General features: G+C 32.0%; 61 protein-coding genes, 1 tRNA gene and 2 pseudogenes (2 of these 64 only partly in view). 42 read left to right on the plus strand and 22 right to left on the minus strand.

Annotated elements, in window-relative coordinates:
* Positions 1-159, minus strand: the 5' portion of a protein-coding gene (locus RB619_RS12155) for a putative phage abortive infection protein (protein WP_308097783.1). Its footprint begins 969 nt before the window's first position; 159 of the gene's 1,128 nt are visible here — the first part of the coding sequence; its start codon is at positions 157-159; the stop codon falls past the left edge of the window.
* Positions 160-169: 10 nt separating this feature from the next.
* A complete protein-coding gene (locus tag RB619_RS12160; RefSeq protein ID WP_308097785.1) occupies positions 170-3,466 on the minus strand; it encodes a DEAD/DEAH box helicase family protein in 3,297 nt (1,098 codons plus the stop codon).
* A gap of 467 nt (positions 3,467-3,933) precedes the next feature.
* Here RB619_RS12160 and RB619_RS12165 point away from each other — a divergent pair, with 467 nt between their 5' ends.
* Positions 3,934-4,338 carry a hypothetical protein gene (locus tag RB619_RS12165; protein WP_308097786.1) on the plus strand — a complete coding sequence of 135 codons (405 nt, stop codon included), beginning with the start codon at positions 3,934-3,936 and terminating at the stop codon, positions 4,336-4,338.
* A 75-nt stretch (positions 4,339-4,413) separates the two neighbouring features.
* Positions 4,414-4,848 (plus strand): JAB domain-containing protein, encoded by a 435-nt coding sequence (locus RB619_RS12170; protein WP_308097788.1) that lies wholly within the window; start codon positions 4,414-4,416, stop codon positions 4,846-4,848.
* Between the two features lie 129 nt (positions 4,849-4,977).
* On the opposite strand, the gene RB619_RS12175 is transcribed toward RB619_RS12170, so the two are convergent.
* A complete protein-coding gene (locus RB619_RS12175) occupies positions 4,978-5,199 on the minus strand; it encodes a helix-turn-helix transcriptional regulator (protein WP_308097790.1) in 222 nt (73 codons plus the stop codon).
* Positions 5,200-5,292: 93 nt separating this feature from the next.
* Between RB619_RS12175 and RB619_RS12180 the strand changes: the two genes are divergently transcribed.
* From RB619_RS12180 to RB619_RS12240, 13 genes and pseudogenes are all read left to right on the plus strand, one after another.
* Complete coding sequence (locus RB619_RS12180) at positions 5,293-5,682, plus strand: hypothetical protein (RefSeq protein ID WP_308097792.1); 390 nt, start codon at positions 5,293-5,295, stop codon at positions 5,680-5,682.
* A 6-nt stretch (positions 5,683-5,688) separates the two neighbouring features.
* Positions 5,689-6,180, plus strand: a complete 492-nt coding sequence (locus RB619_RS12185) for a hypothetical protein (RefSeq protein WP_308097794.1) — start codon at positions 5,689-5,691, stop codon at positions 6,178-6,180.
* A 23-nt stretch (positions 6,181-6,203) separates the two neighbouring features.
* Positions 6,204-7,136, plus strand: coding sequence for a hypothetical protein (locus RB619_RS12190; protein WP_308097796.1), 933 nt, complete (start codon positions 6,204-6,206; stop codon positions 7,134-7,136).
* Between the two features lie 44 nt (positions 7,137-7,180).
* A complete protein-coding gene (locus RB619_RS12195; protein ID WP_308097798.1) occupies positions 7,181-7,582 on the plus strand; it encodes a hypothetical protein in 402 nt (133 codons plus the stop codon).
* 431 nt (positions 7,583-8,013) lie between these two features.
* A complete protein-coding gene (locus RB619_RS12200) occupies positions 8,014-8,472 on the plus strand; it encodes a hypothetical protein (RefSeq protein WP_308097800.1) in 459 nt (152 codons plus the stop codon).
* Positions 8,473-8,711: 239 nt separating this feature from the next.
* Positions 8,712-9,227, plus strand: a pseudogene (locus RB619_RS12205) (restriction endonuclease subunit S); the annotation flags it as partial.
* Between the two features lie 60 nt (positions 9,228-9,287).
* On the plus strand, positions 9,288-10,253 hold the full coding sequence (locus tag RB619_RS12210; protein ID WP_308098066.1) for a restriction endonuclease subunit S: 966 nt from the start codon (positions 9,288-9,290) through the stop codon (positions 10,251-10,253).
* Complete coding sequence (locus RB619_RS12215; RefSeq protein WP_308097802.1) at positions 10,250-11,803, plus strand: restriction system-associated AAA family ATPase; 1,554 nt, start codon at positions 10,250-10,252, stop codon at positions 11,801-11,803. Before RB619_RS12210 ends, RB619_RS12215 begins: the two co-directional genes overlap by 4 nt.
* A 7-nt stretch (positions 11,804-11,810) precedes the next feature.
* Positions 11,811-12,896 (plus strand): hypothetical protein, encoded by a 1,086-nt coding sequence (locus RB619_RS12220; protein ID WP_308097804.1) that lies wholly within the window; start codon positions 11,811-11,813, stop codon positions 12,894-12,896.
* On the plus strand, positions 12,893-14,374 hold the full coding sequence (locus RB619_RS12225; RefSeq protein WP_308097806.1) for a class I SAM-dependent DNA methyltransferase: 1,482 nt from the start codon (positions 12,893-12,895) through the stop codon (positions 14,372-14,374). The genes RB619_RS12220 and RB619_RS12225 overlap by 4 nt, the downstream gene beginning before the upstream one ends.
* Position 14,375: 1 nt before the next feature.
* The gene (locus tag RB619_RS12230; RefSeq protein WP_308097807.1) at positions 14,376-15,212 is read left to right on the plus strand and encodes a hypothetical protein; all 837 of its coding nucleotides are present in this window, start codon (positions 14,376-14,378) and stop codon (positions 15,210-15,212) included.
* A gap of 4 nt (positions 15,213-15,216) precedes the next feature.
* Entirely contained in the window at positions 15,217-15,675 is a 459-nt protein-coding gene (locus tag RB619_RS12235; protein WP_308097809.1) for a hypothetical protein, read from the plus strand.
* Positions 15,676-16,008: 333 nt separating this feature from the next.
* Positions 16,009-16,251, plus strand: a complete 243-nt coding sequence (locus tag RB619_RS12240) for a hypothetical protein (protein ID WP_308097811.1) — start codon at positions 16,009-16,011, stop codon at positions 16,249-16,251.
* Between the two features lie 12 nt (positions 16,252-16,263).
* Here the strand turns inward: RB619_RS12240 and RB619_RS12245 are convergent, their stop codons facing one another.
* Positions 16,264-16,854 (minus strand): riboflavin synthase, encoded by a 591-nt coding sequence (locus tag RB619_RS12245; protein WP_308097813.1) that lies wholly within the window; start codon positions 16,852-16,854, stop codon positions 16,264-16,266.
* A 57-nt stretch (positions 16,855-16,911) separates the two neighbouring features.
* On the opposite strand from RB619_RS12245, the gene pdxA reads away from it, so the two are divergent.
* The 13 genes from pdxA to RB619_RS12310 all read left to right on the plus strand — a co-directional run bounded on the left by pdxA (position 16,912) and on the right by RB619_RS12310 (position 25,711).
* Positions 16,912-17,961: a 4-hydroxythreonine-4-phosphate dehydrogenase PdxA gene (gene pdxA, locus RB619_RS12250; protein ID WP_308097815.1), complete on the plus strand. Its 1,050-nt coding sequence runs from the start codon at positions 16,912-16,914 to the stop codon at positions 17,959-17,961.
* A gap of 105 nt (positions 17,962-18,066) precedes the next feature.
* On the plus strand, positions 18,067-18,618 hold the full coding sequence (locus RB619_RS12255) for a DUF177 domain-containing protein (protein WP_308097817.1): 552 nt from the start codon (positions 18,067-18,069) through the stop codon (positions 18,616-18,618).
* A gap of 9 nt (positions 18,619-18,627) precedes the next feature.
* Positions 18,628-18,822: a 50S ribosomal protein L32 gene (rpmF, locus tag RB619_RS12260; RefSeq protein ID WP_008465217.1), complete on the plus strand. Its 195-nt coding sequence runs from the start codon at positions 18,628-18,630 to the stop codon at positions 18,820-18,822.
* 173 nt (positions 18,823-18,995) lie between these two features.
* On the plus strand, positions 18,996-19,994 hold the full coding sequence (locus RB619_RS12265) for a beta-ketoacyl-ACP synthase III (RefSeq protein WP_308097819.1): 999 nt from the start codon (positions 18,996-18,998) through the stop codon (positions 19,992-19,994).
* Positions 19,995-20,017: 23 nt separating this feature from the next.
* Positions 20,018-20,506 carry an acetyl-CoA carboxylase biotin carboxyl carrier protein gene (gene accB / locus RB619_RS12270; RefSeq protein ID WP_035653194.1) on the plus strand — a complete coding sequence of 163 codons (489 nt, stop codon included), beginning with the start codon at positions 20,018-20,020 and terminating at the stop codon, positions 20,504-20,506.
* Between the two features lie 104 nt (positions 20,507-20,610).
* Positions 20,611-21,957, plus strand: a complete 1,347-nt coding sequence (gene accC / locus RB619_RS12275) for an acetyl-CoA carboxylase biotin carboxylase subunit (RefSeq protein WP_095928349.1) — start codon at positions 20,611-20,613, stop codon at positions 21,955-21,957.
* A gap of 292 nt (positions 21,958-22,249) precedes the next feature.
* Positions 22,250-22,546, plus strand: a complete 297-nt coding sequence (locus tag RB619_RS12280; protein ID WP_308097823.1) for a hypothetical protein — start codon at positions 22,250-22,252, stop codon at positions 22,544-22,546.
* 75 nt (positions 22,547-22,621) lie between these two features.
* Positions 22,622-22,924: a hypothetical protein gene (locus tag RB619_RS12285; RefSeq protein ID WP_308097825.1), complete on the plus strand. Its 303-nt coding sequence runs from the start codon at positions 22,622-22,624 to the stop codon at positions 22,922-22,924.
* Between the two features lie 51 nt (positions 22,925-22,975).
* Positions 22,976-23,272: a hypothetical protein gene (locus RB619_RS12290; RefSeq protein ID WP_308097827.1), complete on the plus strand. Its 297-nt coding sequence runs from the start codon at positions 22,976-22,978 to the stop codon at positions 23,270-23,272.
* A gap of 24 nt (positions 23,273-23,296) precedes the next feature.
* Positions 23,297-23,584, plus strand: coding sequence for a hypothetical protein (locus RB619_RS12295; RefSeq protein ID WP_308097829.1), 288 nt, complete (start codon positions 23,297-23,299; stop codon positions 23,582-23,584).
* 18 nt (positions 23,585-23,602) lie between these two features.
* Positions 23,603-23,899, plus strand: a complete 297-nt coding sequence (locus tag RB619_RS12300) for a hypothetical protein (RefSeq protein ID WP_308097830.1) — start codon at positions 23,603-23,605, stop codon at positions 23,897-23,899.
* Positions 23,900-23,917: 18 nt separating this feature from the next.
* Positions 23,918-24,214: a hypothetical protein gene (locus tag RB619_RS12305; RefSeq protein ID WP_308097832.1), complete on the plus strand. Its 297-nt coding sequence runs from the start codon at positions 23,918-23,920 to the stop codon at positions 24,212-24,214.
* Positions 24,215-24,361: 147 nt separating this feature from the next.
* Entirely contained in the window at positions 24,362-25,711 is a 1,350-nt protein-coding gene (locus RB619_RS12310) for a sigma-54 dependent transcriptional regulator (protein WP_308097834.1), read from the plus strand.
* Here the strand turns inward: RB619_RS12310 and RB619_RS12315 are convergent.
* Entirely contained in the window at positions 25,708-28,143 is a 2,436-nt protein-coding gene (locus RB619_RS12315) for an ATP-binding protein (RefSeq protein WP_308097835.1), read from the minus strand. The genes RB619_RS12310 and RB619_RS12315 overlap by 4 nt on opposite strands.
* Before the next feature lie 171 nt (positions 28,144-28,314).
* Positions 28,315-30,216 (minus strand): S9 family peptidase, encoded by a 1,902-nt coding sequence (locus RB619_RS12320; RefSeq protein ID WP_308097837.1) that lies wholly within the window; start codon positions 30,214-30,216, stop codon positions 28,315-28,317.
* 206 nt (positions 30,217-30,422) lie between these two features.
* On the opposite strand from RB619_RS12320, the gene RB619_RS12325 reads away from it, so the two are divergent.
* The 6 genes from RB619_RS12325 to RB619_RS12350 all read left to right on the plus strand — a co-directional run bounded on the left by RB619_RS12325 (position 30,423) and on the right by RB619_RS12350 (position 36,294).
* Complete coding sequence (locus RB619_RS12325) at positions 30,423-31,535, plus strand: FAD-dependent oxidoreductase (RefSeq protein ID WP_308097839.1); 1,113 nt, start codon at positions 30,423-30,425, stop codon at positions 31,533-31,535.
* Complete coding sequence (gene mtgA / locus RB619_RS12330; RefSeq protein WP_308097841.1) at positions 31,535-32,311, plus strand: monofunctional biosynthetic peptidoglycan transglycosylase; 777 nt, start codon at positions 31,535-31,537, stop codon at positions 32,309-32,311. Before RB619_RS12325 ends, mtgA begins: the two co-directional genes overlap by 1 nt.
* Positions 32,298-33,257, plus strand: a complete 960-nt coding sequence (locus RB619_RS12335; RefSeq protein ID WP_308097843.1) for a lipid A deacylase LpxR family protein — start codon at positions 32,298-32,300, stop codon at positions 33,255-33,257. Before mtgA ends, RB619_RS12335 begins: the two co-directional genes overlap by 14 nt.
* Before the next feature lie 209 nt (positions 33,258-33,466).
* Positions 33,467-33,751 (plus strand): DUF3892 domain-containing protein, encoded by a 285-nt coding sequence (locus tag RB619_RS12340; protein WP_308097845.1) that lies wholly within the window; start codon positions 33,467-33,469, stop codon positions 33,749-33,751.
* Between the two features lie 61 nt (positions 33,752-33,812).
* Positions 33,813-35,306 (plus strand): P-loop ATPase, Sll1717 family, encoded by a 1,494-nt coding sequence (locus RB619_RS12345; protein WP_308097847.1) that lies wholly within the window; start codon positions 33,813-33,815, stop codon positions 35,304-35,306.
* 811 nt (positions 35,307-36,117) lie between these two features.
* Positions 36,118-36,294, plus strand: a complete 177-nt coding sequence (locus RB619_RS12350) for a hypothetical protein (protein WP_308097849.1) — start codon at positions 36,118-36,120, stop codon at positions 36,292-36,294.
* A 219-nt stretch (positions 36,295-36,513) separates the two neighbouring features.
* Here the strand turns inward: RB619_RS12350 and RB619_RS12355 are convergent, their stop codons facing one another.
* Complete coding sequence (locus tag RB619_RS12355; RefSeq protein ID WP_308097851.1) at positions 36,514-36,762, minus strand: GIY-YIG nuclease family protein; 249 nt, start codon at positions 36,760-36,762, stop codon at positions 36,514-36,516.
* Positions 36,763-36,828: 66 nt separating this feature from the next.
* Positions 36,829-36,902 (minus strand) — tRNA-Ala (locus tag RB619_RS12360).
* Positions 36,903-37,171: 269 nt separating this feature from the next.
* On the opposite strand from RB619_RS12360, the gene RB619_RS12365 reads away from it, so the two are divergent.
* From RB619_RS12365 to RB619_RS12380, 4 genes are all read left to right on the plus strand, one after another.
* Positions 37,172-37,936 (plus strand): enoyl-CoA hydratase/isomerase family protein, encoded by a 765-nt coding sequence (locus tag RB619_RS12365; protein WP_308097853.1) that lies wholly within the window; start codon positions 37,172-37,174, stop codon positions 37,934-37,936.
* A gap of 168 nt (positions 37,937-38,104) precedes the next feature.
* Positions 38,105-38,281, plus strand: a complete 177-nt coding sequence (locus RB619_RS12370; RefSeq protein ID WP_308097855.1) for a hypothetical protein — start codon at positions 38,105-38,107, stop codon at positions 38,279-38,281.
* A gap of 33 nt (positions 38,282-38,314) precedes the next feature.
* On the plus strand, positions 38,315-38,767 hold the full coding sequence (locus RB619_RS12375; protein ID WP_035653234.1) for a 6-carboxytetrahydropterin synthase: 453 nt from the start codon (positions 38,315-38,317) through the stop codon (positions 38,765-38,767).
* Positions 38,768-38,869: 102 nt separating this feature from the next.
* Positions 38,870-39,613 (plus strand): UDP-2,3-diacylglucosamine diphosphatase, encoded by a 744-nt coding sequence (locus tag RB619_RS12380; RefSeq protein ID WP_308097858.1) that lies wholly within the window; start codon positions 38,870-38,872, stop codon positions 39,611-39,613.
* Between the two features lie 8 nt (positions 39,614-39,621).
* On the opposite strand, the gene RB619_RS12385 is transcribed toward RB619_RS12380, so the two are convergent.
* From RB619_RS12385 to RB619_RS12430, 10 genes and pseudogenes are all read right to left on the minus strand, one after another.
* Entirely contained in the window at positions 39,622-40,827 is a 1,206-nt protein-coding gene (locus tag RB619_RS12385) for a cytochrome c3 family protein (RefSeq protein ID WP_308097860.1), read from the minus strand.
* Positions 40,828-40,910: 83 nt separating this feature from the next.
* Positions 40,911-41,267: a hypothetical protein gene (locus RB619_RS12390; protein WP_308097862.1), complete on the minus strand. Its 357-nt coding sequence runs from the start codon at positions 41,265-41,267 to the stop codon at positions 40,911-40,913.
* 152 nt (positions 41,268-41,419) lie between these two features.
* Positions 41,420-41,776, minus strand: a complete 357-nt coding sequence (locus tag RB619_RS12395) for a hypothetical protein (RefSeq protein ID WP_308097864.1) — start codon at positions 41,774-41,776, stop codon at positions 41,420-41,422.
* A 180-nt stretch (positions 41,777-41,956) separates the two neighbouring features.
* A complete protein-coding gene (locus RB619_RS12400; RefSeq protein WP_308097866.1) occupies positions 41,957-42,541 on the minus strand; it encodes a hypothetical protein in 585 nt (194 codons plus the stop codon).
* Positions 42,541-43,822, minus strand: a pseudogene (locus RB619_RS12405) (MFS transporter). Before RB619_RS12405 ends, RB619_RS12400 begins: the two are co-directional and overlap by 1 nt.
* Entirely contained in the window at positions 43,773-45,512 is a 1,740-nt protein-coding gene (gene recJ, locus RB619_RS12410; RefSeq protein ID WP_308097868.1) for a single-stranded-DNA-specific exonuclease RecJ, read from the minus strand. Before recJ ends, RB619_RS12405 begins: the two are co-directional and overlap by 50 nt.
* Before the next feature lie 346 nt (positions 45,513-45,858).
* Positions 45,859-46,203, minus strand: coding sequence for a HopJ type III effector protein (locus tag RB619_RS12415; RefSeq protein WP_308097870.1), 345 nt, complete (start codon positions 46,201-46,203; stop codon positions 45,859-45,861).
* Positions 46,204-46,217: 14 nt separating this feature from the next.
* Positions 46,218-46,601 carry a hypothetical protein gene (locus RB619_RS12420; RefSeq protein ID WP_308097872.1) on the minus strand — a complete coding sequence of 128 codons (384 nt, stop codon included), beginning with the start codon at positions 46,599-46,601 and terminating at the stop codon, positions 46,218-46,220.
* A 5-nt stretch (positions 46,602-46,606) separates the two neighbouring features.
* Positions 46,607-47,323, minus strand: coding sequence for a 16S rRNA (cytidine(1402)-2'-O)-methyltransferase (gene rsmI, locus RB619_RS12425; protein WP_308097874.1), 717 nt, complete (start codon positions 47,321-47,323; stop codon positions 46,607-46,609).
* Between the two features lie 111 nt (positions 47,324-47,434).
* Entirely contained in the window at positions 47,435-48,484 is a 1,050-nt protein-coding gene (locus tag RB619_RS12430) for a hypothetical protein (RefSeq protein WP_308097876.1), read from the minus strand.
* Between the two features lie 238 nt (positions 48,485-48,722).
* Between RB619_RS12430 and RB619_RS12435 the strand changes: the two genes are divergently transcribed.
* The gene (locus tag RB619_RS12435) at positions 48,723-49,313 is read left to right on the plus strand and encodes a thymidine kinase (RefSeq protein ID WP_115887456.1); all 591 of its coding nucleotides are present in this window, start codon (positions 48,723-48,725) and stop codon (positions 49,311-49,313) included.
* Positions 49,314-49,341: 28 nt separating this feature from the next.
* Positions 49,342-49,779 (plus strand): hypothetical protein, encoded by a 438-nt coding sequence (locus tag RB619_RS12440; RefSeq protein ID WP_308097878.1) that lies wholly within the window; start codon positions 49,342-49,344, stop codon positions 49,777-49,779.
* A 203-nt stretch (positions 49,780-49,982) separates the two neighbouring features.
* Here RB619_RS12440 and rpoN read toward each other — a convergent pair whose 3' ends face one another.
* The 4 genes from rpoN to RB619_RS12460 all read right to left on the minus strand — a co-directional run bounded on the left by rpoN (position 49,983) and on the right by RB619_RS12460 (position 56,464).
* Positions 49,983-51,443: an RNA polymerase factor sigma-54 gene (rpoN, locus tag RB619_RS12445; RefSeq protein WP_056208502.1), complete on the minus strand. Its 1,461-nt coding sequence runs from the start codon at positions 51,441-51,443 to the stop codon at positions 49,983-49,985.
* A 120-nt stretch (positions 51,444-51,563) separates the two neighbouring features.
* On the minus strand, positions 51,564-51,959 hold the full coding sequence (locus RB619_RS12450) for a GxxExxY protein (RefSeq protein WP_308097880.1): 396 nt from the start codon (positions 51,957-51,959) through the stop codon (positions 51,564-51,566).
* A gap of 185 nt (positions 51,960-52,144) precedes the next feature.
* The gene (gene asnS / locus RB619_RS12455) at positions 52,145-53,590 is read right to left on the minus strand and encodes an asparagine--tRNA ligase (protein WP_308097882.1); all 1,446 of its coding nucleotides are present in this window, start codon (positions 53,588-53,590) and stop codon (positions 52,145-52,147) included.
* A gap of 507 nt (positions 53,591-54,097) precedes the next feature.
* A complete protein-coding gene (locus RB619_RS12460; RefSeq protein WP_308097884.1) occupies positions 54,098-56,464 on the minus strand; it encodes an MMPL family transporter in 2,367 nt (788 codons plus the stop codon).
* Between the two features lie 182 nt (positions 56,465-56,646).
* Between RB619_RS12460 and RB619_RS12465 the strand changes: the two genes are divergently transcribed.
* Entirely contained in the window at positions 56,647-56,976 is a 330-nt protein-coding gene (locus RB619_RS12465) for a multidrug efflux SMR transporter (RefSeq protein ID WP_308097885.1), read from the plus strand.
* A gap of 146 nt (positions 56,977-57,122) precedes the next feature.
* Positions 57,123-57,671, plus strand: the 5' portion of a protein-coding gene (locus RB619_RS12470; RefSeq protein ID WP_308097888.1) for a histidine kinase. 213 nt of this gene lie beyond the right edge of the window; 549 of the gene's 762 nt are visible here — the first part of the coding sequence; it begins with the start codon at positions 57,123-57,125; its stop codon lies beyond the right edge, outside the window.

Genomic DNA, 57,671 nt, shown 5'->3' on the forward strand with positions numbered 1-57,671 from the left:
TAAATATGAATTTGTAAGCAGTAATGGTAAAGCAACTATAATTACTCCAATAATTATAAGTATAATGAATTCTCCTTTGTTAATGTATCCCTTATATCCTCCGAAGTATTTATTATGAAAATTACTCAATGAACTATTTTCTTCTTTCTTTAAACACATTCTGTTTTATTTAGTTATTTATAATTATTTTAAAATTATTACCTGTATTTTTTAACAACATATCTGTTGCTCCTAATAATTTTAACTGTTCATCTGATATTTTAGCTTTTGATACTCCTGGCTGTACAATATGAATATTGAAAATTACTTGACTAAAACCAGATTCAACAATATTTTTAATTATTTCCAATTCTTCCATACCTCCAATTTCAAATCTACTGGGTTTACCTTTGTTTAATCTTTGATTTTGCCTTAGTTTTATATGTTGAATTAAATTTGATAGTTTATGTCTCCAATGAAAGCTTCTCTGTGCTTGCCCACAAACCTCATAAAGATCCTTTAATCTTGAACCCGAATTATTTTCAGATGAATATTTGCAATGAAATAAATCAACAATAAGCTTGCTATAATCATCTTCAAAATATTTTAAAGCTATAATGTCACTAACTTCATCCTTATCATCATCATCATAAATTATTTTATAATCAAGATCCTTTTTCAATTCTTGAATCATGATAAATTGAATGGAGTCTTCACGTTTGATGCTTTTAGTCTTATTATACTGGGACTCTTTCTTTAAATTAGTATTGAAAGAACTCCAATTTTTAGTTTCTATTCTAGAACTATCAAAGGCTTTAATATCATGTTTAAATTCAAAGTAAATGTCATTATACATTTTTGATGAATCAGAAAATCGGATTATTGGAGGGTATTTATGAAAGAATTCCTGAATTGTTATATTTTCATTTGTGCCATAAGTAAAAAACAAATCTAAACCTGAAGATTTCAGATAGGTATATCCTCTTGAATCTTTATTAGAGCTTAATATTAGTTCATATTCGGATTTGTTTAAATCATTTTGAATTGAAAAAGAAATACGATCTTTCTGAGGATTTCCAAATTTCAAATTAATTTTATAATCGTAAAATGAAATTCCATTTATAAAAAACTCAGTTTCTCTATAATATATTTCATCATTCCAAATAATAGAAATTGGAGTTTTATTGGCTGGAATCTCTGATATTCTCTCTGGCTTTGCAATGAAATTAAAAATATTTTTAACATCAATCGAACTGTCAATAAGTTTTTTCCCTATCACATCGCACCATTCACAAAACTCAGGAATAGTTTTAATCATTCTTGACCAAACTCTTCCTTTAGATGAACAACCAATTGTAATTCTCTCACCTTGGTTAAATCCTTTTCCAAAAAGATTTGCACTAGATTTTGTTTGCTTAGTGATGTCATCTAGAGCCTCTCCAACATTTCTTCCAAATAATTGAGTATAGCTAATAGCTTCTTCAGATATTGGTTTTACTCCTAAATTAAACAGTTCTAGTTGTTCTACCTCATGAAGAGATTTATAAATATCTGACTCATTAATCAAATAAATATCTTCTCCAATTACTAATTTTGCTAAGCCTTCATATAAACTTCCATTATTTGAACTATTAATAAAAAGTAATTTTTGATCTCTGTTAAAATAAATAATATGTAAATCATATATATTATTTATTAAATCATCAATAATACCCCACCTAACAGATGAATTATTCTTACTAATTATTATCAATAAATCTTTTTCCTGATGAACAGCATATACTGTATGGCTGTTTTTTTTATCAAAGAATTTTTTATGATTATCAGGTTTCCATTCAGGATTATATGCATTGACTTTGTAAACTACAGTACTTAATGCAGGGGTTATGTTTCTTAAAGGAATTTGATATGGGATTTCTTCTTCATCAAATTTTTGAAAAAATTCTTCCTCTTTATTTAAATTTTTTAAAATGCCTTCATTAGAGATTTTTAAAATTTTATTCCAGTCAGCATCTTTAGCATACAACTTTCTTAATAAATTATCTTTAAGGTTCTTATCGCCAATATTAGCAATAATTGTAGCATTACCTACCTTACCTGAAGAGCTTCTAGTAAATCTTCCAAAAAATTGAATTGAAGTTGTTATGTTTTTATGGATTTCATGTAATGCGCAAATCTTTAAAGTTGGTAAGTCATAACCTTCACCAAGCATATCAACACATACTATGATTTTACAATTATCATCATTTTTTATTTTATCTAATGCTTCATTTTTTTCTACATCACTTAGTCTACTATGAATTAGAAGTGGATTAAACTCGGTATAATTTTTATAGATATTATAAACTTCTATGGCTCTGTCAATTTTCTCAACTCTTGCCATCATTTTGTGATTATACTCCAATTCAATATCTTTTCTTAATTGCTCAATTGCTTTTTCAGCAATTACGCGATCAACTTTTAGTTCGTTAAATTCAATGATTGGCACAAAATTTATATTCATAAAAGAGCCATCTCTTTGAGCAAGAGACAATGGATAGTTATAAATAGTTTTTCCCTTTAATCTTTTTTTATCATTTCTAAAAGGTGTAGCTGTAAATTTTAAAACTGGTTTTTTTTGAAAGATAAATTTACTTGCAATCTTGTCCCATGTAGTTGCTTCACAATGATGTGCTTCATCAATAATTAATAAACTGGAGCTTGATATTATTGCATCAAATATTCCAACTCCATTTTCATTACATTTATTTAATACTGAACTTGTAGCTATAATTATATTACATTTACTGTAAAAATTTTCTGCGTCTTGTTTTGTTTTAAAAGAGGTTTTTATTGTCCCTACAATAGGATTTAATGTGCTGTTGCTTACTATTTGAAAATTCTCTTCTTTCAAAATCCCTAGCGTAATAAATTTTTTTGATATTTGAGTCCTTAATGAATCGGAAGGAACAATTACCAAAGCTTTATCACATTTATGAGCAATAGTAAGAGATAACATTGTTTCAGTTTTTCCTGTGCCAGTTGGCATAACAATAATAGCAGGATCATTAGATATGCTCCAATGTGCTAATATTGAATGTAAGGCTCCTATTTGTGGAGGTCTTAATCCATATACTATAGGTTTTTTGTCAGTACCTAAAACTTCTTTTTTGAAATCAAAATTGCCAGTCCAACTACTAACAACAGAATTTGTTGTTGGAAGTGTATATTCAAGACATTCTTTTTTAGAATTTTGAATATGTTGTATTATGTCCCCCTTTGATTTTTTTGGATCAACATAAAATATTCCATTATAGTTTAAAGGCTTATAGGTATGTTTGAATGTGAAAAAAAATTTTTCATCATCATTAATTATAAAAGAATATCCATTATCTGATTCTTTAGAAATAACACCTTTCCTAGTTCCTAAATGATAACTAATATTGTTGTCATTTTCTTTGAGAACAACGAGCAAATCTATTTCTATAATCTCATCAAATAATTCCATAAGCTTAGTAAATAATTTTAAAGTATCTTCCTGCTAAAATTAGTAAAAAAAAATATAATTTTTTTTTTGTTTTGATATATTACTCAATCGTAATCTTCCCCTAAATACCCCCGCCCCTAATTTAGATTATAAAAAAGTCCCCCGCCTTTAGTTTGAGTACAGTATGGATTTTGTCTAGCATGATATATTTATCTTAATTCTTTTGTGCAAACACTGCACTTTTATGGTCAGTGTGGAAAGTATAATCATAACACATATGATTTTAGGTTTGTTTCTCTTCTATGCTTACTCTGCACTCAAGAGTACAAAGTTTACCTTGCTATTTATATCAGGTTCTATTCAAGTGTCTTAACTAATCTAATCATCTCACTAAATACCCACACTTATTCTGAGCAATGACAAATTTATTGCTCCTGATTTAAATGATATTTTGATTCAGGATATTCTCAACTCAAAAAAATAAAAACATGGTAAGAATTGTAAACTATCAAAAAAGACAAACAGAGGAAGGTAAACCATTCTTTGTCTTAGAAATTCAAAGTGGTATAGAAATGGTGTTAAGCACTAAAACAGGACAATATTATGCAACAGCAAAGAGAGCAAATATTTCTTCAACATTTGATGAAGAAACTTGTAAAGCATTATTGGGTACTGACATGCCCGGAAATATTGTAAAAATGGATTCTGATCCTTACGAATATACTGTGAGAGAAACTGGAGAAATTATAATGTTGACTCATAGATATGTTTATCAGCCCGAGATAAATAGTCCCAGTTCCACTAGCTCCAAAAGGGAGTCTTCTGAAAATGACTTTGCAACTAAAGTAGAAGCTTTTTCTAGAAATGGGCATTTAGCTAGCATGTCAATGTGATTAAATTAATTTAAGACGTCCATTTTTTGTATAGCCCCTTTATAGGAATTACAAATTATGGACGGATTTAATATTATGGAAGTAGCAGAAATAAAAGTTTCCTATTCAAATAATAATATTGAAAGGATAAAAGTAACTAATAGCCAAATTTTGTATAATCTTGTTCTGAAGCATTGGGATTTAGACCTTATAGAATTCCAAGAAGAAGTGAAAATTGTACTTCTTAATAGAGCTAATATTGTGCTAGGACTTTATGAAATGTCAAAAGGAGGAACTTCAGGAACTGTCGTGGATATTAAAATAATTCTTGGTATAGCCTTAAAGTGTAATGCTTCGAGTATTGTGATAACTCATAATCATCCAAGTGGTACTCTCGAGCCTAGTGAACCTGATAAGGCAATTACAAAAAAGCTTAAAGAAGCCTGTGGAATATTAGATTTAAATCTTCTAGATCATTTAATAATTACAGGACAAGGATATTATAGCTTTAGTGATAATCTCATATTATGACTTCTAGTGTGCAAGGAAATTGTTGAGGTCTTATGATAAAGTAAAAGTGTATACGTGTTATTGCTTGATTGTATTTAATACAAAATACACTTTTTACTTTTATACAATACATATATAGATAGCTAAATTTTATATTTTGATTAGCTCTTCTAGTGGGATTTCTAAGGCTTTGCTAATTCTGTACAGAGTATAAGCAGTTGTGCTAATTCTGCCTGATTCAATACGTGATAGATTTGTAGTATCAAATCTTCCTTCAACTTTCGAAGCTAAATCAACTTGAGTCATACCCTTAGCGAGTCTTATTTCTTGAATCCTTTTTCCTAAAAGCTTTTGAAATTCAACTTTTTCCATGTTTCACGTATTAGTGAAGTGAAGAAAAGTTTTATATTTGCTTTGCTTTATGCCATATATGGCAAGTTTTTAAAAACAAATAAAAAGATAATTATGATTTGGATTATTTTGATTGTGGTTGTAATAGCTATTGTAATCACTAAAAGGAAAAGTAAAGTATTAAATGACACGCCATTTATTCACAAGTATCCAATTGTTGTTAGTGGAATTAATGAGTTCTTATTTAATGGAGAAGCTGAATTTGAATCAAAAGATTCAAGAGAACATTATCTTTTTAAAAATTCATTATCAAAAAAATCTTATGTCCAATTCATCTACAGACAAAATTCAGTTCATTTAAAATTTTATGAAGACTTTATGGAGATTAAAACAACTTATTCTTTCTACTACTCAGACATAAAGCATATTAATGATGATAAACAATTTTTTATTGCAAAAGATTTTAGTCAAAGGGTAAAGAATAATTCAAAAGTGGCATTTTAATACACTATGGAGTTTGAAATAAAATTATATCTACAAGACTTGATTAAGATATCTCCAATACTAAATACGCAACATATTCAAAGGTGGCTCATTGAATATGAGAAAGAGTTTCATAATGTTATTAATAATTGTGAATGCAGAAAATGGAGTAAATGGCTAACTGCTAATGAAAAGCCATTTCCATGTACCTGTGCCACTAGAGAGCAAGATTGTATATTCATTGAAACCTACTACAAGCTAAATAATGTTTTAGATCTGTATAAGAGGCAGAGATACTTTATTGGTCTAGTGGAAAAGTATCATTCAATAAAGAACAACAAAGAGGAACTCAAAGCATTTACTAATCATGAGTCACTAGAACATATTTTGTCTTTTGACTCTAAAATAATAATAAGTCTAAATCCTGAACCATATGAAAAACTAGTACTCCAACTCAATGAGGTAGAGTTTGAGATTGTTTTAGGACTTCAAAAGACATTGTTAAAGACCTATTTATAAATTTATTAATTAAAACCAAATCAATGAAAAAAAGAATTTTACTCGTTATAATTATAATCTCATCTTTAAGCTTTAGTTGTGCTAATGATAATAGTAGTGACTTTAAGGAAAAAATATTTGAAGGAGATGTAACTCTTACTACACAGAGTGAAGTAAATAAGTTTGGAAGTAACAACTATACTGAAATTACAGGAGCTTTGATTGTTAGTGCAAACACAAATGATGTTAGTTTATCTAATCTGGAAGCATTAAAAAGCTTAAAAACAGTAGGTAAGTACATAAAGATTGAAAGCAATGATAAATTAATCAATTTAAATGGTTTAAACTCAGTTAGTACAGTCTCAGGAATATTAATTAGGCTAAACAATTCATTAATAAACATTGATGCACTAAGTAACATATCAACAATAAATCAAGAAGTTGAAATATTCAACAATTCAAAACTTACGAATGTGGATGGTCTTAGAAATGCAGTTGGGGCTAAATTAAGCAATGTTAAAATTCATGGAAATCAAAACCTCACAAGCATACGTGGGCTTTCTAAGATTTTACAAACAGAAAATCTGTACATAGCTAATAATCCATTGTTAATTAATTTAAATGGACTAGAAAACTTAAATAGTATAGGAGAGGTAGGCTATACTTCTTCTTTACCAACTTTGATAGTTCAGAATAATGCCTCACTTGTTGATGTTAATTCTTTAAATAAATTGACTTATGTAAAGGGAGCATTGTACATAAAGAATAACAATGCTTTAGCTAATCTAAATGGTTTGGATAATATCCAGCTTATAGGAGGAGGCAATTTAATTGTCAGTGATAATAAAGTATTAAATAGCTTATGTGCATTAAAGACTGTATTAAGTAACCCGAAATTTATAGGTCAATTTAGTGCTGTGGGAAACCTTTATAATCCCACAAAGCTGAACATTCAAAATGGCAATTGTGCATTATGATTAGCAAAATTTAACCACTTAGGTGGTTTTATATCTATAAGCAAATGGAAAAAGAAATAATTCCTTTTAAGCTAGGATTGGAATATGAGAATTGGGAATTTGAATTAGGCTTATGCTCCATTAGATTTAAGCATTTAGATAATTATAAATATGTGGGTACAGGATTAAATAAATTTCTGAACAAAACTACAGATGAAACTAAACTCTTTTTTAGTTTAGATATACTGGAAGCAGTTGTAATAAATTTTAAGGATAAAAGTATGCAATTCTTTAAGGGCATAACCTCCTTATGTACTAGTGCTACAGGAGAATTAAAGCATCTTTTTTGTGTTGAACAATTTACTCAATTTGAAGTAGAAGTAAGGTGTATTTACAAGAATAAAGATGTATTTGTAATCTACTCAAAAAAAAGTCTCATTGAGGGTTTGATAAAAGAGATATTGTGAAAAAAGGCACACAATAAGGCATACATAAATTTATAGGCTTTGTGAGATACTGATATTGTTATCATGAGAGTTAAGTAAGAGAGCCCAGGTGGGACCACAGTTAACACTTAAAAAGCCTTATAAGCATTGCGTTTGTAAGGCTTTTTTATTTCTAGGGTGGAAAATGATTTTTCATTTATATTGTGCATAAAATTTTTATGAAAATTAGAATAATTGTAAAAAAAGGTATTTTGACATTTTAAATATCTTTTTTCTTTCGATTAATTTAAAATCAATATTTACATATTTAATTTTTAGTTCTATTATTCTCCTGTAATTCAATAACAAATAAAGAAGTTCCTGAAAATACAAATGAAGATGGGACTTATAAGTTTGTTTGTACTAAAAATATCTTTAGTGATTTTGTTGTTTTAAGTTCGTCAATTGATAAAATGCAGAAACCTAATACAGTAACTCATGTTTTTAAAGGAGTATTAAAAGACAATACTACTAATATCTATAAAAAAGTGACTTTAACAACTGAATTAATTATTGTGTTAGAGAATGGAAATGAATTGACTTGTAATGATATAAATTATACGAAAAGCTTATTGAGAGATGGTATTTCTCCTCAGTTTAGAAGCAATTGGCAACCAAATGAAGAATGGGTTATTGATGAAATTAAAACTTCTAGTTTTCCTGTTGAATATTTTGACTATCCTGTTAAAGAGGTTTATACTCAGTATTACATTAAATTAACAGATCAAATTAATAACACTGAAACTGAAATAATTGCATCTCAAAAAGATGTAACTGAAAAATGGTTGAATGCTAAATCAAAAGTGAAAAATGATATTGTAGATTGTAGTAATAATTCTTTTGAGTTTAGAAAATTTATAAAATACAAATAGTTTTTTTCTATTCGGTATTTGTTAAAACTTGTTGCAAAATTGTCATCTTGAATTCATATTTTTGCATGCTACATAATCTATAAGTTTTATATATTGATAAGTTAATCTAAAATCCTCATTATGAGGATTTTTTTATGAGATAAAAATTTCAAATTCAGAACTTAAAAAATTGTACGTTCTTTAAAAAAAACTTACATTGTGCAGTTAAATTGATTACCTTTTAATTACTCAAAGACAAAGTGAATAAAAATCAAAAAAAGATTCCTGAAACTTGGAAGTGGGTTACTTTAGATGATATTGGTGTTGTTGTTAGTGGAGCAACTCCATCTACTAAAGAACCTGATTTTTGGAATGGAAACATTCCTTGGGTTACACCTGCGGACTTATCTAATTTTAATGATATATAAGTATCTAAAGGTCAAAGAAATATCTCGCAAGTAGGATTAGAATACTCATCTGCAAATCTTTTGCCTGAAAATTCAATTATATTTTCATCCCGGGCACCAATTGGCTATGTGGCTATAACAAAAAATGAATTAGCTACTAATCAAGGGTTTAAGAACTTAATATTAATAGGTAATATTAATCCAAAATATATTTATTACTATCTAACTAGTATAAAATCACTTGCTGAAAGTATGGCGAGTGGTACAACGTTTTTAGAATTATCAGCATCAAAATTTAAACAAATTCCATTTCCTTTAGCTCCAATAGAAGAACAAGAACGAATTGTTAATAAAATAGAAGAAGTAATAACTAATATTCAAGATAGTATAAATAATATAGATTTAGCACTTAAAAAAGCAGAATTATATGTGGATAAAACCATTTACAAATTGTTTAATGGAAATTTATTAGAAGATAATAATAGAAATGATAAACTTCCTAAATTATGGAAGTGGAAAACATTAAATCAAATTGGTGAGATTTATAGTGGTGGTACCCCTTCGACAGAAGTGCAAGAATTTTGGGGAGAGGAAATTTGTTGGATAACTCCTTCAGATCTAACAAATTATAAAGGGAAATATATATCAAAAGGCAAAAAAAGTATTTCAATGAAAGGATTACAAAATAGTTCTGCAAAATTACTTCCACCAAATAGTGTTTTATTCTCATCCAGAGCACCAATTGGATATGTAGTGATTTCAAGTAATAAACTTTCTACAAATCAGGGATTTAAAAATATCATACCTAATGCAGATGTAAATCCTTCTTTTTTATACTATTTTTTGAAGTCAATTAAAAATTATGCCAATAAAATAGCAAGTGGCACAACATTTTTAGAATTATCAACAGAAAAATTTAAACAAATCCCTTTTCCATTGCCTCCCATCGATGAGCAGAATATAATAGTTGAAGAAATAGATAACGCAGTAGCTTACAGCGATAATTTAATTGAAGAACTACTTAGTCAGAGGAGAAAGTCTGAACATATAAAAGAAAAACTTCTTCAAGATGCTTTTTTAGGAAAACTAAGTTCACAATTAAATAGTGATAGTTCTGTTGGAACTTCATTGAAAAAAATTAATCTTGAAAAGAATATTTATTTGCAAAATCAACGACAAGTTACTAAGATAAGAACTGTAAGGGAAAAGAAAAAGTTAGTTGATGTATTGAAATCAAATTTTAAAAAAACACACTTTAGTTTTGATGATATAATTAAAACAAATAGTATGTCAATTGATGAAATGGAAGTTGAATTTAAGATTTTGATAGAAAAAGAAATAGTAGTTAAGCAATATGATAATATTTCGAAATCAATAAGATTTAAACTAATATGAGATTAAGAAGACTTTCCATTTTAGATATTGATTACAAACCCCTATTAAAAGGGGTTGATTTGTTTTTTCAGACACAAGATAATACTTCAATACATACAAATTGCTTAGTAGGAATAAATGGTTCGGGTAAATCCCAAATATTAGAAATTATTGCTGAAATATTTCTTTTTCTAGAAAATGTCTATAGAAATGAGAATAAAATAAAAGCCCCTTTATCACCTTTTGCATTTAGAATAGAATATGAAATATTTAAAGGCGATGATGTTTACCTTATAATTTTCGAATGTGATAAAATAAAGACAAAAGTAAAAGATATAGTAGTTGAAATTTGGAAAAAAAATGCTGAAGAGATTGAAGAAATAAATATAGATAATATTGATTTGTTTGACTATTTGCCAACTAAAATTATAGGATATAGTTCTGGAGATAATGAAACTTTAAGTCTTCCTTTTGATTCATATTATGATGAATATGCTCAATATACATACGAACGTGCCTTTGGTATTAAACAAGGTAATGATTATGAGCCAAATTTGTATTTTATGAGCTATAATACAAATTTGGGTATTGCCATAAGTAGTTTCATTTTTAGAGATGAACTTCCGCAAATTGATACTGTAATTAATAAATTAGATATTGATGATTTAACAAGCTTTACTATTACAATACAAACAAAGCAACAAGCTGCACCTAATAGAAAAAAAGGAGGAGTAATGCTTACAGAAGAATTGAAGAATTGGCGACAAATTCTCATAAACATTGCAGATGTCAATATTTACGAAGAAAAATTAAATAAAAACACGCTCAAATTTGTATTAGATAAAACTACTATAAGAGCTTTTAAAGACAATTTTACATCGGCTTTGGAGCTTTATACGTGTTTGTACAAGTTAGAATTACTTAATAATTTAATTGTTGACAAGAAGACGAAAGAAAAAATAAAAAAAGAACGAAAGGCTAGAAGATTAGTTACTAAAATGCCTGCAGTCTCAGATATTAATAAAGTTTTACAATATTCAGAATTAAAATTTAAACTGAATAATGGAGAAGAAATTGATTATCTTTCATTTAGTGACGGTGAACATCAATTCTTAAATGTTTTTAGCACTATTTTAATGATGAATCAAGAAAATTGTTTATTTCTTTTAGATGAACCAGAGACTCATTTTAATCCATTGTGGCGTAGGACATTTATAAATACCTTAGAAAAGGTTACAATTGAAAGAAAGCAACATTTCTTTATTACAACACATTCACCCTTCATTGTTTCAGATTGTAAAAAAGAAAATGTATTTATATTCAAAAGGGAAAAGAATAAAATAAATATTCAGGAACCTAAAAGTGAAACTTATGGAGCTTCATTTGATAACATACTAGAAATGGCATTTCAAATTAATCCCCCAATTTCTGAGAACTCATTGCAGGAATTACAAGAATTGGAAAATGAAAATAACCCTGAAATAATTCAAAAGGAATTATCAAACTTTGGAGACTCTTTAGAAAAAGCATCACTACGTAATCGCATTATTTTATTAAACTCTAAAAAATAAACTTATAATGTTATATAAATATCAATTTATTAAACATCAAAAACTTAGGGAATTGAATTTTCATTTTCTTTATTTCATAAGAAAAATAAAAGATGTAAAAAAAACGACTAAGTTCAAGCCAGAGATTTTTTTTCATTCAAGCTTTATAAGAAATAATAAGATTGCACCTAAAGGCAAAGAAAATTCTACTTTAGAAGTGAAATTTAAAGCTTTTTTTGACATTTTTAAAAAATTGAGTCAAGATGAAAAAAACGAATTTTTAAATCTAATTATTTTATCTCAGAAAATTCATCTCTTCTTTGAGAAACCTAACAATACTGAAGCAATTGTTCTTCACTCATCAAATATTAAAAGGCTTTTAAATGGTTCTAATTCATTTTCTGACTTAATGGATGCCTTGTGGAACTATTTAAAATCCCCAAATGCATGGGAAATCGACAAGCATTACAAAATTTTTTATGATAGTATTCCTGACTCGAAAATGTGCCCATTTTGCGGACTTGAAGAACTTAGTAAACCAATTTTTAGACGAGCTGACTACGATCATATTGCTAATAAAAGCAAATATCCAATTTCATCTATAATTAATAAAAATTTAGCTCCTACATGTGATAAATGCAATAAGGATTTCAAAAAAGCGAAAGATGTACTTTTTGATAAGATTGGTAATAAAAGGATTTTTTCTTATCCATTTGTGTTTAATTCTCCTTTTATAAATAGTAATATCTCATTCGATTTTTTAGGAAGTATTCATCCAGAAACTGATTTAAATAATAAATCAGGTAAATGGGTAGTGAATATTAGTCCTAATAGCGATTTTATTCTTTCGTGGGATCATATCTATCAAATTAAAAAAAGGTACGCTAATTCTATAAATTATAAAAAGTGGCAAAAAGAATTAATTTATTCGGCAAAATTAAAACATTCAATTTTGACTCAGAAATTATTAAAAGAATATATAAAAAATTATAAACAAACTTTTAATCCAAGTTCGTTGGAAGTTGAATACCATATAAAGTTTGCTTATTACGAATTTTTAGAACAAGGGATGAATAATGTCTTGTTTAATCAGTTAAATACAATGACCACATGACAACAAATAATTTAGTAGCAAAAATCTGGTCATTTTGTGATACTTTGAGAGATGATGGAGTCAGTTATGGTGATTACTTGGAACAAATAACATATTTATTATTTCTTAAAATGGCTGATGAATATTCCAAACCACCTTATAATAGGAATTTCAATATACCTAAAAATTGTGATTGGAGTTTCTTTTTGAATCATTCTTTAGAGGGCTTGACTCTAGATTATATAAATGCATTAAACAGCCTGTCTACTTCTGGTAGGATGTTAAGTAAAATTTTTAATGGAGCTCAAAATAAAATTCATGACCCGTATAAGCTAAAAAAATTAATCGAGCTGTTAAATGAAGATAATTGGGTATCTGAATCGGTAGATATAAAAGGAGATATCTATGAAAATTTACTTCAAAAGAGTGCTGAAAGCAGTGGTGCAGGCCAATATTTCACGCCTCGCTCTATTATTAAAGCGATCGTGGAATGTGTTGAGCCTAAGCCTTTGGAAACAATTTCCGATCCAACATGTGGTACTGGTGGATTTTTCCTTGGGGCAATTGAATATTTAAATACGAACTTCCAAAAGGAATTATTGCTAAAAAATAAAAAAGAGTTTTTGCAATTTAAAACTTTTAATGGTTGGGACATTGTTCCTTCAACGGCAAGATTATGCTTGATGAATTTATTTTTACATGGTATAGGAGATTTAAAAGAAACTCCTGAAATAGAGGTAGTTGATAGCTTGTTGGAATATCCAAAGCAAAAAGTGAAAATCGTTCTTGCAAATCCTCCTTTTGGGAAAAGCAGTACTTATACTATTACAAATGATGAAAAGTTAGCCAAACAAGAAGCATTCATATTAAGGAGTGACTTTTGGGCTACAACAAGTAATAAACAGCTTTGTTTTGTTCAACATATAATTAGTATGCTAGATGTTGATGGTCGTGCTGCAATTGTATTGCCAGATAATGTGTTGTTTGAAGGAGGTGCGGGTGAAATTATAAGAAAAAAAATATTAGAAGAAACTAATCTACATACTATTTTAAGGCTGCCAACTGGGATATTTTACGCGAATGGCGTAAAGGTAAATGTTCTTTTTTTAGAAAAGAAGAAAATAACTTCTATGCCCTCTACCAAAGAGGTTTGGTTTTATGATTATCGGACAAATGTTCACCATACATTAAAAAAACATCCACTACAATTTGAGCATTTGAGTTCATTTATAGGTTGTTACAAAGCTAAAGACAGAAATAGCTCGAATGATACATGGAGTTTAAAAAACTTAACGGGAAGATTTAAAAAGTATACTTACGATGAATTGATTGCTAGAGATAAAGTTAATTTTGATATAACTTGGTTAAAAGACGATAGTTATATTGACTTAGAAAGTTTACCTGAGCCAGAAGTGATAGCTCAAGAAATCATTGATAGCTTAGAAAGTGCATTAAATAGTTTTAGAGAGGTTGTTAAAAGTTTATCAAAAGCAAATTAAAATGACAACAACTAAAATAATTTCATTTGTAGATATACTTGGTTTCTCTAAAATGATTGAAGATTATGATAATGGTAATGATCAGATATTAGAAAGCTTAATTCATGCAATGAATAATGCAGGGGGCTTTATTAAAGCTCTGCCAAAAGAGAACAATGGATTTCTATTCGATTTTAGAGAATGTATAGAAGCCAAATTGTTTTCTGATTGTTTATGCGTATCTGTGCCATTAGAATATGGTAATGAGCGTAATACTTACAATATTTATGATCAGTTTTGGTTCTTTTATCAATATTTGAGTGGTTATCAAATATTGCTTTTGCAAAAGGGTATTTTTACTCGTGGAGCAATAACAATAGGATCATATTATTCAGATGAAAATATAATTTTTTCTGGCGGACTTGTTGAAGCATATAATTTGGAGTCAAAAGTGGCAAATTATCCAAGGGTAATAATAAGCAAAAAACTTTTAGATGTTTTTAAAAGCTCTGAATTACATAATAATTGGAATTACAGTCAAATCTTAAATATTGATAATACAAATGAAGTTTATATAAATCCTTTTAATTACAGAATATCTACTTCCCAATTAGCAGATCAAATTTTGCACGAAATGATGTCAAAAGGAGGTATAGAGGGGGTTTTTAGTAATTCATTTCAGGCAGAAGATTTAAAGGATAAAAATATAATTTTACAGGAGGTTTTAGCAATTTGTCAAAAAGAAATGAGTACTGGTATCAGTGACAAAGTAAAAGATAAATATAGTTGGATGATTGACTTTATAAATTATGAATTAAGTACAGACAATTCAAGAGAATTTAGTCAATTTAAAATATAATTAAATGAAACAAAAAACTATTATCCAATTATGGGGTAAACATGGTTGTGGCAAAACAGGAACAATAAAGATTTTAAGAGAAGAATTAATAGTTCGTTATATTAATCCTTTGCATTCATACATAATTCCTTTGCCTTTAGGTGAAATTTCGGACGTCCTTACATGTGGTGGTTATAAAATTGGTATTGAGAGTATGGGGGATTATCTTTGGCGTTTTAATTTACATGATAGATTGAATGATTATGTTTTCGCCCACAATTGCGATATCATAATTTGTGCTAGTAGAGTCTATAATGATGTTTCGGCTCATATTGAGCATTTAGCTAACACTCATGGTTATAGATTGTTGAAAGTTACAAATTATAGAGGAGATGATCCTCCATTTGATAGAGATGAATTAAATAAACAATCTGCTATTCATTTGTTGGATTTAATAAATCAAATAATTTTGGGTATCATCTAAATAGATTTCAATGGTCTCTTTTTAAGTGATGCTCAATCCCACATACATTGATAGGAGTCTGCAGTAATGTATTTTTGAATTCTTGTATAATGAAAAGCTCTATAAAACCATATATGACTCTTTATTAGTTCTATAATTGAGATACAGGTGGGACCACAAAATATAAAAGCTTCATAAATTTTTATGAAGCTTTTTTTTGTTTTAGACTTGTTTTTCTGTAAAAATCTTCTACATTTGTCCGGTGAAACTCTTTAACCACAAGGGTTTGTGCGAAATTTCATAAAAGACCCCAAGTCTAATTTAATACCGCTTGTCTTTGACAAGTTTAAACTTATGAAGATTAAAAAAACTATTTTTTTGACATTTTGTGTTGCGCTAATGTCTGTGTCAAGTATTTTAGCATTTCAGACTACGGCTCCAGATCCGCCAACGAAACCAGATAAGCCTCCTGGATCACCAATCGATCAAAATTTATTTATTTTGGCTGGATGTGCAGTATTATTTGGCGTATACGCAATTCGCAGATATGATTTTATAAAAAAAGATTCAATTAAATTGAATCTTTTTTTGTTTTAAATATGTTTTTATCTATTTGTTGATGGCGTACAATCGTGAGATATATTTGCCAACAACATCAAATTCAAGATTGATTCTTGTCCCCACTTTAAAATTTTTAAAATTGGTGTGTTCAAAAGTATAAGGTATTATCGAAACGCTAAATTCGTTTGTTTTTGAATTTACAACAGTTAGACTTACTCCGTTTACAGTTATAGATCCTTTTTCTATTGTGATGTTGCTAAGGTTTTTGTTGTATTCAAAAGTGTAATTCCAGCTTCCGTTGGCTTCTTCAATTTTGATGCAAGTCCCAGTTTGGTCTACGTGTCCTTGCACGATATGCCCGTCAAGACGGTCGCCAAGTTTCATTCCTCGTTCTAAATTTACAATATCGCCTTCTTGCCACTCGCCAATATTTGTTTTTAAGATCGTTTCATCAATTGCTGTTACGGTATAAAAAGAATCTTGAATAGCGACAACAGTCAGGCAGATTCCGTTATGAGAAACACTCTGGTCAATTTTTAATTCGTTCGTGATCGATGAATCAATCGTGATGTGAAGGTTGTTTTGGTCTTTCTCTATTTTATGAACCCTTCCTAGGGTTTCTATAATTCCTGTGAACATTGTTGTTTTATTTTACTAAATTTGCACATCAAAATTAGTAATAAATAAGCTGAGCTCATGAATAAAAAAGCAGAAAATATAATTGTTGGAATTTCAGTAGGAGATTTAAACGGTATTGGAAGCGAAGTTATATTAAAGACATTCGAGGATTCTCGTATGCTGGAGATGTGTACGCCTGTTATTTTTGCAAATGCTAAAATACTGTCTTTTGTTAAAAAGAGTTTTACATCCTCAGTTCAGTTTCATGGTGTAGACAAATTAGAGCAGATTTTACCAGGAAAAGTTAATGTTTTCAATCTTTGGAAAGAAGGGGTTGATATTAATTTGGGTAAAAATGATGAGAAAATTGGAGAATATGCTATTAAATCTTTTGTAGCGGCAACTAAAGCTTTGAAAGAAGGTTTGATTGATGTTTTGGTTACGGCTCCAATTAATAAATATAATATTCAGTCAGAGGATTTTAAATTTCCAGGGCATACTGATTATTTAGATAAAGAATTAGAGGGCGATGCATTGATGATGATGGTGCAGGATAGCTTAAGGGTTGGCTTGTTGACAGATCATGTGCCTATAAATGAAGTTTCTTCGCATTTAACCGAAGAATTAATTACAAGAAAAATAGAAACAATAAGAAAATCACTGATTCAGGATTTTAGTATTGTAAAGCCGAAAATTGCTGTATTAGGATTGAATCCGCATGCAGGGGATGGTGGTGTTATTGGAAAAGAGGATGATTTAGTTTTGAAACCGGTTTTAAAGAAGATTTTTGACGCAGGCACTATGGTTTTTGGGCCATTTCCTGCGGATGGTTTTTTTGGAAGCGGTCAATATGAGAAATATGATGCCATTGTTGCAACGTATCACGATCAGGGATTGATTCCTTTCAAAACATTATCTTTTGGCAAGGGTGTAAATTATACTGCGGGTTTAAATAGGGTTAGGACTTCGCCGGATCACGGCACTGCATATGACATTGCAGGAAAAGATATGGCAGATTTCAATTCGTTTAAAGAAGCAGTTTATCTTGCAATCGATATTTTTCGCTCGCGTAATCAGTATGAGGAGATTAGCCAAAAACCTCTAAAAATAAAAGAAAAACAGTTATAAACAAAAAAAGGTGAATAAGATTATTAGATTTGTAATAATTTTATATCTTTGCACCCCAATTCAGATATCTGTTTACAGATGCGAATTGTTCAAATTGATGTTGAAATGAGCAAAACAAAAGAATTTTTAATTCCTTTCGTAGGATTAAAACTAGGAAAACACCATTTTGAGTATCAGGTAAATAATAAGTTCTTTGAGGACTTTGAGTATAACGAATTTCAAAGTTCGGATATCAAAGTCAGTTTGGTTTTAGATAAAAAAAGCACCATGCTTGAGTTGGATTTTAAACACAAAGGGACTGTAAACGTGCCTTGTGACTTGACAGGCGAAGAATTTGATCTTCCTATAAAAGGGAAAATGAAATTAATTGTTCGTTTTGGAGAGGAGTTTAATGACGAGAATGAAGAGTTGCTTATTTTACCGCACGGAGAGTTTGAAATAAATGTCGCACAATATATTTATGAAATGATTGCTCTTTCAGTGCCTCTAAAACGAGTTCATCCAGGAGTAAAAGATGGTAGCTTAGAAAGCGAAGCGTTAAAAAAACTAAATGAACTGAAAGTAAAAACAGTCAAAGACAAAAAAGAAGAGAGTAAACAAGAAGAAGATATTGACCCGCGTTGGGAAAAATTAAAGAAACTATTAACGGATAAATAATATAGTAAAATGGCACATCCTAAGAGAAAAACCTCGAAAACAAGAAGAGATAAGAGAAGAACACATTATAAAGCTACTGTAGCTCAAATCGCTACATGTCCTATTACAGGTGAAGCGCATTTATACCACAGAGCTTACTGGCATGAAGGTAAAATGTATTACAGAGGACAAGTTGTTATCGATAAATCTGAAGCGGTTGCTTAATACGTTTTTGTAAAAAATACTAGAACTCTCACATAGTGAGAGTTTTTTTTGTTGGTTATAATTTTCTTTTTTTAGGAAATTATATACAAAATAATTTCGTTTTTTTTTGTAATTTTCAAGTCTTTTAAAAATTTTTCAAATACACTGTATTTGAAAGGAAATAATAGAATATAATGAGTACAATCACAGCCGCAATTACCGCTGTTGGAGCTTACGTTCCAGATTTTGTTCTTTCGAACAAAGTACTGGAAACTATGGTAGATACCAATGACGAATGGATTACCACTCGTACCGGAATTAAAGAAAGAAGAATTCTTAAAGATGCTGATAAAGGAACATCGTTTCTTGCTATCAAGGCAGCACAGGATTTAATAGCAAAAGCAAATATCGATCCTTTAGAGATTGATATGGTTATAATGGCAACAGCTACGGCAGATATGCCAGTAGCCTCTACAGGAGTTTATGTTGCAACAGAAATTGGAGCTACAAATGCATTTGCATACGATTTGCAAGCAGCATGTTCAAGTTTCTTATACGGAATGTCAACAGCTGCAGCTTATGTTCAGTCAGGGCGTTACAAAAAAGTTTTGTTAATTGGAGCTGATAAAATGTCTTCAATTGTAGATTACACAGACAGATCTACTTGTATTATTTTTGGAGATGGAGCAGGTGCTGTTTTATTCGAACCAAATTATGAAGGCTTAGGCTTGCAAGATGAATACTTAAGAAGTGATGGTGTAGGACGCGATTTTCTTAAAATTTCTGCTGGAGGTTCTTTAATCCCAACTACAGAAGAAACCGTTAAAAACAGACAACACAATATTATTCAAGACGGAAAAACTGTATTTAAATATGCAGTTACTAATATGGCAGACGCTAGTGAATTGATTGTTAAAAGAAACAATTTGACTAACGAAGATGTAGATTGGTTAGTGCCACATCAAGCAAACAAACGTATTATTGATGCTACTGCAAGCAGAATGAACCTTGAAGATTCAAAAGTATTGATGAATATTGAAAAATATGGCAATACAACTTCGGCAACATTACCATTAGTATTAAGTGATTTTGAGCACCAATTCAAAAAAGGAGATAATATTATTTTAGCCGCTTTTGGTGGTGGATTCACTTGGGGATCTATTTACCTAAAATGGGCGTACGATACAAAATAAATCAAAACTAAAAACGAATCATTATGGATTTAAAAGAAATTCAAAACCTAATCAAATTTGTAGCAAATTCGGGAGTTGCTGAAGTAAAGTTAGAGATGGACGATGTAAAAATCACTATCAGAACAACTTTGGAAACAAATGTAACTGAGGCTACTTATGTACAGCAATTACCAGCTCAGGCTGCATTGCCACAGGCTGCTGTTCCTCAAGTAGCTGCGCCAGTTGTTGTAAATGTAAATAGTGAAGCAGCTGCTCCAGCTGAAAATTCTAAATTCATTACTATAAAATCTCCAATCATTGGAACATTCTATAGAAAACCATCTCCAGACAAACCAGTTTTCACTGAAGTAGGAAGCACTATCGCAAAAGGAGATGTTCTTTGTGTAATTGAAGCAATGAAATTGTTCAACGAAATCGAATCAGAAGTTTCAGGTAAAATTGTAAAAATTCTTGTTGACGATATGTCTCCAGTTGAATTTGATCAACCTTTATTCTTAGTAGATCCATCATAAATAAATTTAGATTTTAGATTTTAGATTTTAGAATGGTTCAAATTTTTTTAAATCATCTAAAATTATCTAATTATCAAATTGTCTAATTATCTAATTAAAATAAGATGTTTAAAAAAATATTAATTGCGAATAGAGGAGAAATTGCACTTCGTGTAATTCGTACATGTAAGGAAATGGGAATTAAAACTGTTGCAGTTTATTCTACAGCCGATGCAGAAAGCTTACATGTTAAGTTTGCTGATGAAGCGGTTTGTATTGGTCCCCCTCCAAGTAACTTATCGTACTTAAAAATGTCAAATATTATTGCCGCTGCAGAAATTACAAATGCAGATGCAATACACCCAGGATACGGTTTCCTTTCTGAAAATGCTAAATTCTCAAAAATTTGTCAAGAGCACGGAATCAAATTTATTGGTGCTGCTCCAGAAATGATCGACAGAATGGGAGATAAAGCTTCTGCAAAAGCTACAATGAAAGCAGCAGGAGTACCTTGTGTGCCAGGTTCAGATGGATTGTTAGAATCTTATGAACATGCACAAAAAGTGGCTAAAGAAATTGGTTACCCAGTTATGATGAAAGCTACTGCTGGTGGTGGTGGAAAAGGAATGCGCGCGATCTGGAAAGAAGAAGAGCTTTTAAAAGCTTGGGAAAGTGCACGTCAAGAAGCTGCTGCAGCATTTGGAAATGACGGAATGTACATGGAAAAACTTATTGAAGAGCCACGTCATATCGAAATTCAAGTTGTTGGAGATTCTTACGGAAAAGCATGTCACCTTTCTGAAAGAGATTGCTCTGTACAACGTCGTCACCAAAAATTGACTGAAGAAACACCTTCGCCTTTCATGACAGACGATCTTCGTGCAAGAATGGGAGAAGCGGCAGTAAAAGCGGCAGAATTCATTAAATACGAAGGAGCTGGAACTGTAGAATTTCTTGTAGACAAACACAGAAATTTCTATTTCATGGAAATGAATACTCGTATTCAGGTGGAGCATCCTATTACAGAACAAGTAATTGATTACGATTTGATTCGTGAGCAAATTATGGTTGCTGCTGGAATTCCAATTTCTGGTAAAAATTACCTTCCACAATTACATGCTATTGAAGTTCGTATTAATGCTGAAGATCCTTATAACGATTTTCGTCCTTCACCAGGAAAAATTACTACACTTCATATGCCAGGAGGACACGGAGTTCGTTTAGATACTCACGTTTACTCTGGTTATAGTATTCCGCCAAACTACGATTCAATGATTGCCAAGTTAATTACAACGGCACAGTCTCGTGAAGAAGCTATCAGCAAAATGCGAAGAGCTTTGGATGAATTCGTAATTGAAGGTGTGAAAACTACAATACCTTTCCATAGACAATTAATGGATGATCCAAAATATATTGCAGGAGATTATACAACTGCATTTATGGATACTTTCAAAATGAATAGTCCAGAATAATTTTAAGGCTGTCGATTTCGACAGCCTTTTTTATTTCTTATACAAACCCGATGCGTTTTTTACTCATCGGGTTTTGTTGTTTTTATAGGTAAGGAAACAGTCAAACTGTGTAATTTTTATACAGTCGGTTGGAGAATTACACACTTTTTGTAATGGTAAAATTTTGGCACAAAGCTAAGAATTCCTTTAAAAACAAGGGTTTAGGTGTGATGAAGGTGTGTTTTTGCATTACGGCATAATAATTTCATTATCTAAAGCGTAAACAACTACAAACAAAACTAAAATTTACATTATGAAAAAGATACTCTTATCAGCCGCTATTGTTTTGGGAAGTTTAACTTCATTCGCAGCAAATTCTTCAGTTGAAGATTCTATTATAAAAACAGTTTCAATTCAGGAGGAATATACTGAAATCAAATTAGAGGAATTGCCAACTGCAGTGACTGACGCTTTGAAAAAATCATTTCCAAATGCAGTAGTTTCTAAAGCATATAAAAATGAAAAAGCACAATATAAATTGGACGTAACAGTTGGAGGCAAAGAAGGAAATCTTTTTGCTAATGCCGACGGAACTTGGATTCAAAAATAATCTAAAAAGCGTGTCCCGTGTATTTTCAAATAAAAAATACTAAAATTAAATTAACTATCTTAAAATACTATTATCATGAAAAAATTATTTCTATCAGCCACAATCGTTTTGGGAGGTTTAACATCATTTGCTTCGACTTCGACTTCTCCAATATCAAATTCAATCGTAAAAACAATTTCAATTCAAGACGAGTACACTGAAATTAAATTAGAAGAAGTTCCATCTGCAGTTACAGACGCACTTAAAAAAGCGTATCCAGATGCAGTACTTTCAAAAGCATACAAAAATGCAGCATCACAATATAAACTTGATGTTACTGTAGGTGACAAAGTTGGTTCTGTTTATGCTAACGCAGACGGGACTTGGGTAAAAAAATAAGCCCTTTTTGTTCCAATCAAATTAATTAACTCTATTAAATATACACACATTATGAAAAATTTATTTTTATCAGCCGCAATCGTTTTGGGAAGTTTAACATCATTTGCTTCAACTTCTCCAATTAAAAACACAATCGTAAAAACAATTTCAATTCAAGACGAATATACTGAGATCAAAGTAGAAGAAGTTCCTTCTGCAGTTACTAACGCGCTTAAAAAAGCATATCCAGACGCAGTACTTTCTAAAGCTTACAAAAATGCAACTTCTCAATATAAATTAGAAGTTACTGTAGGTGATAAAGTTGGTTCTCTATATGCAAACGCCGATGGATCTTGGGTGAAAAAATAATTCGCTAACTAAAAAACTATCATTATGAAAAAGATATTATTATCGGCAGCTATTCTTTTAGGAGGACTGTCAGTACAAGCCACACCAATTGCTGTTAATCCAGCAACAGAGTCAGTAAAGTTTCAAGATGAGTATAAAGAAGTTGATGCTGTTCCGGCAGCTATCAAAACAGCTTTAGATGCTGCTTATCCTGGTGTAAAACTTGAAAAAGCCTATGTAAACGATAAAAAAGAATACAAAATCGATATTATTGTTCGAGATGTAAAATCAACTGTTTACACAGACGCAAAAGGAAACATTCTTAAAAAGTAACTATAAACTATCCCCACTATGAAAAAGTTAATCTTATCGGCAGCTGTCGTTTTTGGAAGTTTGTCAATCAATGCTGCAACTCTTGTTGCAAAAACCGAAATGGTTCAATCAGTAAGTATTCAAGATGAATATACTGAGGTTGCTATAGATGCTGTTCCAGCAGCTGTAAAATCGACTATTGAAAAATCTTTTGCGGGTACAAAACTTGAAAAAGCGTACAAAAATGCGAAGAACGAATATAAACTTGTCATAGCGAGCGGAGAGAAGAAATATACTTTTTTTACAGATGCTTCTGGAAATATTATTAAAAAATAATTCTTTAAAAAGAGCAATATGAAAAAGTTAGCCATCACAGGGGCCGTTATTCTGGCAAGTTTGTCTATTCCAACAAATGCGAAGACGATTAAAAGTAAAATAAATACGTCCGTTTTTGTTCAAACAGAATATACAGAAGTTACCGCAGATGCTGTTCCGGCGGCTGTAAAAACTGCTCTGCAGACTGCTTATCCAAATGCAAAATTGGAAAAAGCATATGTAAACGAGAAAAAAGAATACAAATTAGAAATATCAGTTAAGGACCAAAAGGCTACTGTTTACTCAGATGTCAATGGCAATTGGCTGAAAATATAATAAATATATTATAAATATAATTAGGTGAATTAGATTTATGTTTTTGGTGAAAAAGAGATTGCTTATAGCAGTCTCTTTTTTTTTGCATAATTTTGTGAGAATACAACTTTAATAGTATTATTTTAGCAAAAAAGTCCTTAAAAACAGATGTCAAAGATATTATTGATAGAAGATGATATTTCGTTTTGCAAATTATTAGAAAAGTTTCTAATAAAAAAAGCATACGATGTAACAATAGCTTTCTCGGCAGCAGAAGCAAGAACAGCAATTAAAAGCGAATCGTTTGATTTGATTTTGACTGATCTTCGTTTGCCAGATTCTGATGGCATCGGATTAATGACTGAATTTAAAAATTCGCATCCACACATTCCTGTTATTATGATGACTGGTTACTCTGATGTAAATACGGCTGTAAAAGCTATCAAAAATGGTGCTGCTGATTATATTTCGAAACCGTTTAATCCAGATGAGGTTTTATTGGTAATTACAAATGCGCTACAAAATAATGAAGCCGAAGAAATTTCACCAAAAGAAAAGAAAGCGGCAAAAAAACAACCTACATCAGAAAACGAATTTGTAAAGGGAATTTCTGTTGCTTCAAGAAAATTATTGGATCATATTCAATTGGTAAGTCCAACAGATATGTCTGTTTTGATTATCGGCGAAAGCGGAACTGGTAAAGAAATTATCGCAAAAAGCATTCACCAGCAAAGTACTCGAAAAAACAATAATTTTATAGCGGTTGATTGTGGAGCAATTCCGAAAGAACTTGCGGCAAGTGAATTTTTCGGGCATTTAAAAGGTTCTTTTACGGGTGCAATCAGCGACAAAATGGGTTATTTTGAAGCTGCAAATGGCGGAACGCTTTTTCTAGATGAAATTGGAAATCTTTCTTATGAAAACCAAATTCAGTTATTAAGAGCACTTCAAGAACGAAAAATAAAACCTGTTGGAAGCAATAAAGAAATAAACGTCGATATCCGAATCATAACTGCTACAAATGAAGATTTGCGCGAAGCAGTAAAAAACGGCGATTTTAGAGAAGATTTATACCATAGAATCAATGAATTCTCTATTCTGTCGCCTTCATTAAAAGATCGTGAAGAAGATTTAATGGTTTTTGCCGATTATTTCCTAGAAAAAGCCAATCAGCAATTAAATAAAGATATTATTGGATTTTCTCCAGAAGTGGTTGCAATTTTTCAGAAATACAACTGGCCTGGTAATTTACGCGAACTTCAAAATTGTGTAAAGCGTGCGACACTTTTAACGCGCGGCGATTTTATTGAAAGCGAAGTATTGCCAGCTGAATTTTTTCAAATACAAAAACAAAATTCTTCTGATAATTCGGTTACATTTTCTTTATCTGAAAATGAAAAAGAAACCATTATTCATGCATTATCTAAAACGCAGAATAATAAATCTGAAGCTGCAAAACTGCTTAAAATTACCAGAAAGACGCTTTATAATAAATTGAAGCAATACAACATCGATTAAACGATTTCTTTGTTTAAGATGGAAAAAAGCGAAACGATTTTGACTTTTAGATCTTTGTAAATGTCTTTTGCATCAGTAATTTCAAATTCATTTTTTTCTAAAACAACAAGTATTTTGGCAATTTCGTTAGCTTCGATTTGTTTGAACATTGGAGCGATGCGATGCGCTATTGCATTTATTTCGGCTGTATTTTCTAGTGAAATGGCATTTTCAAGCAAAGTTAGATTTTCATTTGTGCTTTCGATAAATGATTTTAAAACTTCGTTTAAAGCATTTTTGTCATGGGCCAAAAACTCTCTTAAAGTTACTAGGGAGTACAATTTTGTAGATGTTTTTTCTCCTTTTTCTGTTGTGTCAACTTTCGGCAAAAGGTCATCTTCTAAAATAATTCTGATTGTATCTAAAAGTATTCTCGGAGAATAAGGTTTTTTTACAACAGTTGTAAATCCAGCATCAGCATATACAGAAGCATCAAGATCTGTTCTTCCCGTCAAGGCAATGACTGGTTGGTTGTTGTAAATTGACATAGTTTTAAGTTTTTGCAAAAACGAGAACCCGTCCATTTCTGGCATTTGAATGTCGGTAATAACAAAATCAAAATTGGTTTTCTGAATGGCTTCCAACGCTTTGACTGCACTGTTAAAAGATAAAACCTGGTGTTTTTCCTGTCTTAAAACACCGCTAGTTAAATTCAGAAGATTAATGTCATCATCAATAACAATAAAAGTTTGTGATGTAGTTTGCTTTGAAACTGCTTTTTTAATTTCATCTGATTGGTTGGAACTAGTATCAAACAACAAAGGAAGCTGAATTTCAAAAGTGCTTCCTTGTCCAAAAACGCTCTCAAGTTGCAATGTCCCACCTAAAATTGAGATTATTTTTTGGCAGATCGATAAGCCTAAACCTGTTCCTCCATATTTTTTTTCGATGCCTTCATTTGCCTGCGCGAATTCTTCAAAAACAAATTTCTGATTTCCTTTTTCAATTCCAATTCCGGTGTCTTCGATTGTTATGACAAAAAAATCATTGTTTTCTGCCAGATAAGCGCTGATTTTTATGTAACCTTCTTCCGTGAACTTATAAGCATTTCCAATAATATTGCTCAAAATCTGTTTCAATCGGAAAGGATCTCCAACAATTTTCGAATTTAGTTTTTCATCAATAGTAATGATTAAATCAATATTCTTTTGTTTATAGACAGTCTGAATACTTTTGGCAACTTCATCAATAATTTGAGGCAGTGAAAACGGCACTTTTTCAATCGTAATTTTTCCTGCTTCTATTTGCGAAAAATCAAGCAAATCCTGAACTAACTGTGTGATATATTCAGATGAATTTTTAATATTATTGATGAAATAAGACTGTTTTGTATTGACATCTGAATTTCCTAAAAGTTCAGAATAGCCTACAATCGTGCTTAAAGGCGTTTTTAAATCATGACTAACCGTCGAAATTAATTGTTCACGGCTTTTGAGCAGATTTTTTGTTTTGAAATTCGCGATTTCAAGCTGTTTTTTATACAACTGCGATTTCGAATAATCGCTGACGATTAAAACAGAGAAAAAGAGGGTCAGAATTAATCCGGCAATTGCTGAGGCGGTAACAATTTCGTTGACTTTTTTAAGGGATTTTTCTTTTAGCGAATTGTTTTTTATGGAATTGATGATAATCTCGCGCTCGATAATTCGAAGTACTTTTCGGAGTTGATCAGAAATTGCAATTTCATTTTTGAGCAATTTGTTTTCTTCAAAATTCAGCGATTCTTTTTTCTTTTCGGCTCTTAATTTGACGGAACTTAAAAGTTTTTTCGAATTGGCTAAAATTGAATCTGAAGCTTTTTTGCTCAGCGTATTTGTGCTGTCATCCGGAATATTCTGATTGAGATAATCAACATATTGCTGCAATACATTTTTTTGATAAGCCCCAAGCTGATTTGGGTTTTTAGTAAAATCCTGAAGTTCTAGTTTGCGGAGTTTGAACTCCATTTTGGTAATTTCATCAATAGCCGAATTTACCGAAACTTCGTCATCGGCTTTGTTTTTTATGGTTTTTAACTGCTGAATGTTTTTGGTTTTTTCGGCAAGTAAATACGTAACACTATCTAAGAGCACTTTTTGATACTCTGTCGTTACAATTTGTTTTAAAGTATCAATTCTTGCGCGCAAGGAATCACTCTCAATTACGTAGCTTTTAAAATCTTTATCGGAGTTGGTTTGGATTGTTTTTCGGGCTAAACTTTCTGTTTTATAAACATTTGAGAATAATTTGCTAACTCTTAAAATCTTGTTTTTCTCGAGTGCAATTTTATCCTCTAATTTATTGTATACCACATTTTCAGAATATAAAAACCATCCCACAGTAACCACTAGCGCCAATAATGCAACGTAGCTGAAGAGCACTTTAATGGCGGTATAACTTTTTTTGCTCTCCATAGATTGAGTTTGGGCAGTTTTTAAATTCGATTTCACTGCAATTTATCTAAAAAAATCTGTTTTAAAAAGAGAAATTAAGCCTAAAGTGTTATATAATTCAAAGGTTTGGAAAATAAAATAGCCACAGATTATATAAAAATCTGTGGCTATTAAATGTATTAAAAACTTATTTTATAATGTTTCGTTCAGCCATTTAAAAAATTCACCTTGCCAAACTTGTGCATTTTGAGGATGCAATACCCAATGATTTTCATCTGGGAAATAAACAAATCGGCTTTTTAATCCTCTTAATTGCGCTGCTTGAAAAGCTTCTTGTCCTTGTCCAATTGGCACACGGAAATCTTTTCCTCCTTGGAAAATCAAAATTGGACGATTCCAGTTTTGCACCAAAGTTGCAGGATTAAAAGTAGTATATGATTTTTGAGCAACAGCGTTATCTTTTTCCCAATATGCACCGCCAAAATCCCAGTTATTAAAGAAAACTTCTTCAGTTGTTCCTAGCATACTAACGGTATTGAAAACACCATCGTGAGCAATAAAAGTTTTGAAACGATTGTTGTGAATTCCAGCTAAATAAAACACTGAATATCCTCCGTAGCTCGCGCCTACACAACCTAAACGGCTTTTGTCAACATAACTTTCTTTTGCAACATCATCAATTGCCGAAAGATAATCGTCCATAACTTGCCCGCCCCAATCTTTACTGATTTGCTCATTCCATTGAACACCATGACCTGGCATTCCGCGACGGTTTGGAGCTACTACCACATAACCTTTAGCAGCCATTAAAGAGAAATTCCAACGGAAAGAGTATGATTGTGTCAATGCAGATTGTGGTCCGCCTTGGCAGAATAATAAAGTTGGATATTTTTTTGAAGCATCAAAATTTGGAGGTAAAATTACCCAAACTAACATTTTTTTACCGTCGGTTGTAGTAACGTAACGTTTCTCCGTTTTGCTTAATGTTAATGTTTTGTATGTATCTGTATTTACATTCGAAATTTGTTTCCAAGTGTTTTTCTTCAAATTATAAGAAAAAATTTCAGCCGCATGATTCATGTCAGTTCTTGTAACAATAATATCATCACCTGCAAAACCAACTAAATCAGCTACATCAAAATCACCATTTGTAATCTGGCGAACGTTGATTGCCATTTTAGTCAAGCCAGGAAAATTAACTGTAAAAAGTTGTTTTGTTCCGTCAACTGGAGCAACAAAAAATACATTTCTGCCATCCTTACTCCAGATAAAATGATCTACAGTTCCGTCCCAGTTTGCTGTTAAATTAGTTTTGATTCCTTTAAATTCAACAATAATGTCATTTTTATCAGCTTCATAACCATCGCGTTTCATTTGCAACCAAGTTAAATTTCCTGTTGGAGAAAATTGTGGAGCAGTATCGTAACCTAAATTATCTTCAGTTCTGTTTGTTGTTTTTTGAGTCTCTAAATTGTACTCATAAATATTTGTGTTGGTAGAAATTGCATAGTCAGTTCCTGCTTTTTTCTTGCATACGTACAAAATGCTTTTTCCGTCAGGAGACCAAATGTAATCTTCGTCGCCTCCAAAAGGTTTTTGCGGAGAATCAAAAGTTTCACCTTTTAAAATGTCAATTCCTTTAGCGCCGTTTTTGTTTTCTTTATAAAAAACGTGGTTGAATTTTCCCTCGTTCCAAGTGTCCCAATGACGGTAATCTAAACCGTTATAAATTTGAGCATCAGATTTAGTAAGATTTGGATAATAATCTTTTCCTAAAACCTTGTCAAGTTTTACTTCTTCATTATAAACTAAAAATTTTCCGTCTGGCGAAACATTTTTGTCTTTTAAAATTTCTTTTGTGTCTTTGATTTCAGTTGCCGTTCCGCCATTTACAGGAATGGTGTAAATTTTAGAACTCGATTTGTTTTCCTCAACAGAAGGCGTTGAAACCTTGAAAACAACATTTTTTTCATCTTTCGAAAGTCCGAGTGGTGTTACTCTTCCTAATTTCCATAACAATTCCGGTGACATCACATTCTGTCCGATAGCGTTTAAACTCATCATTATTAAGGTTGTTACTACTACTTTTTTCATAATAAAAATTCTATTTTTTTGTGCGCTAAAAATACGAATATAATTTTGCAACAAAATGTTAAAAAAGGTTAAACCATATAAGCAATATAAGTTCATTTAAATTTAAGTTTTTAATGATAAATAGAATAAAATATTTATAATGTTTAAATGAACTTATATTACTTATATGGTTCAAAAAAATCATTATTTTTATAAAAATTTGATCGATGGAATTAAGTTATTGGGAAATAAAAAACTGGTTTACAAATGTAGATTACACCATTGTTGGAAGCGGTATAGTTGGTCTTCATACAGCGTTGCGCTTGCGAGAAAGATTTCCTGAAGCTAAAATTCTGGTTTTGGAACGAGGTATGTTACCACAAGGCGCAAGTACAAAAAATGCAGGTTTTGCTTGTTTTGGAAGTCTCTCTGAAATTATGGACGATTTGAAAACCCATTCAGAAGACGATGTTGTGGCGCTTATTGAAAAACGCTGGAAAGGTTTGCAATTGCTCCGAAAAAGGTTAGGAGATTCGGCAATTGATTTTAGACCTCACGGCGGCTATGAATTATTTTTGAAAGAAGATGAACTCGGATTTAGCGAATGTATTTCTAAAATTCCGTTTATAAATGAAGTTTTAAAACCACTTTTTAAAGCCGATGTTTTTTCGAAAGAAGTAGATCGTTTTGGTTTCGAAAACATTCAAGAATATTTGATTTTTAATCCGTTTGAAGCACAGATCGATACCGGAAATATGATGCAGGAATTGTTGAAGCAAGCAATTTCGGCAGATATTTTAATTTTAAACCAGCAAACAGTAACTTCTTATCAAGATTCAGGAAATGCTGTTGAAGTTGTTTTAAACGATTTTAGTTTCAAAACCAAAAAACTGCTTTTTGCGACAAACGGTTTTGCCGGATCACTGACAAATGGCGCAGTTAAACCAGCGAGAGCACAGGTTTTGATTACCGAACCCATTCACAATTTAGATATAAAAGGAACGTTTCATTTAGACAAAGGGTATTATTATTTCAGAAATATTGGTGACCGAATTTTACTTGGCGGAGGCCGAAATCTTGATTTTGAAGGAGAAACGACAACCGAATTTGGCCAGACGAAAATTATCCAAAATAAATTGGAAGATTTGCTGAAAAATGTAATTTTACCAAATCAGGATTTCCAGATTGCACATCGTTGGAGTGGCATCATGGGAGTTGGTAATAGCAAGAATCCTGTTGTGACGCAACTTTCTGAAAATGTGTGCTGTGGTGTACGTTTAGGCGGAATGGGAGTGGCAATAGGAAGTTTAATAGGAACAGAATTAGCAGATTTAATATAATGGCAGTAACCAAAAAACCAGCACCAAAAAAACCAGCTGCAGGCAAAGCTAAGCCGGCAACAAAAAAGAAAACGAACAGAACCTTTGGCGAAAAAGTCAAATGGTTTTTTATAAAAGCAATGTTGTGGTTTTTTGGGTTGTCAATCGGGTCAGTTATCTTTTTTAAATACGTTCCGGTACCATTTACGCCATTGATGCTGATTCGCGCCATTGAAAACAAAATGGCAGGAAAAGAAGTTTATTTTGATCATGACTGGGAGCCAATTGATAAAATTTCGATGAATCTTCAAAAAGCCGTAATCGCTAGTGAGGACGGAACTTTTTTAACGCATAACGGTTTCGATTTTAAAGCGCTTCAAAAAGCATATAAAAGCAACGAGCGCGGTCGCCGAATTCGTGGTGGAAGTACGATTTCGCAACAAACAGCCAAAAATGTCTTTTTATGGCAGGGAAAAAGTTATTTGCGTAAAGGTCTTGAAGCTTATTTTACCATTTTAATTGAAGTTATTTGGGGCAAAGAACGAATCATGGAAGTCTATTTGAATAGCATTGAAATGGGCGACGGCGTGTATGGTGCTTATGCAGCGACAGAACATTGGTACAGACGCGATGCTTCGAGCTTAACGCCAATGCAAGCGGCGGGAATAGCGGCGATTCTTCCAAATCCTAGAAAATTTAAAGCGACAGGTTCTTCCAGTTATATCAATAGAAGAAAAGAAAGAATTGTTCGCGAGATGCGTTACATTGGGAAAAAAGTAAATTATGATGGGAAATAAAAACGCTCTTTTTGCGATTTTTCTGCTGGCGTCGACTTTGGTTTTCGGGCAGGGAAATACAAAAGAATTTGGATTTATTTCAGATAATGATTTATATACATCTTCTAAAAATGATATGTATTATACAAACGGTTTAGAGCTTTTCTACCGCTATTTATCAAAGAATGAAAACGAAAAAATCAATAAAAAAATAACCGAATTTCGTCTCGGTCAATATATTTATAATCCGAGATATATCAATGAAACGGCTGTCGATATTAATGACCGTCCGTTTACGGGTTATCTTTTTGCTGAAGTTGGACGCAGTTTTTTTTACCAAAGCGAATCGGTTTTAAAAACTGATTTTCAATTGGGTTATATGGGGCCAAATGCTTTTGGTCGTGAAACTCAGGAAAGTTTTCATCATCTTATTGGCTACAAAAAAGTATTTGGCTGGGAAAATCAGCTTCATAATGCTCTTGCTGTGCAGGCGCATGTTATGTATTCGAAGAAATTATTTCCGAGCAAACACAACGATTTTATAGATCTCCACTTTCAGTCAGAAGCTAATTTGGGAACTATTTTTGACGGAGTTTCCACAGGATTTCTAACCCGAATAGGATTCAAAAAATTACTTCCTATTTATGATTCCAATTTGCACGATGCTTCGATAAGTGCAGCACCGCAGTACGAAATCCGCGAATTTTATTTTTACGCGATGCCGAGTGTCAATTATCAGTTTTATGATGCCACGATTCAGGGAAGCATGTTTAGTAATACGAGCCCTGTAACTTTTGATTTGGAGCCTCTTCGTTTTAACGCCGAATTTGGTTTGAAATACCGCCATAATAAATTTAATATTTCATATTCGTTTCTTTATCGAGGCCGAGAATTAAAAGATCCTGGAATTGATACTAATTCTGGGTATTTTTATGGAAGTATTAGGATGGGGTTTTTGATTAGGTAGAGTTTAAAATTGTAATTTTTAAACATTTAATGAGTTGAATATTTATTGATTATAGTTAAAAGGCTGTTTTTTGTTTTTTAGTAAAGATTACATTTTTTATTATGCAGTTTAATCATAAGGTTTAACATAATTTTAATTTGTTGATCTGTTTTGTGCACTTTTTTTTTATAATTTTAGATGAATTCTTATAAAGCCTAAATCTAGGAAGCATGGATAGACACGAAATTAAATGTATAAACAAATCTAATAGGCAAAGTGCTTATGAAAGAATTGATAATATTGGAGGTTTAAATGCAAATGGAAGCAGATGGAGAATTCCTTTGCAGATGGCTATTGATGGAATTGAATCGGGAAAGTGGAGTTTTTATGTAAATAATAATGGATCTGTTGTTAATGTTGTGATTTCATCTCATGAAGGTAATAAATATTTAAAAACAGAGAATGATGGATTAGAACCAAATAATTTATTAAGTCTGCCAGAATGCCCGTACTAAAAATAAAATGCAACTAATTAAAAATGTTTTATATTCGTAATTTAATATTAAATATTTTAATTTGACACTTGACGAAAATCTTGGTCTAAGGAAAAACCCATTTTCTAAAAGATCTTCAGAACAAGAATTAGATTTCTTGGAAAATATTTTTTTTGAACCAAACTACTACAAGACACTTACAAGTGATTTATCAGGTGGAGATAGCCGATTCATTATTGGACAGCGTGGTCATGGAAAATCTTCCATTATTAATAAGTTAGTTGAAGACTTAGAAAAAGAACCTAATTTATTTGTGATCAAAATTGATAGGTTTGATACAATTCCCACTAAAAGAAATGAAACTGCATTTTTAAAACTAATTTTAAAAACTTTAGTAACGAAACTTGCAATTTATCTAGATAAAAATAAAGATTTAATTAAAAAGCTGGATTTGTCAGAAAAGCAAAAGCTGGCCTTTTTTATTAGATTGTTTTTTAGGACTTTAAGTAATGAAGAATATAAAAATATTTATGATAATATTCATAAAGTCAAAACCAGAAATTTATTTGTCAGAATTTTTAACTCATTAGGTTTAGTTCCTGCAAATACTGTTGTTTCGACTGCAATTTCAATTACCTCTAATTTTATTCGCCAGTCATTAGGACTTGAGATGATTGATTCTGCAAATGTATATAAAGAATACTTTGGGAAAATTTCAGAAGTTAATTTTCAAACAATAGATATCGATAAGGAAGATTGTTCAAAAGATGGCTTAAAACAAATGTTAGATCAGCTTTTATCAATATTTACTAAATTAGATTTTTATACGACTATAATTTTATTTGATAAAATTGACGAATATCAAGAGTTGAGTCAAGATGTTTCGAAGATTGGTACGTTTACAAGTGAGATACTCTCAGACACGGAACTTCTTTTAAATGATAGACTTGCTATTGGTTTTAGTTTATGGTCTGAGTTAAGATCAGAGCTTTCTGGAACTGTGCGATTTGATAAATTTGGATTCATAGATGTTCGTTGGAAATCTTCAGATTTAGAACCATTAATTAATAAAAGAATTAGATTTTTTTCTGTAAATAATAGTAAAACATTAAAAGATTTAGTTCCAAATGAAATTGATAGACATGAATTAATTCACATTGCAAATAATTCTCCACGGGATTTAATTTCCTTGCTTTCTGATATTTATCGTGAACAATCAAACAATAATCAAAATGTTAAATGCTTTGATGGTAATTCAATAACAAATGGTTTGATTTCATTTTGTTCGAATTACGATTATGATTCTATTTATCCTTCTAAGACAGGAAGAAATAAAGAAATAAAAGCTATGATAAATAGAATTCTAGGAGTTAGATTGATAAGATTTACTGTGAAACAATTGGCAGAGACTTATAATTTAAATGGACCTCAATCAGACGGACATATTAAACTAATGATTAATTATAGGTTAATTAGAGAAGAGGATATTTTAGGGCCAAATAATATTAAATATTATGAAGTAATTGATCCAAAAGTAGAATATCTTGTCAAGAGAATTGTAACTAAGATTGAATAATCTTTAATAGCACAGATTTGCAATTCGCGCTCACAAAGTAATTCGACAATCCAAATCAAAAAACAACTACTAAAAATAAAAACATCTTATTTAGCTCCGATGTAAAGAAATTTTTTTCTTTCTTCTTTAACAGAGAAAAAATATAGTGGACAGCCAGGCTATCAGGATGAGTTTTTTATTGATGTAAGTTTTTAAATAAAAAAAGCCATAACTTTTGTTATGGCTTTTTTTGGTATTTATCTATAATATGAATTACCTATCTTAATAATTTCGGGGTACTAATTCAGAAATATTTAAAAATGATACTTAATTCAAAAACAGATATTTATTGTTTTCTTAAAAATTTGAGTGCGCTTTAGTCTTCTTTAGACGTATATTGCGTTCAAATATGCTGCAAAAGTACAAACAACATGTTGATTAATTCTCAATTTAAGGTTAAATTTTTGTTTTTTATTTAAAATAGTACTCTTGAATAATGCAAAAATTGATTAATAGTTAATTTTAAAGCAAAGAAAGCTTCCAGAAACCCGCTGGAGCGGAGTTGAAATTAGTGCCAATAAAGTAATTCGGCAATCCAGATCAAAAAACATCTACTAAAAACAAAAACATCTCGTCTAGCCCCGATGGGAACGGCATCCTTTTTCCTGCTTCTTTAGCAGGGAAAAGATATAGTGGACAGCGGGACGAATCTTGTGTTGAAAACCAAATTTATGCTCCTTAAATTTTAAAAAATAAACTCAGGCCAACTCTTAACTTTTTGATAATATGATGAATGCTTTAATTTTTTTATATTTAAGTAAAAATTCACGTCATGGATATCAATTGGAACATAATAGGCATTGTGGCAATCTTGGTTGTTGTTTTGGTTGTGTTAACGATCAGAAAAAATTTGAAGGAAAAGAAGAAATTGGAAAATTTGCTGAATAACGATTTTAAAAAAGCAGAAAAAAAGAGAGTTGATGCTGATGACTCGGCAAATGAGAAATAATGCTTGGTTTGTCATTTCGAGGAACGAGAAATCACACTAGTAAATCGATAAAGATTGGCGATATACTAGTGTGATTTCTCGTTCCTCGAAATGACAAGATTGCGAAATTATAGAAAAATAAAACCCTTGTAAAAATAATTTACAAGGGTTTTATTTTGTGGAGAATATCGTCCAGATGCATCGGGAGAACCGATCACCTTCCCGATGTATCGGGATACTCTAGCCTTTTGTTGTTATTAGATTTTCGATATATTTTCTGCTTTTCATTTTTTTGATTTGCAATTCTCTTTTACAGGCATCACTTCTTGTCATGAATGTTTCAAAGTACTTTAATTCCCAGTCTTTAGCTACTTTGGTAAATTTACTTCTGCTATTTAAATGATCTTGTAAACGTTGTTCAATATTTTGACAAGAGCCAATGTAATACTTGTTCAGTGTTTTCGAATATAGGATATAAGTGTAAAACATAATTGATATAAATGAAAATACCCAAACAGATAATTGATTCTGTTTGGGTATTTTTTCAATAATTAGTGGAGAATATCGGATTCGAACCGATCACCTCTACGCTGCCAGCGTAGCGCTCTAGCCAAATGAGCTAATCCCCCTTGTTTTGTGAAGAATACTGTATTCGAACTGTCGCCTTCCCGATTTTTCATCGGGACGCTCTAGCCAAATGAGCTAATCCCCTTGTTTTGTGAAGAATACTGTATTCGAACTGTCACCTTCCCGATTTTTCATCGGGATACTCTAGCCAAATGAGCTAATCCCCCAAAGCGTTAACAAATAAAGTCAAATAAATTTCAAAAAACAAATTTCGGTGAGTTTCTGGAGTATTATTTTTCAAAAGCGTAACTTTACTTTTAAATCTGTTTTTATGAGTTTAGAAAATGCAAACGGAAGTTTAGAAACTTCTTTTCAAAATACTATTGCAACCGTTCAGTTTGGTCATCCTGCGAGCAATTCTTTTCCGCGCCAATTGTTGGACCGCCTTACGGCCGAAATTAATTCTTTAAGTCGAAATGAAAATGTTTCGGTTATTATTTTAAAAAGTGAAGGAAATAGAGTTTTTTGTTCCGGAGCTTCGTTTGATGAACTTTTACAAGTAGAAAATGAAGAACAAGGAACGGAATTTTTCTCTGGTTTTGCTCATTTGCTGAATGCGATGCGCAATTGCAATAAATTAATTATTGGTCGCGTTCAAGGAAAAGCAGTTGGAGGCGGTGTTGGAATTATTTCGGCTTGCGATTATGTTTTTGCTACACCGGAAAGTGCTGTGAAATTATCTGAATTGGCTATCGGAATTGGACCTTTTGTGATTGAACCAGCTGTTTCACGTAAAATTGGAAAAAGAGCGATGACCGAAATGACTTTGGCAGCGCACGAATGGAAATCTGCAGAATGGGCGCTTCAAAACGGGCTTTATGCATCGCTTCATAATGCAGCAGAATTAGATGTTGAAGTTTTAAATTTTGCTCAAAAACTAAGTTCATATAATCCGCAAGCTTTGTTTGAAATGAAAAAAATCATTTGGGAAGGAACGGAGCAATGGGAATCGATATTAATTGAGCGTGCTAAAATTACGGGAAAATTGGTTTTGTCTGATTTTAGCCGAAATGCTTTGCTTCAGTTTAAAAAATAAGGATTACTAATAAATTTAAACACATAGAAACATAGTTTTTGAAGCCGCAAAAAAGGCGTTTCACTTGCATTAATAAACATAGCTATGTGTTAGAAACTAGTTTCTTTCAATTGCCTTTCCAGAAAAGAAAAACCTATGTTTCTATGTGTTTAAATCAAATTTTAGAGTATGCATATTATTTCATTATTACAAAAAGTTGATGTTGCGGAGAAAATTAAAAACGCGCCAGACAGCGGTTATCAGATCGGTGTTGTGATTGGATCTTTTATTCCGTTCCTGATTTTAGGCGGAATTGCCTTGTGGATGTATAAGCGTGCTAAAAAAAGAGACGAAAACGGTTATTAATTTGTAAATTTGCAAGCTTAAAATTAAACATCGATGAGTAATATCAGAATTACAAAACAATTTAGCTTCGAAACCGGCCACGCTTTGTACGGTTACGACGGAAAATGCAAGAACGTTCACGGACACAGTTATAAATTGTCGGTAACTGTTATTGGTTCGCCAATTACAGATCGATCGAATGTGAAATTCGGAATGGTAATTGACTTTTCGGATCTAAAGAAAATTGTAAAAGAAGAAATCGTCGATCAGTTTGATCATGCAACGGTTTTTAATCAAACAACGCCACATATTGAATTGGCTAACGAATTGAAAAATCGCGGACACCACGTAATTTTGGTTGATTATCAGCCAACAAGTGAAAATATGGTGGTTGATTTTGCTGAAAGAATCGTAGCAAGACTTCCAAAAGGAATTTCTCTTTTCTCATTAAAACTTCAAGAAACTGAATCGTCTTTTGCAGAATGGTATGCTTCTGATAATTTGTAAATAGTCGAAAGTCAAAAGTCAAAAGTCAAAAGTTTTATCTTAGTTGTCAAAAAAATCTAAGAAGTCTAACAATCTAAGAAGTCTAAAATTCTAATAATCCAAATGAAAAAAATATATTTTGCTTCAGATCAGCATTTTGGTGCGCCAACTCCTGAATTGAGTTTACCGCGCGAAAAGAAATTTGTGGCGTGGCTAGATGAGGTTAAAGAAGATGCGGAAGCTATTTTTTTGCTGGGTGATTTGTTTGATTTTTGGTTTGAGTATAAAACGGTTGTGCCAAAAGGTTTTGTGCGTATTTTAGGCAAATTGGCTGAAATTCGCGACAGTGGGATTCCGATTTACTTTTTTGTTGGGAACCATGATCTTTGGATGAATGATTATTTTGAAACCGAATTGAATATTCCGGTTTATCACGACAACAAAGAATTTACTTTTAACGGAAAAACCTTTTTAATTGGCCACGGCGACGGAAAAGGTCCTGGCGATAAAGGGTATAAACGAATGAAAAAGGTGTTTACAAATCCGTTTTCAAAATGGCTTTTCCGCTGGCTTCATCCAGATGTTGGAGTTAGTTTAGCACAATATTTATCGGTAAAAAACAAACTGATTTCTGGCGACGAAGATGTAAAATTTCTTGGTGAAGAAAATGAATGGCTGGTTTTATACGCCAAACGAAAGCTAGAAACGAAACACTATAATTATTTCATTTTCGGGCATCGTCATTTGCCAATGATTATTCCGGTTGGAGACGATTCTAATTACGTGAATTTAGGTGATTGGATTGGTTATTTTACCTACGGTGTTTTTGACGGAGAAACTTTCGAACTTAAAAAATTCGAAAAGTAATTCCGATTTTATTTCGTTGGATAAATTCCGATTTTGTGTGTTCTCAAAATATATTCTGAAAGTTGTTTGCTGCTTGAAAGCTGAAATTTAATTGCTCCTGACGCTTTTTTCGGCATATGACATTCCACACAATTAGAAGCCAATAATTTTTCGGGCATTAATTTCTGTGTTTTTTCGTTGTGTTTTAAACCTTGATGACAACTCATACAGATTTTTGAATACGATGCCATATTCTTAGAAGCATTTTCATGCGGATTATGACACGTAATACAATCCATTTTTTCGCTGTTGATGAAACATTTGCTTTGTGCCATTAAACGGAACTGATTTCCATGAACATCAAATTGTGCTGTGTCTGTAACGCTTCTCGTTGCTCTGTAATAATCTGTTAAATTATCTCCTGGTTTAAAATCAAAACGCGATTTCATTTTCATTCCGTCATTTCCAGCGTGACAAAGTGCGCAGGCATCAAGTCTTTGTTGTCTGCTTAAATTTTTATAACTAGTAATGCTGTTGGCTACTTTTATATTTGGATTTTTCAAATGAAATTCAACATGTTTTTTGGCTGGGCCATGACATTTTTCACAGTCAATTCCGTAAACGATTGTTTCCTTTTTGATGATATCTTCAACATCCATTGACATCATGTTTTTTTCTGCAGAATTTTGATTCACGCTTCGGCTACTTGCATTTGAGGCATGACAGGAATAACAGTCTTTTACAACCATTCGGTCAAAATAAGGTTTATCTGCTGGAAAACCTGGACTTGTTGCCCAGTTATTTATTGCATTATAGTAAGAAAGTGGAAGTTCGTAAGTGTTATTGTTTCGCCAATAAACCGAAGTTTGAGCATGTTTTATTCCAAAAACAATATCAAAACTATGTGCCTCGACTTTTTTTCCGTTTTTATATAAAACTTGAAAAAGACTATCGCCGTGTTTTTCCATTACCAATTTGGTGTCTTTGTCATAAATAAAAGTATGATCACCTTTGTCAAAATCACCCAAAATATTTCCGGGCATAGCTGGCGCTGTAGCCTTAAAGTGCGAACTTTTTAAAGCCATGTCATATTGTGTCTGATGGCATTGAATACAGCTTTCAGAACCCGCATAATCAGTACCGCGAGGATCAATATAATCGTCAGATGAATTTTTACAGCTTGTAAAATATACAGCTAAAACCAGAAGGGCAAAAAGAATGCGGATTTTTTTCATTGCCGTAAATATACTTTTTTTTGAAGAAAATCAAAATATATTTCAATAATGAAAAAATACTGTTAAAATATTTAGAATGGTTCTTAGTTTAAGCCCGGACCATAAACATATTCATCTAATTCAATTCGGAAAAGAGAACCTTCAACTAAATCTTTAATTGATTTTAATTCGGTCATAGAAACGGCTAAATCTATAGAAGAACAAGGTGTTTTCAATAAAAATTTATGGCACGAATATTTTAATTCGCAGGCTTCGCAACAAGCATTTTCAATAATGCTGTCTTCAATCAAATCACAAAACTGATTCATTTCTGCAATTGTAAAGTAAAAGCCAGTTTCCTTAAAAACCAATTGTATTTTGTCAAGAATGGTTTGGTTATTTTGTTTCCAATAAAAAGCTATCCCAAAGTTGTTATGATATATCTGTTCTATTTCTCTCATCGTAAATCCTTTTATTCAGACAAATATAAATATTATTTATATTAATTCTAAATAAAAAAATCATAAAAATTTGAAAAATGTTTTGGTCCAGCTTACATAATCGTGATGAGAAAAGAAGTTAGGATTTGTTGTTTAAGAGAGGTAGAATTATTTTAGTTCATTCCAGAACCGTGGATATATTCATTGAGATTAAGTCGAAATAATGAACCGTCAACCAAGTCTTTTATAGAATCTAATTCCATTGGTGATATTTCTAAATCTAATGCAACGTAAGGTGTTTTCAATAAAAACTTATCAAAGACGCGTTTTGTGCTATGCGTATCATCAGTATTTTGATCAATTACGCAATCTTCAATTAAATCGTGAAATTCATTCAGTTCCTGAACTGAAAAATAAAATCCCATTTGCTTAAAAAGAAGTTGAATTTTATCTGATACAATTTCATTGCCTTCTTTCCAATAAAATGAAATTCCAAAATCGTTGCGATATATTTGTTCGATGTCCTTCATGGCATTTTTTTTACGCTGCAAAGGTACACACTCTTTGTATTAACACTTGATTAAGAAAAGCATAAAAAAATGCTAAAAAAACCTTGTTAATAATTGATTTTTAGTTGTTTATATTGATTTTTAGGAATTCGATTTTAGATGAAATAAAAGTGAGAAATAGTAGATTTCATCAACTAAAAATTAACGCTTTAAAATGGTATAAATGATAGTATCTGTTGTGACATAGTGATCATCTTCTTGAGGATGATAGTTTTTTAATATAAGATGCATTTTTAATGTGTCTTTTTGAAATTGAATATCTTCTTTGTTGAAATACAGATTGTCTTCAAATTGAAATTCACCAATATTTTTTTCAAATAAAAAGTACTTTTTTTCAATTACTTCATATTTACAGCATGCACCTAAAAAACCTCCAAATTTTTTATTGATTTGAATTTGACCATTTTCAAAACGAGTATCATTTGGAACAAAGAAAAAAAGAAAAATGGATCCTAAAACAGCACCAAAAACGCCATCGATTAACCAACTTATAAAAATGAAAATAGGAGAAAAGATAAAAAGTGAAAAGTATAAAGCTCTTTTTTTAAATGGTTTCACATAATAAAAGAACAAGATACAAGCTGAAATATAAAATAGAATTTTAAGAACGAGACGTAAATTGGCAATTAAACCAATTTCGAAAACAGCATTAATTATGAAATTAATTAAAAGTATAATTAATGCTGTTAGATGTATTCTTAAAATTCTATTTTTAAGTTTAATCATTACTCCTGATTATGATGCTCATCCATATCTTTTTTCAAATCTAAATTTCTAAAAGTTGGAGATATAAAACCAAAGCCTAAAACGGTTAAAAGTGTAATACTTCCGCCAAAAACAACCGAAGTAACAGTTCCCATTAATTTCGCAGTTGCACCACTTTCAAAAGCGCCTAATTCATTTGATGATCCAACGAAAATTGAATTTACAGCACCAACGCGCCCACGCATATGATCGGGTGTTTTAAGCTGTAAAATAGTTTGGCGAATAACTACAGAAATTCCATCGGCAAGTCCGCTCAAGAATAAAGCGAAAACAGAAAGCCAGAATGATGTAGAAAGACCAAATAAGATGATAGAAAGTCCAAAAACAAAAATGGCAACTAAAAGTTTTTTTCCTGCATTTTTGTATAAGGGAACATAAGCGGAAACGAGCATTGTAATAAAAGATCCAATCGCAGGAGCGGCTCTTAATATCCCAAATCCTTCAGAACCGACTTTCAAAATATCTTGAGCGAAAACAGGTAATAACGCTACTGCGCCTCCAAAAAGTACAGCAATCATGTCAAGCGATAAGGCTCCTAAAACAATTTGGTTTTTGAATACAAAAGTTAATCCTTCTGTAAGACTGTCTTTTATTGATTCTCCAATTTTTGGATTTATAATTGGTTTTGCGCTGATTTGTGATAAAGCAATTAAAGAAAGAAGAGAGAATCCAAAAACCAGACACATCGACCAATGAACGCCAATCCAGTTAATTGAGAATCCAGCCAATGCTGGTCCCATTACAGCTCCGATTTGCCATACCGAACTGCTCCAAGTCGCCGCATTTGGATATGCTTTTTTAGGAATAATCAATGATAGAAGAGAGAAAATAGTTGGCCCAAGAAAAGCTCTAACTAATCCGCCCAAAAAGACTAAAGTGTAAATGGAATATAAAATAACAGTTTGAGATAAATCGCCAACAACTTTTGGCCAAGTCACTAAAAACAATCCGAAGCTGATTACCGAAAATCCAAGAATACATTTTACTAATAATCCTTTCTTTTCTTTTTGGTCAACAATATGACCAGCAAATAATGCCATAGAAACTGCGGGAATAACTTCCATTAAACCTATAATTCCTAGCGAAAGCGGGTTTTTAGTTAAACTGTAAACTTCCCATTCAATCACAATAAACTGCATTGCCCAGGCAAAAAACCATGCAGAAACGCAGTAATAAAAATACATTGAATTCTCTATAACGAAGTGCCTGATACGGGTCTGGCTTGTTTGATTTGTCTTTCATTTGTTCTAATGTCTTTCAGCATAAGCTGTGTTGAAATGTTTCCGTTCCATTCATTTTCAGCTATTGTATAAGCGAGCTGAAATGTATTTTGATTTTTTGTGAGATCTAATTTTTTTCCGAGCCCAAAGCCAATTGCAGCAATTCCGTCTGAATTAGTTTGTTTAGCGAAAAGTCTTAAATGTTCATCTTCTGAACCTAAAGTTTTGGCATAACCGGTATCTTTTACATCCGAAGTCATAAAAACAGGAGTCATATTTTGCGGGCCAAAAGGCTCAAATTGTTTTAAAATCCGAATCAGTTTTGGGGTAATATCTGAAAAATTAATTTCGGCGTCAATTTCGATTTCTGGAGTTCGCATTTCCGGAGAAATTGTCGAAGAAACTTGTTTTTCAAAAGCTTCTTTAAAAGTCTGATAATTTTCGGCTTTCAGCGTCATTCCGGCTGCGTACATGTGACCTCCAAATTGTTCCAAATGCTCTGCGCAAGCATCTAATGCATTATAAACATCAAATCCTTTTACAGATCTTGCCGAAGCGGCATATTTGTCACCACTTTTCGTAAAAACCAAAGTTGGGCGATAATAGGTTTCAATCAATCTCGAAGCCACAATTCCGATCACGCCTTTGTGCCAGTCTTCCTGAAAAACAACAGTTGAAAAACGTTCCACTTCGTTGTTTTCTAAAATTTGCTGAAAAGCTTCTTTGGTGATTTTTTTATCTAAATCTTTTCGATCAGCGTTGTATTGTTCAATTTCAGAGGCAAATTGCTGCGCTTGTTCAAAATCAAATTCTGTCAGCAATTCAACTGCATGATTTCCATGTTTAATTCTTCCTGCTGCATTAATTCTTGGCGAAATAATAAAAACAACATCGGTAATATCTAAAACTTTCTTTTTTACCTGATGTACCAAAGCTTTAATTCCGGGTCTTGGTTCGCTGTTAATTACTTGCAATCCAAAATAAGCTAAAACGCGATTTTCTCCCGTAATCGGAACAATATCTGCCGCAATTGCTGTAGCAACTAAATCGAGATAGGGAACCAAATCTTCAATCGTTTCACCTCGATTTTGTCCTAAAGCTTGAATCAATTTAAAACCAACGCCACAACCACACAATTCATCATAAGGATAATTACAATCTTCTCTTTTTGGATCTAAAATAGCAACCGCTTCTGGAAGAAATTCTCCAGGACGGTGGTGGTCGCAAATAATAAAATCGATGTTTTTTGCTTTCGCGTAAGCGATATGATCGATCGATTTTATACCGCAATCGAGTGCTATAATTAATGAAAATCCGTTGTCGTCGGCGAAGTCAATTCCTTTAAAAGAAATTCCGTAGCCTTCATCATAACGATCCGGAATGTAAGTTGCAATATTTGGATAATGAGATTTTAAATACGAAGAAACCAAAGAAACTGCAGTTGTTCCGTCGACATCATAATCGCCAAAAACCAAGATGTTTTCCTGATTTTCAATAGCCGATTCGATTCGGGAAACCGCTTTATCCATATCTTTCATTAGATATGGATCATGAAGATGTTCTAAAGACGGACGAAAGAAATTCTTAGCGTCCTCAAAAGTTTCAATGCCACGCTGAATTAAAAGTGTTGCTACAAAATCTTCTACATTTAAGGCCTGCGCTAAATGTTTGATTTTATCTTCAGAAGGTTTTGGTTTTAATGTCCAACGCATGGGTTGATTTTAAATTTTAGATTTTAGACTTCAGATTTTTGAAATCGTTTAATCTGATTGTGATTTTTTTAAACACATAGAATCATAGCTCATTGGGAATTTAAAAAGGCGTTTCACTTGCATAAATTCACATAGCTCTATGTGTTAGAAACTAATTTCTTTCTAATTTCTTTTATTCATAAACAAAGAAATCGATGTTTCTATGTGTTTATTTTTTTGCGCATTGCCGATGGTTGTCGGAAGCGGTAGAGATATTCTGTTTCAACTTTGTCAAAGTTTGAAACTTTGACAAAGTTTTTAGCGTGTAGATTTCAGCAATCTAAAATCTACACTCTAAAATCTAAAATTATTTTGCTTCCAAAGCATTTCCTTCAAACTGGATTCCATCCCAACCCAAGTTGATAAAATTTCTAATGTTTTGGTGATTTGTTCCGTTTGGATTTCCTAAAACTTCTTCAAAATAAAAAGCGCCAAAACAAGCTAAAGTTTCGTCTTTGCTTAGGTTTTGCAGTTTTGCGAAAGAAAATAGTTTACAAGAACCTGAATTTTCGCCTGCAGCGTTATGCTGTGTTCCATTTTGAAAAGCAGTTGGCGTAAAATTGTAGTTTTCTTCGATTACGGCAATAGTTTCAGGAAATGTGATTTGAGTTGGAATTTGTTTTACTTTTTCTAAAAAGGCTTGAATGCTCATGATTATAGTTTGATTTATTCTGGACTGATGTATTTTTCCAAAGAGATATAGTTAGTATCTGTTTTTATTGATTCTGGGACTTTTTTTAATAGAACTTTAATTTCTTCTTTATTGAAATTTTTCTTTAAAAAGTTCAATCTTTTAACTCCGCTTTTTGATTTTATAAATTTAACAGCTAATATTTTGTTTTTATTAATAGTATATTCTACGACTATACTATCTAATGATTTTAACATTTCTTGGTCTTCTAACTTGTCACGATTTTTTTCAATGAATTTTTTATTTTCAGATTTCCATTCGTCAATCAATTGTTCATTTTCTAAAGCAAATTGATGATCTAGATTTGATTTACAAGAAAAAGTTATTATCAATAAAAAGGTTAAGAATACTTTATTCATATTAATTATTCTTCATCCTTAGAATACTTACTTTTCTTAGCTTCTTTTTCTATGGTTTTTCCGGCAACGACCACGACAATTTCGCCTCGTGGTGCGGTTTTTTCAAAATGCGCTAAAACTTCTTTTGCCGTTCCGCGTACATTTTCTTCGTGTAATTTTGATAATTCTCTCGAAACGCAAACTTGTCGGTCTTCTCCAAAATATTGTACAAATTCAGATAAAGTTTTAACGAGTTTATGTGGAGAAACGTATAAAATCATCGTTCGGGTTTCTTCGGCTAAAGCCAAAAAACGAGTCTGACGTCCTTTTTTATCAGGCAAAAAACCTTCAAAAATAAATTTATCATTTGGTAATCCACTGTTAACTAAAGCGGGAACAAAAGCCGTTGCCCCTGGAAGACATTCAACTTCGATTTTATTTTCGACGCAAGCACGAGTTAATAAAAATCCAGGATCTGAAATTGCCGGAGTTCCTGCGTCAGAAATCAAAGCGATAGTTTCACCAGCTTTCAAACGTGCAATTAAATTTTCGGTTGTTTTATGCTCATTATGCATATGATGGCTGTGCATGTGTGTGCCAATTTCAAAATGCTTCAGGAGTTTTCCGCTTGTTCGGGTGTCTTCGGCCAAAATCAAATCGACTTCTTTCAAAACCCGTATGGCTCTGAAAGTCATGTCTTCAAGATTGCCAATTGGCGTTGGAACGATATATAATTTTGACATAGTATATTTTAAATTTAACACGAATTGCACGAATTAGCACAAATTCGAAGTCTTTAGAAAATTTCACAAAGAAAAATTCGTGTCAATTCGTGAAATTCGTGTTTTGTTTTTTTATGAGAATTTCTTCTCTATAATTCCTAGAAAACGCTCTGCGTAATCGTCTTTTCCTTCCCAATTATTATAATCTGGTTTTACCATGTTTTCGATAAATTCCTGTGCTTCGCCATACGTGTCAAAAGTCAGTAATTGATTTAAAACGCGACTATAATCTTCAGTGCTGTTTCCAAAAAGGTTTTTAGTAAAAGCAATTCTGTCATTTAAATCAACGTGAAAACCTTTTGCCAGTTTTTCGTTTAAAGTAGTAGCTTTTGGTTCAGATGGCGTTTCTAAAACGGCAGTTTCAATTATTGTCTCTTGCGGTTCATTAAGTGATGGAAATGGAGTTGAAGGAACGGCTTCAAAGCTTTCTACTTTTACAAATTGTGCATCGGCATAATTGACTCCGAAATCTTCAAATGCAATTGGAATAACAGTAGATTTTGATGAAGCTTCAATTTTTGGCTCTTCTATTTCTGCTGGTTTTTCTAATTCAAAAGCCGGTTTGAAATCGGGAATTGGGTTTTTGTCGCTGCTTGTTTTAAATGAAAGATCATTTGCTTCGATTGTTTTTTTAGCTTCAGAAACGGCTTCTTTAATTTTTTCAATAATTGGATCTTCAACATTTACAACAGTTTCAGTTTTTTTGACTGCTTCAGTTTCTTTTACTTTTTCAATAATAGGTTCTTCAATTGATTCCTGAATTTCTTCTTCGATTGGTTCCGATGTTGTTTCTTCTGGAATTTCGGCAATTATTTCTTCAACAATTGCTAGCTCAGGAGTTTCTTCAATTGGAATTTCTACAACTGTAACTGGTGTTTCAATTTTAACTTCCGCTGGAGCTGTTTCTTCTTTTTCGAAAATAGTTTCGATTTGAGAATTGATTTCGCTGTGGCTGATGGTAGGTTTTGCTTCATCGAAATTTTCATCGACAAATTTTAAAATCGCCAGTTTCTCATATAATTTCTGCGTTTCAAGATACAATTGATTGATATCGGATTTGTTTTTAAGTTTTAAAATTCGATGTGCAATGCTGATTAAATCGGCTTCCAATTTTTTTTTCATAACTGTTGAAATTATAGTGAATAGGGGTATTTTAATATATTTTGTAATTGAATGTCTTTTGTACGAGAGGAAATCAACACGATATTTTTATTATTTCTGTTAATAAACATTTACCAATCTCCGATTTGATAAAAATTTTCTACTTTTGAAAAAACGTAAAACAGCGATTTTTTGCGTCAATTTATTACCAGTACAAAGTAATAAAAACTATTCATTTTTAAAGGTAGAAAAATACAAAATGTTTCTCGAAAATACAGTAAATCACAAAGAACAATTTGGTTGGATTGAAGTTATTTGTGGATCAATGTTTTCGGGTAAGACCGAGGAGTTAATCCGCAGATTAAAACGCGCCCAATTTGCCAAACAAAGAGTCGAAATCTTTAAACCTGCTATTGATACCCGTTATCATGACGAAATGGTGGTGTCTCACGATGCCAACGAAATTCGTTCAACGCCAGTTCCGGCGGCGGCTAATATTTTGATTTTGGCGCAAGGTTGCGACGTTATAGGAATTGACGAAGCTCAGTTTTTTGATGATGAAATTATTACGGTCTGTAATGATCTTGCTAATCAGGGAATTCGTGTAATTGTTGCCGGACTTGATATGGATTTTAAAGGGAATCCTTTCGGGCCAATGCCAGGACTTATGGCAACAGCAGAATATGTTACCAAAGTTCATGCAGTTTGCACCAGAACCGGAAATCTTGCCAATTATAGTTTTCGTAAAACGGATAATGATAAGTTGGTTATGCTTGGTGAAACCGAGGAATACGAACCTCTTAGCCGAGCAGCATATTTTAATGCAATGAAAAAAATACAAGAAAAATAAACCTCAAATTATTTAAGATTTAGATAGTATGAAAGAAACGCAAAGTCGTAAAAAACAAAATGTTTTATTATTTGCAGTTATAGGAATTGCGATTGTTTTAGCTGTTTTTTTTCAGTTTTATCTTTCTGAAAATAAAGATGAGGTAAATACCGAAATTGTTGAATTAGTTGGGAAATACAATAAAAATTGCCCATTAACAATTCAAGAAGGTATTCGTTTAGACAGTGTGAGTTTGCATGAAAAACAAGTTGTTCAATATAATTTGACCTTGCTAAATGTTGAAAAAACAACTGCAGATGTAAACTTGATTCAGGATGAAATCAAAAAAAGTCTTTTAAGTACAGCCAAAGCAAATCCGGGGCTTCAGGTTTTTAGAGATAATGATTATACTTTGATTTATAGTTATAGCGATAAAAAGAAGGTATTTTTGTTTACAGTGAAAATATTGCCGGATCAATATAAATAATTAGAAAATTTAAATGTTGCTAAACCCGACAGGTTTTTAAAACCTGTCGGGTTTGCTTTTTATGTAAAATCAAAATGCGATATGTAAACTGGACTTCAGTCCAGTTTAATATACGAACGGGAAAAAAGAAACCCGACAAATTTAAAATTTGTCGGGTTTCTTTTTTAAATGAACTTATATCTCTTATATGGTTTAAAAAAGAATTAAATCTTCTTTCTCATTCTCGCAACCGGAATATCAAGTTGTTCACGGTATTTAGCAATTGTTCTTCTCGCAATTGGATACCCTTTTTCTTTTAAGATTTCTGCCAATTGATCATCTGGAAGTGGTTTCTTTTTATCTTCTTCTTCAATTGTATTCTTAAGAATTTTTTTGATTTCTAAAGTCGAAACATCTTCACCCTGATCATTTTTCATGGCTTCAGAGAAGAATTCTTTAATTAATTTTGTTCCGTATGGCGTTTCAACATATTTACTGTTTGCTACACGCGAAATCGTCGAAATATCCAAACCAACCATATCCGCAATATCTTTTAAGATCATTGGTTTTAGCTTGGTTTCGTCGCCGTCTAAGAAAAATTCTTCCTGATAATGCATAATCGCATTCATCGTAACAAAAAGCGTTTCCTGGCGTTGTCTAATCGCGTCGATAAACCATTTAGCCGAATCCAGTTTTTGTTTGATAAATTGAACCGCATCTTTCTGCGCAGTCGATTTATCACGTGAATCTTTATACGTCTGCATCATTTCCTGATAATCTTTAGAAACATGCAGGGAAGGAGCATTTCTTCCGTTTAAAGTCAGTTCTAATTCGCCGTCTACAATTCTGATGGCAAAATCGGGAACTACATTTTCTGTAACTTTATTATTTCCGGTAAAAGAACCGCCCGGTTTTGGGTTTAGTCTTTCAATTTCATGAATCGCTTTTTTAAGCTGTTCGTTCGAAACGCTGTATTTCTGTAAAAGTTTGTCGTAATGTTTCTTCGTAAAAGCATCAAACTGATTTTCGATAATATCAATCGCTAAATCAACATATTCTGTTGGTGTTTTGTGCTTTAATTGCAATAATAAACATTCCTGTAAATCACGTGCTCCAACGCCCGAAGGCTCGAGTTCGTGAATCACGTGCAACATTTTTTCGACCATCGCTTCATCAGTATAAATTCCCTGAGTAAAAGCCATATCGTCTACAATATCTGGAACGCTTCTGCGGATGTAACCCATATCATCAATACTTCCAACAAGGAATTCAGCGATTTCGCGTTCTTCATCGTTCAAAATAAAAGTATTCAGCTGATTGATTAAATCCTGATGAAAACTGATTGGCGACGCAAAAGGCGTTTCGCGTTCTTCATCATCACTATAATTATTAACCTGAGTTTTGTAATCAGGTGTGTCGTCGTCGCTTAAGTATTCGTCAATGTTAATGTCGTCTGCTTCGATTCTATCTGATTCTGCATCATCATAATCGTCGTAGTCTTCATTGGCAAATTCATCGGCTTCGTATTCGTCTTCCTTTCCAGCTTCCAGAGCCGGATTTTCGTTCATTTCTTCTAATAAACGCTGTTCAAAAGCTTGCGTAGGCAATTGAATTAACTTCATCAGCTGAATTTGCTGTGGAGATAATTTTTGTGATAATTTTAAATTTAAAAATTGCTTGAGCATAGTTAAGGCGCTATTTTTTGCCACTAAGGCGCGAAGGCACAAAGTTTTATTTGTTTTTTGTTTCTTGTTTTTTTGCCACTAAGGCGCTAAGACACAAAGTTTTCTTCTTTATTAAAAAATTTAAAATACTCTTTTCGTATTTATAAATCTTCTGATACCGCTCTTTATCAACGGAACATTGAAATTAATTAAAAAGCCTAAATCTTTATCCAGTAATTTTATCTGACTTATAATTTGTGCTTCCCAAACCGGATTCATTTGTTCTACAGCTTTTATTTCTATAATTATAGAATCTTCAATCAGTAAATCTAATCTTAAGCCTTCGCTAAATTCAATTCCATCATACACGATTGGAATATCAACTTGGCGCTTTACATCAAGACCAGCTTTAGCAATTTCGTGAGCTAGACAAACTTCATAAACTCTTTCTAATAATCCGGGTCCAAGTTGTTTATGAACTTTAAATGCTGAGTTAACAATTATCTTTCCAATTTCTTCCGTTCTTTCTGAGAGCATTTTGTCTTGTTTTTGCCACGAAGACGCGAAGGCGCAAAGTTTTTTTAAGTTTTTAAATCTTAACTAAAAAATAAAACAATACTTTGAGATTTTGTGTCTTCGTGGTATTATTTAATTTTTTTGAGTCTTTAATTCATTCAGTTTAAAAGTAACTTAGCGTCTTTGTGCCTTCGTGGCAAAACTTCCTAGAATTCTGCACTTCCAGGAGTTCTTGGGAAAGGAATTACGTCTCTAATGTTTGTCATTCCTGTAACAAACAATACCAAACGCTCAAATCCTAAACCGAAACCTGCGTGCGTTGCTGATCCAAATCTTCTCGTATCTAAATACCAGTATAATTCTTCTTCGTCGATTTCCAACGCTTTCATTTTCTCAACCAAAACATCGTAACGCTCTTCTCTTTCAGAACCACCAACGATTTCTCCAATTCCAGGGAAAAGGATATCCATAGCACGAACTGTTTCTCTTCCAGGTTCTGTGTTGTCGTTCAAACGCATGTAAAACGCTTTAATGTTTGCTGGGTAATCAAATAAAATTACCGGACATTTAAAGTGTTTTTCAACTAAATAACGCTCGTGTTCTGACTGTAGATCAGCTCCCCATTCGTTGATGATATATTGGAATTTCTTCTTTTTATTTGGAGTCGAATCTCTTAAAATGTCAATTGCTTCTGTATAAGAAACACGTTTGAAGTTGTTCTCCAAAACGAAGTTCAATTTCTCTAACAAACTCATTTCGCTTCTTTCAGCTTGTGGTTTTGATTTTTCTTCTTCTAAAAGTCTTCCTTCTAAGAATTTCAAATCATCTTGACAGTTGTCTAAAGCATATTTAATTACATACTGAATAAAATCTTCAGCCAAATCCATGTTGTCATCAAGGTCGTTGAAAGCAACTTCCGGCTCGATCATCCAGAATTCTGCCAAGTGACGAGAAGTGTTTGAATTCTCCGCTCTAAAAGTTGGTCCAAAAGTATAAATCTGACCCAAAGCCATTGCGAAAGTTTCACCTTCTAATTGTCCAGAAACCGTTAAGTTCGTATGTTTTCCGAAGAAATCTTTTTTGAAATCAATGTTTCCTTCTTCATTTTTTGGAAGATTATCCAAAGGCAATGAAGTTACCTGGAACATTTCTCCAGCACCTTCAGCATCAGCTCCAGTGATAATAGGCGTGTTTACATACACGAAACCTTTTTCCTGAAAATATTTGTGAACCGCAAATGACAATACCGAACGCACACGCATAATCGCACCAAAAGCATTTGTACGTACGCGCAAGTGAGCGTTTTCACGTAAAAACTCTAAAGAGTGTTTTTTAGGTTGCATTGGGAATTTCTCAGCATCAGAATCTCCAAGGATTTCAAGTTTGTTCACCTGAATTTCATATTTCTGACCTGCACCTTTGCTTTCAACTAAAGTTCCAATTACAGAAACCGCAGCTCCAGTCGTGATTCTTTTTAAAGTTTCTTCCGGTGTATTTTCAAAATCAACAACACATTGAATATTATTAATTGTAGAACCGTCATTAAGCGCGATGAACTGATTATTTCTAAAAGTTCTCACCCATCCTTTTGCATTCACTTCCTGTAGCGTCGTCGTACTGTTTAATAAGTCTTTAACCTTTGTGTGTCTCATTTTAATTTTAGATTTATAGATTGCTGATTTTAGATTAAAATAAAACCAGTGTTTTTATATCGAATTGCAAATATAAACGATAATAATTAATTTTTGAAGCTGTTTCCTGCTCTCCGCTGTATCTTTCTATTTTTAAAGAAAAAATAGAAAGGATGCCGCTTCGATCAGGGCTAGGGCACTCGTTTTCAAAAGAAGCACCTGTTTTTTATTTCTCTTATTTTTTGTCATTTCGACGAAGGAGAAATCCTCGTAAGAAACTCGACAAAGATAAGAAGTACTGCACGGAGCTACTCGCGAAGATTTCTCCTTCGTCGAAATGACAATATTGTGTATAATAGTTATTTTAAAAAATCGTATAATCTTAAGATGAACAACAAAGCGCCAGCAATTATAAGAAATAACCAATATTTTTTTAGAGGTTTTAAATCTTCTCTATTTGTAGACTTTAAAATTGTTCCAAAGATAATTGGGATTACAGATGTAAATAGACCTAGCATATTTAATGTTTTACTTATCCAATCCCTCCAATTCCTCTTTCTTAGTCTTCTTCTTCTCAAAAGTCAAAACCAAAGAAGGCAATACAACCAAATTCGCAAACATCGCAAAAGCCAAAGTACAAGAAATTAATCCTCCAAGTGCAATCGTTCCGCTAAAGCTTGACAATGTAAAAGTCGCAAAACCTAAGATCAAAACGACTGATGTATAAAAAGTACTGATTCCAGTTTCTCTTAAAGCGCTGAAAACCGATTTTTTTACTTTTCCGTTGCTCTGAATCAAATCATGTTTGTACTTCGCCATAAACTGAATTGCGTTATCTACAGAGATTCCAAACGCAATACTAAACACAAGAATAGTTGATGGTTTCAACGGAATTCCGAAATACCCCATTAATCCAGATGTAATACAAAGCGGTAAAACATTTGTGATGACAGATGCCATTACCATTTTGAAAGATCTAAATAAATACAGCATCAAAATCGCAATTACTAAAATCGCAAAAATCAGCGATTCAATTAAATTGTCAACTAAATACGAAGTTCCTTTCTGGAAAACCAATGCTTTTCCGGTAACGGTAACTTCATAGCGATCTTTCGGGAAAATTTCATCGATTTTAGCATGCAATTTTTTCTCGACTTTCGCCATTTCGTCCGTTCCAATATCTTTCATGAAAGTCGTGATTCGGGCATATTGTCCAGTTGAATCAACGTAAGCTTTCATTAAATTTTCTTTGCTGTTTTTGGTTGCATTTTTAGCATAACCCAAAATAAAAGTCTGTTCTTGCGAAGTCGGCAATTGGTAATATTCTGGATTTCCGTTGTAGAAAGCCTGTTTTGAATATTTAACCAAATTCACAATAGAAACTGGTTTTGCCAATTCCGGAATTTCAGCAATTGTATTTTGCAATTCATCCATTTTACGAATGGTCGACGCTTTCATAACACCTTTTTTGTGTTTGGTGTCAATCATAATTTCAAGTGGCATAACGCCGTTGAATTCTTTTTCGTAGAATAAAATATCTTTAAAGAAAGAAGCGCTTTTTGGCATTTCACCAATCAAACTTCCTGAAACTTTCATTTGCGAAACTCCAATTACACTGAAAACTAGAAACAATCCGTAAACAATATAAACGTAGCGACGTTTTGTTTTAACCAAATCTTCCACAACATTCAATAAAGTCGAAATATATGTTTTAGTCAAATGGTATAAATGTTTTTCTTTTGGCAAAGGCATAAAACTGTAGATAATTGGCACAATTAAAAGTGTCAATAAATAAACAGAAATTACGTTGATAGAAGTTACTAAACCAAATTCAAAAAGCAAATCATTTCCGGTAATCATAAAGGTTGCAAAACCTATCGCAGTTGTCAAATTCGTCATTAAAGTCGAAACTCCAATTTTAGAAATAACACGCTGTAACGCTTTTGCTTGATTGTTATGTAATTTGATTTCCTGCTGATATTTATTAATCAAGAAAATACAATTCGTGATTCCGATTACGATAATTAATGGCGGAATAATAGCCGTTAAAATTGTGATTTTATAATGAAATAATCCCAGTGTCCCAAAAGACCAAACAACGCCAACAATCAGAATACATATCGAAATAAATGTAGCACGGAACGAGCGGAAAAAGAAAAAGAAAATCAACGAAACCGTCAATAAAGCAGCGCCAATAAACAATCCAATTTCGCCTTTCATATCAGCCGCATTAATCGTTCTGATGTATGGCATTCCCGAAACTTTCAGGTCAATTCCGGTTGTTTTTTCGAATTTATCAATTTTCGGAACCAAGTTTTCTAAGATAAAAGTTTTTCTTTCCGGTGTATTTACAAGCGCTTTGTTGATGTAAATTGCCGAACGGATACTCCCACTTTCTTTATTAAACAGCAAACCTTCATAAAAAGGCAAATTGTGAAATAAATCGTATTGAATCTTTTTTAAATATTCAGGATCTTGAGATTTAGCTTGATCGATAAATGGCGTAAGAACGAATTTTTCGTTTACAGTATCTTTTTCTAGTTTCTTCAAATCATTTAGAGAAACTACTAAATCAACCTCTTTAGATTTTTTTAAACCCGTCATCAATTCATTCCAAGCCGCATAGTTTTTTGGCGTGAAAAATTTTGGATCTTGAAAACCAATTACAACTAGATTTCCTTCTTCGCCAAATTTGTCCAGGAATTTTTGATAGTCCTTATTTGCGATATGATTTTTAGGAAGTAAGTTAGCTTCGGTATACGTCATAGACAGGTTTTTCCATTGGTAACCAAGGAAAATTGTTAGAGCAGCAACTAAAACTAAAATTGTAATTCTGTTTTTAAGTATGATTCGGGCTAGTTTTTCCCAAAAGCCAACTTGAATAGCGTTTTTCATAAAATCTTTAAAAATGGTTGCAAATGTAGTGAAAATGGCTCAAAATCATAAACAATCGATTGTATTTTACGCAATGTTAACACAATTTTGCAATTCTTGCAATTGTGATAATTTTCTTATTTATTAAGGTTTAGTCGTAAGCTTTTCTCATATTTGCAGTTAATTTAAAATAGGAAAAGAAAATGAATTGGATTTTATTGATTATTGCAGGACTTTTTGAAGTAGGATTTGCATCATGTCTTGGAAAAGCAAAAGAAACAACCGGAATTGTATCAACGTATTGGATGATTGGTTTTTTTGTGTGTCTTTCAATCAGTATGATTTTATTATATAAAGCAACGCAAACATTGCCAATTGGAACTGCTTATGCGGTTTGGACAGGAATTGGCGCGGTTGGAACTGTTTTAGTCGGGATTTTTGTTTTTAAAGAACCTGCAGCTTTCTGGAGAATATTTTTCCTGACTACTTTGATTGCTTCAATTATTGGATTGAAGTTTGTTTCTAGTCATTAAGTGATGGCACGCGGATTAAACTGGTTTGCACAGATTTTTCTTTTTAAATTTAGTTATTCATAATTACAGTGAACAAATAAAATCTGTGCAAACCAGTTTAATCAGTAAAATCAGTGGGCAAAAAAACTTTTAACTATTCTTAAAAAATGCAGCAAAACAATACCACAACTTTTATTTTTTTAGCAATTCTTCTATTGCTTGTCGTCATCATCGGCATTATGGTTTACCAATTAATGCAGGCAAAAAAAGCAAAAGATGAAGCCGAAAAGAGTTTTTATGCGCTCGAAGTAAAAGTAAATGATTTGCAGTTGGAAACATTGGAATCAAAACTGAATCCGCATTTGTTTAAGAATATTTTGAATTCGATTCAGTCGCACGCGTATCAAACTTATTTTGCTTTAGATAAATTGGCCAATGTTTTGGATTATATTTTATACGAAAGCAAAAAGAAATTCGTCACGGCCAAAGAAGAAATTGATTTTGCGCTGAATTTAATCGAAATCAACAAAATCAAAATAAGTCCGCTTTTTGAATTAAAGATCAAAACCAACATCAATAAAGAAGATAAATTATACGATCAGCCTTTATTGGCACCTTTAATTTCAATTGATTTAATTGAAAATGCCTTTAAACACGCTGATTTGCAAAGTGCCGATGCTTTTATTTCGGTTGTTTTTGAGTTCAAAGACAATTCT

Origin of the sequence: Flavobacterium sp. LHD-80 (genome assembly GCF_030929605.1) — a bacterium.
In the GTDB taxonomy this organism is placed as follows: domain Bacteria; phylum Bacteroidota; class Bacteroidia; order Flavobacteriales; family Flavobacteriaceae; genus Flavobacterium.

Bases quoted from the DNA above. Each gene is read 5' to 3' on its own strand.
- RB619_RS12460 (WP_308097884.1), bottom strand. From the start codon at position 56,464: ATGAAAAACGCTATTCAAGTTGGCTTTTGGGAAAAACTAGCCCGAATC.
- RB619_RS12400 (WP_308097866.1), bottom strand. From the start codon at position 42,541: ATGATTAAACTTAAAAATAGAATTTTAAGAATACATCTAACAGCATTA.
- RB619_RS12285 (WP_308097825.1), top strand. From the start codon at position 22,622: ATGAAAAAATTATTTCTATCAGCCACAATCGTTTTGGGAGGTTTAACA.
- RB619_RS12245 (WP_308097813.1), bottom strand. From the start codon at position 16,854: ATGTTCACAGGAATTATAGAAACCCTAGGAAGGGTTCATAAAATAGAG.
- RB619_RS12180 (WP_308097792.1), top strand. From the start codon at position 5,293: ATGATTTGGATTATTTTGATTGTGGTTGTAATAGCTATTGTAATCACT.
- RB619_RS12215 (WP_308097802.1), top strand. From the start codon at position 10,250: ATGAGATTAAGAAGACTTTCCATTTTAGATATTGATTACAAACCCCTA.
- RB619_RS12200 (WP_308097800.1), top strand. From the start codon at position 8,014: ATGCAGAAACCTAATACAGTAACTCATGTTTTTAAAGGAGTATTAAAA.
- RB619_RS12335 (WP_308097843.1), top strand. From the start codon at position 32,298: ATGATGGGAAATAAAAACGCTCTTTTTGCGATTTTTCTGCTGGCGTCG.
- RB619_RS12375 (WP_035653234.1), top strand. From the start codon at position 38,315: ATGAGTAATATCAGAATTACAAAACAATTTAGCTTCGAAACCGGCCAC.
- rpmF (WP_008465217.1), top strand. From the start codon at position 18,628: ATGGCACATCCTAAGAGAAAAACCTCGAAAACAAGAAGAGATAAGAGA.
- RB619_RS12420 (WP_308097872.1), bottom strand. From the start codon at position 46,601: ATGAATAAAGTATTCTTAACCTTTTTATTGATAATAACTTTTTCTTGT.
- RB619_RS12340 (WP_308097845.1), top strand. From the start codon at position 33,467: ATGGATAGACACGAAATTAAATGTATAAACAAATCTAATAGGCAAAGT.
- RB619_RS12465 (WP_308097885.1), top strand. From the start codon at position 56,647: ATGAATTGGATTTTATTGATTATTGCAGGACTTTTTGAAGTAGGATTT.
- RB619_RS12305 (WP_308097832.1), top strand. From the start codon at position 23,918: ATGAAAAAGTTAGCCATCACAGGGGCCGTTATTCTGGCAAGTTTGTCT.
- RB619_RS12190 (WP_308097796.1), top strand. From the start codon at position 6,204: ATGAAAAAAAGAATTTTACTCGTTATAATTATAATCTCATCTTTAAGC.
- mtgA (WP_308097841.1), top strand. From the start codon at position 31,535: ATGGCAGTAACCAAAAAACCAGCACCAAAAAAACCAGCTGCAGGCAAA.
- RB619_RS12280 (WP_308097823.1), top strand. From the start codon at position 22,250: ATGAAAAAGATACTCTTATCAGCCGCTATTGTTTTGGGAAGTTTAACT.
- RB619_RS12225 (WP_308097806.1), top strand. From the start codon at position 12,893: ATGACAACAAATAATTTAGTAGCAAAAATCTGGTCATTTTGTGATACT.
- RB619_RS12380 (WP_308097858.1), top strand. From the start codon at position 38,870: ATGAAAAAAATATATTTTGCTTCAGATCAGCATTTTGGTGCGCCAACT.
- RB619_RS12300 (WP_308097830.1), top strand. From the start codon at position 23,603: ATGAAAAAGTTAATCTTATCGGCAGCTGTCGTTTTTGGAAGTTTGTCA.
- RB619_RS12255 (WP_308097817.1), top strand. From the start codon at position 18,067: ATGAGCAAAACAAAAGAATTTTTAATTCCTTTCGTAGGATTAAAACTA.
- RB619_RS12295 (WP_308097829.1), top strand. From the start codon at position 23,297: ATGAAAAAGATATTATTATCGGCAGCTATTCTTTTAGGAGGACTGTCA.
- RB619_RS12290 (WP_308097827.1), top strand. From the start codon at position 22,976: ATGAAAAATTTATTTTTATCAGCCGCAATCGTTTTGGGAAGTTTAACA.
- RB619_RS12185 (WP_308097794.1), top strand. From the start codon at position 5,689: ATGGAGTTTGAAATAAAATTATATCTACAAGACTTGATTAAGATATCT.
- RB619_RS12450 (WP_308097880.1), bottom strand. From the start codon at position 51,959: ATGCTCTCAGAAAGAACGGAAGAAATTGGAAAGATAATTGTTAACTCA.
- RB619_RS12430 (WP_308097876.1), bottom strand. From the start codon at position 48,484: ATGAAAAAAAAATTGGAAGCCGATTTAATCAGCATTGCACATCGAATT.
- RB619_RS12230 (WP_308097807.1), top strand. From the start codon at position 14,376: ATGACAACAACTAAAATAATTTCATTTGTAGATATACTTGGTTTCTCT.
- RB619_RS12315 (WP_308097835.1), bottom strand. From the start codon at position 28,143: ATGGAGAGCAAAAAAAGTTATACCGCCATTAAAGTGCTCTTCAGCTAC.
- RB619_RS12395 (WP_308097864.1), bottom strand. From the start codon at position 41,776: ATGAAGGACATCGAACAAATATATCGCAACGATTTTGGAATTTCATTT.
- accC (WP_095928349.1), top strand. From the start codon at position 20,611: ATGTTTAAAAAAATATTAATTGCGAATAGAGGAGAAATTGCACTTCGT.
- RB619_RS12220 (WP_308097804.1), top strand. From the start codon at position 11,811: ATGTTATATAAATATCAATTTATTAAACATCAAAAACTTAGGGAATTG.
- RB619_RS12370 (WP_308097855.1), top strand. From the start codon at position 38,105: ATGCATATTATTTCATTATTACAAAAAGTTGATGTTGCGGAGAAAATT.
- RB619_RS12160 (WP_308097785.1), bottom strand. From the start codon at position 3,466: ATGGAATTATTTGATGAGATTATAGAAATAGATTTGCTCGTTGTTCTC.
- RB619_RS12440 (WP_308097878.1), top strand. From the start codon at position 49,342: ATGAAAGAAACGCAAAGTCGTAAAAAACAAAATGTTTTATTATTTGCA.
- RB619_RS12240 (WP_308097811.1), top strand. From the start codon at position 16,009: ATGAAGATTAAAAAAACTATTTTTTTGACATTTTGTGTTGCGCTAATG.
- recJ (WP_308097868.1), bottom strand. From the start codon at position 45,512: ATGCGTTGGACATTAAAACCAAAACCTTCTGAAGATAAAATCAAACAT.
- asnS (WP_308097882.1), bottom strand. From the start codon at position 53,590: ATGAGACACACAAAGGTTAAAGACTTATTAAACAGTACGACGACGCTA.
- RB619_RS12175 (WP_308097790.1), bottom strand. From the start codon at position 5,199: ATGGAAAAAGTTGAATTTCAAAAGCTTTTAGGAAAAAGGATTCAAGAA.
- RB619_RS12265 (WP_308097819.1), top strand. From the start codon at position 18,996: ATGAGTACAATCACAGCCGCAATTACCGCTGTTGGAGCTTACGTTCCA.
- RB619_RS12235 (WP_308097809.1), top strand. From the start codon at position 15,217: ATGAAACAAAAAACTATTATCCAATTATGGGGTAAACATGGTTGTGGC.
- RB619_RS12435 (WP_115887456.1), top strand. From the start codon at position 48,723: ATGTTTCTCGAAAATACAGTAAATCACAAAGAACAATTTGGTTGGATT.
- RB619_RS12165 (WP_308097786.1), top strand. From the start codon at position 3,934: ATGGTAAGAATTGTAAACTATCAAAAAAGACAAACAGAGGAAGGTAAA.
- rsmI (WP_308097874.1), bottom strand. From the start codon at position 47,323: ATGTCAAAATTATATATCGTTCCAACGCCAATTGGCAATCTTGAAGAC.
- RB619_RS12170 (WP_308097788.1), top strand. From the start codon at position 4,414: ATGGAAGTAGCAGAAATAAAAGTTTCCTATTCAAATAATAATATTGAA.
- RB619_RS12320 (WP_308097837.1), bottom strand. From the start codon at position 30,216: ATGAAAAAAGTAGTAGTAACAACCTTAATAATGATGAGTTTAAACGCT.
- RB619_RS12310 (WP_308097834.1), top strand. From the start codon at position 24,362: ATGTCAAAGATATTATTGATAGAAGATGATATTTCGTTTTGCAAATTA.
- RB619_RS12390 (WP_308097862.1), bottom strand. From the start codon at position 41,267: ATGAGAGAAATAGAACAGATATATCATAACAACTTTGGGATAGCTTTT.
- pdxA (WP_308097815.1), top strand. From the start codon at position 16,912: ATGAATAAAAAAGCAGAAAATATAATTGTTGGAATTTCAGTAGGAGAT.
- rpoN (WP_056208502.1), bottom strand. From the start codon at position 51,443: ATGCTCAAGCAATTTTTAAATTTAAAATTATCACAAAAATTATCTCCA.
- accB (WP_035653194.1), top strand. From the start codon at position 20,018: ATGGATTTAAAAGAAATTCAAAACCTAATCAAATTTGTAGCAAATTCG.
- RB619_RS12385 (WP_308097860.1), bottom strand. From the start codon at position 40,827: ATGAAAAAAATCCGCATTCTTTTTGCCCTTCTGGTTTTAGCTGTATAT.
- RB619_RS12350 (WP_308097849.1), top strand. From the start codon at position 36,118: ATGGATATCAATTGGAACATAATAGGCATTGTGGCAATCTTGGTTGTT.
- RB619_RS12325 (WP_308097839.1), top strand. From the start codon at position 30,423: ATGGAATTAAGTTATTGGGAAATAAAAAACTGGTTTACAAATGTAGAT.
- RB619_RS12365 (WP_308097853.1), top strand. From the start codon at position 37,172: ATGAGTTTAGAAAATGCAAACGGAAGTTTAGAAACTTCTTTTCAAAAT.
- RB619_RS12195 (WP_308097798.1), top strand. From the start codon at position 7,181: ATGGAAAAAGAAATAATTCCTTTTAAGCTAGGATTGGAATATGAGAAT.
- RB619_RS12355 (WP_308097851.1), bottom strand. From the start codon at position 36,762: ATGTTTTACACTTATATCCTATATTCGAAAACACTGAACAAGTATTAC.
- RB619_RS12415 (WP_308097870.1), bottom strand. From the start codon at position 46,203: ATGAGCATTCAAGCCTTTTTAGAAAAAGTAAAACAAATTCCAACTCAA.